The sequence below is a fragment of the Brevundimonas sp. genome (genome assembly GCF_036963785.1).
Classification (GTDB): Bacteria; Pseudomonadota; Alphaproteobacteria; order Caulobacterales; family Caulobacteraceae; genus Brevundimonas.
Genome location: NZ_JBALUS010000003.1, coordinates 1 through 56,188 on the forward strand (window position 1 = coordinate 1; position 56,188 = coordinate 56,188).

Here is a 56,188-nt window from a genome sequence, read left to right on the forward strand (position 1 = left end):
AGCAGGTTGTCGCCGGTGTTGCCGGTGATGACATTGTCCAGCGCATTGCCGACGCCGAAGCCATTGCCCGCCGCCGCGGCCAGCGTCAGCGCCTCGATGTTGTCGTAGAGGTAGAAGCCCGTCGACGCGATGATGGTGTCGTAGCCCTCACCGGCCATCTCGAAGACGAGGTCGTTCTGGCCGCTGACGGTGAAGGTGTCATTGCCCGTGCCGCCGTACATCTGGTCGGGGCCGGTGCTGCCGAACAGCTGGTCGTCACCCGCGCCGCCGTCCAGGATGGAGCCCTGCAGGGTCGGTGCCACCGGCGGGGCGCTGGGGACCGACACATGCAGCGTATAGGTGCCCCCCGCGGGCGGCGGGTTGGTGGTCAGGGATGCCCCGCCGCCACTGGCCCACTGCGACACCTGAATGTAATAGGTGCCCGCTTGGGGAAAGCCGAAGGTCAATCCCGAATCCGTGGTGGGCCCATCGGAGGGATCAGCGTCGTCGTTCGTGGCCAGGACCGTGCCCGAGGCGTCCATCAGACGCAGGACCGTGTCAAAACTGGCGGAGTCGATGTCAAAGGTAACCTGTTCACCCGCCGTGACCGTGACCGCGTAATATTCCAGCCCGCCATGGGACGTGGCCCGCACGGTCGCATGCGGGATGATCGTCGAGTTGGCGATGGCCGAATTCTCCTCGACGTCGAAGGCGCCCGCCAGCGAGACCGCCGTGGCGATGCTGTTGTTTACGGTTGCGGAGCCCTTGACGATGTCGGGGGCGGCCTCTGTCGCCGGGGTTCCGGCATACAGCCGGTCGTTGCCGCCGCCGCCGTTGATGGTGTCGATGCCGCCACCCCCGCGGATCACATCATTGCCCGACCCGCCGGTCAGGTTGTCCGAGAAGGCCGAGCCGATGACCTCCTCGATGCTGATCAGGGTGTCATTGCCCGCCGCCCCGGTGACCGCGGTGCCGTTCATGGTGATGCCGCCGATCGCGGTCGCATAGCTGGCGATGTCATAGCCATTGCCGCCGTTCAGCGTGTCAGTGCCCTGGCCGCCGATCAGGGTGTCATTGCCCTCACCGCCGTTCAGGATGTCATTGCCGAAGCCGCCGTCCAGGGTGTCGTTGCCGCCCAGGCCGTTGATCGTGTCATTCCCACCCAGGCCGCCGATCGCATCAGCGAGGGCAGAGCCGTTGATGGTCTCATTGGTGATGTCGCCGGCCACCACCAGACCGCCGGTCGGGGCGGCGGCGATGGTCTGATCGGCGAACTGCAGGAATTCGACATTGGTGATGGTGTCGGTGCCGTCCGGGCCGACCACGGTGCCGATCTGGCCGTTCCAGGTGATGGTGTAGGCGCTGCGGTTGCCCGAGAAGACCACAGTGTCGATGCCCAGACCGCCGTCGATCTGGTCATTGCCGCCGTTGCCGCGCAGGCTGTTGTTGCCCGAATTGCCGCGGATCTGGTCGGCGCCCGATCCGCCGATAGCGTTCTCGATCACCGCACCAAGGGCAATGGAGACATTGCCGATAAAGTTGCCCACGTTCGAGAAGGCGGCCTGGCGCAGGTCGATCAGCTGGTTCTGGCTATAGCCCGAGAAGTCAAAGGTATCAGTCCCGCCCGCGTCCCAGACAGCGAAGATCATGTTGCCATTCACGTCGGGGGTGAACCACGGCTGGCCGGCGTTGGAGTTGAAACCATAGACGGTGTCGCCGGTGCGGGTCGTCATATTGGCGCCGTACAGGCGCTGGGCGGCGGCGATGTCATCCATTAGCGGCACGGCCGAATACCGGAAGAAGAAGTCGCCGCCGGTCCTCGTTTCGCTGAAATAGCTCATCAGCGAATACTGGCGGCTGTCCTCGAAATAGGTCGCATGGGCTTCATAGGTGATGCTGACGCCGGCGCTCGCATTGTAGGCGGCGGGGTGGCTCAGGCCGATGGCATGGCCGATCTCGTGGGTCAGCACCTGATAGCCATAGGCGTTGAGCACCGGCGTGGAGTTGTAGCCAAAGCTGTCGTTGATCCACACATCGCCCTGGGCCGCGCCGGTCGCCGCATTGCCGGGCAGATAGGCGAACGCCGCCGCCCCATCGGCGCCCGTATTGTAGTTGCCGAACAGGATGGTGGCATTGTTCGAATAGTCGCTGCCCGGGTCGGTGACCTGCTGGAAGGTGATGCCGGCCACATCGGCCCAGGACTGCAGGGCCAGCAGGGTGGCCGTGATCTGGGCCTGGTTGAATTGCGAGAAGCCCCCCGTCTCGTTGGGCATGGTCCCTGGCTGCGTCGCCCGGAACGCGAAGGTCACGGTCACATTCTGCCCCAGGCCTGCCGCCCACGACAGACCCGTGCGGGTGATCTGGGCACCCGCGTCGGTCGTGCTCAGCGAAGGCTTGCCGTTGTCGCCGAAAGCGCCCCGGTCGTCGCCGTTCAGGTAGCCCGACAGCCCACCGCCCGTGTCACCCGCGTCGATCGCGCCGTGGAACCGTCCGCAGCCGCCGCACAGACCGTAGCTGGAGATGGCGCCGAAGGTCGAATAGGCGTCGCTTTCGGTGCTGTCCTCAACGAAACGGCCCGAACCGCCAGTGCCGCCGTAGACCGAAAGCGCGGTCGCCTGACGACCGGTGAACAGGGAGTCGAACATTGGGAAAGTCCCTCGCGTGAATATCCAGCAGGCACCCTACTGCAGGAATCCCGGACGACAAGCGTTACAGGAGCGGCGCCGGTCAACTGACGGTGAACGGGGCGCGCGGGCCACACGAGGCGCGCGAGCCTGTACGCCCCCGCTTCCGTTCCCGGCCGATCCGATCTAGTGAGCCCGCACCATGGATGAGATCGAACGCCAATCCGAAGACCGCGCCTGGACCACGGCCAAGACCCTGGCCGAGGCCCTGCCCTATATCCAGAATTACGACCGCCAGACCGTCGTCATCAAATATGGCGGCCACGCCATGGGCGAGACGGCCGTCGCCAAACAGTTCGCGGCCGACATCGTGCTGCTCAAGCTGATGGGGGTGAACCCGGTCGTGGTCCACGGCGGCGGCCCCCAGATCAGCGCCATGCTGGACAAGGCGGGCGTGAAGTCCAGCTTCGTCGACGGCCTGCGCGTCACCGACGCCGATACCATGCAGGTCGCCGAAATGGTCCTGTCCGGCGCGGTCAACAAGGAGATCGCCCACTGGATCACCGTCGCCGGCAAACAGGCCGATGTGCGCGGCGTCGGCCTGTCGGGCAAGGACGCCGGCCTGCTGACCGTCGAGCGCACCCGCCGCACCAAACGCGACCCCGACAGCCTGATCGAACAGGAGGTCGACCTCGGCTTTGTCGGCGAACCGACCCGCGTCGACGCCAAGCTGATCACCCGGCTGATCGAATCCGATGCCGACTGGGTGCCGGTCGTCGCCCCGATCGGCGTGGCCGAGGACGGACTGACCTATAACGTCAATGCCGACACGGTCGCCGGCGCCATCGCCGGCGCCCTCAACGCCAAACGCATGCTGCTGCTGACCGATGTCGAGGGGGTCAAGGGCAAGGACGGCCAGATCATCCGCCAGATGACCCTCGCCGAGGCCGAGGCCCTGATCGCCGACGGCACCGCCTCGGGCGGCATGATCCCCAAGCTGCAGACCGCCATGGCCGCCATTCGCGCGGGGGTCGAGGCCGTGGTCATCCTCGACGGGCGCCGCCCGCACGCCATGCTGGTCGAGCTGTTCACCGAACACGGCGCCGGCACCCTGGTGCGGGCCAAATGAGCGTCGACCTCCACCGCGCCCGTGTCTGGATCTTCGACATGGACGACACCCTGTATCCGCGGGAACAGGGCGTCATGCGGCTGGTGCAGGAGCGGATCAACACCTTCATGATGGCCGCGGTCGGCCTGCCCCGCGACGAAGCCCACGTCCTGCAAAAGCAGTTCCTGAACGAGCACGGCACCACCCTGGCCGGCCTGATGGCCAACTATGCCGTCGACCCCGAGGCCTTCCTGACCGAGGTCCACGATGTGCCGCTGGATTCGCTGGAGCCCAATCCGGATCTGGACGCGGTGCTGCGCCGCCTGCCCGGGCGCCGCTTCGTCCTGACCAACGGCGCCCGCTATCACGCCGCCCGCGTGCTGGAGCGCATCGGCATCACCGGTGCCTTCGAGGGCGTGTTCGCCATCGAGGACATGGATCTGGTGCCCAAGCCGGCCCCCGCCACCTTCCGGCGGTTCATGGCCGCCCACGCCATTGAGCCCGAGGGCGCCGTCTTCTTCGAGGACACACCCCGCAACCTCGCCCCGGCCAAGGCGCTGGGCATGACCACGGTGCTGGTCGGCGACGGCCATGGCCATGAGATCGGCGACTGGGTCGATCACCATACCCACGACCTGCTCGAATTCCTGACCGAAACTGCCCTCAAGGAGGCCGCATGAGCGACCCCGCCCACTTCAAGTCCGTGATCGAACAGGCGTGGGAGGACCGCGCCTCGGTCTCCACCGCCACCACCGGCGAGATCCGCGACGCCGTCGACTATGCCCTGGCCGGTCTCGACGACGGGTCCCTGCGCGTCGCCTCGCGCGAGGCGGACGGCGCCTGGACGACGCATCAGTGGCTGAAGAAGGCCGTGCTGCTGTCCTTCCGCCTCAACCCCAATGTCCGCACGGGCCTGGCCACCAACGCCGGTGCCGGCACTCCCGACTCCAGCCCGGGGCCTTACTGGGACAAGGTGCCGGTCAAATGGACCGGCTGGACCGATGCGCGCTTCGAGGCGGCCGGCTTCCGCGCCGTGCCCGGGGCGGTCGCCCGTCACGGGTCCTTCATCGGCCGCGACGTCGTCCTGATGCCCAGCTTCGTCAACATCGGCGCCCGGGTCGAGGAGGGCACCATGGTCGACACCTGGGCCACCGTCGGCAGCTGCGCCCAGATCGGCCGGAATGTGCACCTGTCGGGCGGCGCCGGCATCGGCGGCGTTCTGGAGCCCCTGCAGGCCAATCCCACCATCATCGAGGACGGCTGTTTCATCGGAGCCCGCGCCGAGGTCGCCGAGGGCGTCATCGTCCGCGAGGGCGCGGTCCTGGCCATGGGCGTCTATCTGTCGGGCTCGACGAAGATCGTCGATCGCGCCACCGGCGAGGTCTTCCGCGGCGAGGTCCCGGCCTTCAGCGTCGTGGTTCCCGGCACCCTGCCCGACCCGAACGGCGGCCCCGGCCTCTACTGCACCGTGATCGTCAAACGGGTCGATGCCCAGACCCGGGCCAAGACCGGCGTCAACGAACTGTTGCGCGCCTGAGCCGTTCCGCACACGCCTTCGGGCTTGGGATCACCGTCCCCTTGCTTTAGTCAGGTCACCGCGGACCCGGTCCGCGATTGCAGGAGTATATATGTCGATGCGAGTTCTGGTTCTCGGGGGCGATGGTTTTTGCGGCTGGCCCACGGCCTTGCACCTGTCGGCCCGCGGCTGGGATGTGACGATCGTCGACAATCTGTCGCGCCGGAACATCGACAATGAGCTGGAGGTCTCGTCCCTGACCCCCATCCGCTCGATGGGCGAACGGATCGAGGCCTGGAAGGCCGTCTCCGGCAAGGACATCGGCTTCGTCAATATGACGGTCGGCAAGGAGTTCGACCGGCTGGTCGCGCTGATCAAGGACTTCGCGCCCGACAGCGTCGTCCACTTCGCCGAACAGCGCGCCGCGCCCTATTCGATGAAGTCGGCCCGGCACAAGCTCTACACCGTCGACAACAATCTGAACGCCACCAACCATTTGCTGGCCGCCATCGTCGAAAGCGGGCTGGACGTTCACCTCGCCCACCTCGGCACCATGGGCGTCTATGGCTATACGACCGCCGGCCTGCGCATCCCCGAAGGCTATCTGAAGGTCACGGTGGAGACCGACTTCGGCCCGGCCGAGCAGGAAATCCTGTTCCCGCCGAACCCCGGCTCCATCTACCACATGACCAAGACCCAGGACGCCCTGCTGTTCCAGTTCTACGCCAAGAACGACGGCGTCCGGATCACCGACCTGCACCAGGGCATCGTCTGGGGCACCCAGACCGAGGAAACCCGCCAGGACGAGCGCCTGATCAACCGCTTCGACTATGACGGCGACTACGGCACGGTTCTGAATCGCTTCCTGATGCAGGCCGCCGTCGGCTATCCGCTGACCGTGCACGGCACCGGCGGCCAGACCCGCGCCTTCATCCACATCCAGGACACGGTCCGCTGCGTCGAGCTGGCGCTCAACAACCCGCCCAAGACCGGCGACCGGGTCAAGATCCTCAACCAGATGACCGAGAGCCGCCGGGTCCGCGACCTGGCCCTGACCGTCGCCGAAATGGCCGGGGCCGAGGTCCAGAACGTCCCCAATCCGCGTCAGGAAGCCGACGAGAACGAACTGGTCGTCGCCAATGACCAGTTCCGCGATCTGGGCCTCAAGCCCATCACCCTCGCCCACGGCCTGATGGAAGAGGTGACCGAGATCGCCCGTCGCTATGCCGACCGGGCCGACACCTCCAAGATCGCCTGTGTCTCCAGCTGGAATGCCCGCCGGGCCGAGGCGCTCAAGACCGAGCCCGTGGTCTCGGCCACCGCCGCCGCCCATCTGCGCACGGCCTGATCCGACCGGCTGCCGTGACCGCATCCCGTCCCCGCGAGACCCCGTCGATCCTGATCTTCGGCGGCGGCTGGCTGGGACAGGCTGTCGGCCGTGACGTCCTGGCCCGGGGCGGCACCGCCTGGCTGACCTCGCGCGCGGCGGAGACCCGCGACCAGCTGACCGCCGGCGGCTTCCATGCCGTCGATCCCGCCGACCCTGAGGCCCTCAAGGCCGCCGTGGCCGGGGTGCAGGCCCTGCTGGTCACCGCCCCGCCCGAGCCCACCGGCTGCCCGGGGCTCAAGGCCCTGATCCCGGCCCTGTCGGCCTCGGGCGCCTGGCCCGACTGGATCGGCTATATCTCGTCCAGCGCCGTCTATGGCGACCGCGCCGGCGCCTGGGCCTTCGAGGACGAACCCCTTCACGCCTCCAGCCTGACCGGCGCCCGTCGCGTGCGGGCCGAGGCCGAATGGCTGGAAGCCGGCCAGAGCATGGGCCTGACCGTCCAGGTCTTCCGCCTGCCCGCCCTCTACGGTCCCGGCCGGTCCCCGGTCGACAAGCTGCGCGACGGCAGCGCCCGTCTGGTGCGCAAGCCCGGTCAGGTGTTCAACCGCATCCATGTCGACGACGTCGTCTCCGGGCTGGCCGCCTCCATGGCCCGCCCCCACCCCGGCCGCGCCTACACCCTCTGCGATGACCAGCCCTCGCCCGCCGACGAGGTCATCGAATGGGCCGCCCGCCGCATGGGCCTGCCCCTGCCGCCCGAGGTCGACTGGACCGACCCTTCCGTCTCCGAGGGCATGCGCCGCTTCTACCTCGACTCCAAACGCCTCTCGAACGCCCGCGCCAAGGCCGAACTGGGCTGGCGCCCCCGCTACCCGAGCTATCGCGAGGGCATTGAGGCATTGCTGCAGCTGGAGTGACGTCCTCCGCGCAAAGCGGACTCTCCGAGGGTCTGCCAGGGGTGGGAAGCGGACATTGACACCGAGAGCGGGCCTATGTTGTCTGACCCCATGTTGCCGCCCTTCATCATTCTTGTATGCGGCCTTGTATGCGGCTTGGTGGTGGCGGTTGCGCCTCGCTTCCTTATCGCCCGTGCAGAGGCGGCTCGTCTCCGGAGGCTGGAGGATATCGAACAGGGCGCGCCGGAGGACTACTTTGAGCAGCGGCGGGCGTTGACCTCCTACACTCTCTCCCGACGGTCCGTGAGGTTGTGGCGAATTCTTGGGGCAGTCGCTGCTGTTGGGTCAGCCGCACTGTTGCTACGTTCCGGCCTGACGGGATAGCGGCGCAAATATGCCACTGCGAATGTCCGCTACGGGTCGAAAGCGGACGGTCGCCTGGGGTTGAGGCACTGACATTGGTCATTCATCAGAGGCCCAGGGCATATCCTTGTCGAATCCGCTGAGCGCAAATCTGCCATCCGGATAGTTCGTCTCGAACCATGCCTTGCCGGCGCTGAAGAAGCACCCGCGGTAGCCTGCGGGATGGAGGCTCCCCTCGCCCCTTCGGGATATCTCCCGCCAATCGGCCAGTGTCGGCAACCGCTCGGCCTGGGGTCCCACGTCCTTGATGCGGAACGAAAGCGTTCTGCCGCCCTCGGTGAGGGTGACGACGTCTGCATAGAAGTCGAGGGGCACCGGCTCGTCCGAGCGTTCCAGATGGCGGGCAAGGCGGTCGAAATAGGCCGCCACGGCACCTTCCGGCAACTCCCCACCACAATACTCGCGGTGCGGCTCGTCAGCGAGTTCCTCCCGGCCTGGCTGCTCGCCGCTGGGTCCGTCGCGATCGCACGAGGCAACAAGCAACGCCACACCCACGCATGTGGCCAGACATGTCCTATGTCCGATCGTCCGCCGTCGCTGTTCATCTCGTTGCATGTCGGATCATTGAACACGGAGGGAAGGTCCGCAACGGGTCGCAAGTGATCCTGACCGTCGACCCGGAGATCAGAACGGGCAGACCCGGCCTATTCCTCCCCCTAGGGGGAGGGGGACCATGCGCAGCATGGTGGAGGGGGCAGCGCCGTCGTCGGCCAAGGCTTACGCGGATCCACCGTCCTGGCCCCCTCCACCGCTTCGCGGTTCCCCTCCCCCGAGGGGGGGATGAATGCTGACCCAATGCCTTCAGCCATGATGGCTGGCCGAAAATTCCCCAGCCCTTTCAACACCCTCACCGTTTCCCGGACCGTTCTGCCCGACCCGGTCCAGCCATGTCCCACACTCCTCCCGTCCCGTCGCACGGAGGGCTCGTAAGGCCTGCGACCTTGTGAGCGGCGGGAGCGGATGGAGCGGGGTTGGAGGGGCCTCAAGCAGCGAGCGACCGCGTCGCGAGCGATAGGCCTACTTTCAAACACCCCCATCACCGCCTCCGGGTGCGTGAGGGGGGCAAGGGTCGAGGGGGATACTCGGCCGTTCCGGGACGGGGCGCAGGCCCTGCCCGCCCGCCGGGGGCGCTGCGGTAAGGCGATAACACCGCCACCCGACGCAAGCTTCCGGAAAACCACCGCGCGGAGCGTCAGCCTTCGTCGAAACGGTAAACTCTAGCTCATCCGGGCGAAGGCCCGGCGCTCCGCCTGCCCTCCACCCCGCCGCTCCTGCGGACGGGGCCTCTGGCGTGCCTAGAACGGCAGCAGGTTCCGCTGGCGGCTGTAGGCCATGGTGCCGACATTGGCGCCAAGGCGCAGGCCGACGCCGGTGCGCACGGGGGCCAGGATGATGCCGTCGGCCTGCTGGTAGTTCACGCCGAGGCCGCCGATCAGATAGGCCGAGCCCTCGACCCCCGGATAGCGGCGATAGATCATGTCGGGATAGTAGAGCCCATAGACCAGGGTGAAGACGCGGCTGGCATTGCCGCCCACGTCCCAGCCGATGGAGATGCCCTGCCAGAAGATTTCCTGCGAGGCGCTGAGGTCCTTCATATGCAGCGCCCCGCGTCCGTAGCGCACGCCCACGCCCAGCGCGCCCGCGCCCTCCTCGCCCGCGATATAGGCGGTCGGGCGATCACCCTGATCGGCAAAGATGCGCTCGATGGCACCGCCCATGGCCTCTGCGGCGATGCCCAGCTCGCGCGAGCCGGCGGCCACCAGTTCGTCGGCCGTATAGGCGGGCGCATCCTGGTCCGAGCGGATCGGATAGTTGGGGCCCGTCTGTGTCTGTGCCTGCCCCGGCTGGGAGGTGGCACAGCCCGACAGCGATCCGGCCGCCAGCGGCGTGGCGGCGGCAAGGCCGGTCATGATCAGCTTGCGACGGTCCATGGCAAATCTCCTCAGGCAGCGACAGGGGCGCACCCTGTCGTGGCATTGAGTCAGACTTGCGGCGGCAAGGTTAACGGGACATTGCCGTCAGCCGTAGCACTGGAAGTCGATGTTCGAGGGGACCAGCGACGGCGACAGGTAGATGAACTGGCTGGTCTCGCCGGCGGACAGGCTGAAGGGGCTTTTCAGGCCGCTGTTCCACGTGACCGTGGCCTCCATGGATCGCGAGGAGCTGTTGCGGACCCTCAGGTAGCCCTGATTGTTGACCACGCCATACTCCGCCAGACCGCCGCACGCCCGGTCGCCGAAATATTCGCTGTCGTGCTGGTCATCGTAATAGTAGCCCTGCTCGGCCGCCATCTGGTCCGACAGCATCATCATGGTGGTCATCGCCTCCGCGCACCCGCCCAGCAGGGCGCACGCGGCGATGGCCGCAAAGACCTGTGTTTTCATGACAATCCCCCGATTCCTTACCCGAACACTGTTCGTAGAAACCGGAGGTCGTCAACAGGAATTTCAAGCCCGTGGCCTACTGGCGCAGCGCGGCGCCCAGCTTTTGCGCCGCTGCCACAATCTTCGCCGACAGGGCCTCGATCTCGGCCTCGGTCAGGGTCGCCTGATCGGGCTGGACCGTCACCTCCAGCGCCACCGACTTGAAGCCCGGCTCGACGCCCTTGCCGCGATAGACGTCGAACACCGCGACCTCGGTGATCCGCGCCTTGTCGGCACCCTGCACCGCCCGGACCAGATCGCCCGCCGGCACCCGGTCCTCGACCACAAAGGCAAAGTCGCGGCTGAGGGGCATCAGGGCCGACAGATTGGCCGGGCCGCGCGACTTGGTCTTGGCGCCGCGCGGCTCGGGCAGGGCCTCCAGGATCAGCTCGAAGCCCAGCATGGGCCCTTCGGCGTCCAGCGTTTTCAGCGTGGCCGGATGCAGGGCACCGAACTGGGCGATGAGGGCCTTGGGTCCCAGTTGCACCCGCGCCGAACGGCCCGGATGCCACCATCCGTCGGTGGGGCTGCGCTCGGGGTCCTGCACCGTCTGCAGGCCGGCGGGCGCGCCCAGCAGGGTGAGCAGCCGCATCAGATCCCCCTTCAGCTGGAACAGCGGGTCTTCGCCCGCGCCGCTCCAGTGGCGGGCCGTGTGGGGGGCGACCACGACCGTGATGGCCGTCCGCTGACCGGTCGGGCTGTCGTCGCGATAGACGGGCCCGATCTCGAACAGGGCCACATCGGGGTGGCCCCGGTCGGCATTGCGCGCCGCCGCCTGGATCAGGTTCGGCAGGATCGAGGGCCGCATACAGTCCAGCCCCTGGGCGATCGGGTTCTCGACCAGCAGCCGGTCGTCCCCGCCGCCAAAGGCCCGGGCGATATCCTGGCTGGTGAAGGACCAGGTGACCGCCTCGGCATAGCCCAGGGCGGCCAGCGCCCGGCGGGCCCGGCGCACCCGGGCCTGCAGCGGCGACAGCAGGCCGGCGCTGGGCGCGCCCAGACTCGGCAGGGGAGTGGACGGCAGGGCGTCATAGCCGACGATCCGCGCCACCTCCTCGATCAGGTCGGCCGGGCTATGGGCATCGGCGCGCCAGCTGGGCGGGGTCACGGTCCAGGGCTGGCCCGTCTCGACGGCAAAGCCGAGCGCCGTCAGCACCTCGGCGGAGCGCTCGGGGCTGACGTCGAGCCCGGTCAGCCGCCCGACGCGGGCCGGGTCAAAGGCGAAGGCCTCCGGGGCGGCCGGGACCTCGCCCGCAACCACGACCTCGGACGGCTCACCGCCGCACAGGTCGAGGATCATTTGCGTGGCCAGCTCGATCCCGGGCACCACAGTGCCGGGGTCGACCCGGCGGGCAAAACGGTACTGGGCGTCCGAGCTGATGCCCAGCGTCCGCCCGGTCTGGGCCGTCGCCAGCGGGTCGAACCAGGCGCTCTCGACGAAGACGTCGGTCGTGGCGTCCGAGCAGCCGGTCCTCTCGCCGCCCATGACGCCGCCAAGGCCGATGGCCCGCCCGCCCTCGTCATCGGCGATGACGCAGATGTCGGGGGCGGCCGTATAGGTCTTGCCGTCCAGTGCGGCGACGGTCTCGCCGTCGGTCCCGCCCCGGGCGACCACGGTCCGGCCCTTCAGGCTGGCAAGGTCATAGACGTGCAGCGGCCGGGCCCGGTCGTAGGCGATCAGATTGGTGACATCGACCAGCCGGTTGATGGACCTCAGGCCAATGGCCGCCAGCCGACGCTGCAGCCACTCGGGCGACGGGCCGTTGGTCACGCCCCGGATCACCCGTCCGGCAAAGACCGGGCACAGGCCGGGGGCCTCCAGCCGGATCGACACCGGGCTGGGGAATCGGCCCGCGACGGGCGTGATGGCAGGGGTCTTCAGCCGGCCCAGACCGGCGGCGGCCAGATCGCGGGCGATGCCGTCCACGCCCAGCCAGTCGGGGCGGTTGGGGGTGACCTCGAAGTCGATGACCGGCTCGGCCCCGAAGACCTCGGCTGCGGGCGTGCCGACCGCGAGGTCTGCGGGCAGGTCGAGGATGCCCTCGCTGTCACCCGGCAGCTCCAGCTCGGCGGCCGAGCACAGCATGCCGTTCGACACCACGCCGCGCACCGGCTTCTCGACCAGGGTCACGCCGAGGCCCGGCACAAAGGCGCCGATGGGGGCATAGATGGTGACCAGCCCCGCCCGCGCGTTCGGCGCGCCGCAGACGATCTCCCGGGGCCCATCCACGGTCTCGACCTGACAGACCTGCAGCCGGTCGGCATTGGGGTGGCGCTCGGCCGAGACGATCCGGGCAACGGTGAAGGGCGCCAGCGCCGCGGTCGGGTCGGTGACGTCCTCGACCTCCAGCCCGGCCATGGTCATGGCCTCGGCCACGCCCGCTGCGTCCGCCGTCGTGTCCAGGTGATCCTTCAGCCAGGAGAGGGTGAACTTCATGCCGTCGGCGACCCGAGCGCCTGGATAAGATGATCGATGAAGTCGGGGCCGCCGGTGAAGCCGACGCCGAAGAACCGGCATTTCTCGAAGGTGGTGTCCCGCACGGCGATCGCGCCGACCACCTTCCGGGGGCCGACCGGGCGCAGCAGAAGATTGCGGATATCGCCCTGGGCGTCGCCGAGGTCGCATCCGTCGAAGCGCACACCGCCGGCGGCCAGAAGGACGGCCGGCCCCTCGATCACGCAGTTCCGGAACGTGCGCCCCTCGATCGCCTGCCCCCCGGCGGCGACGATCTGCCGATAGACGAAGAACAGCGGCACGGTCAGGTTCTCATAGACGGTGCGTTGGGCCAGATCGTCGGGGATGGCGACGACCTTGCGCTCGTCGACGGTTTTGAGGTTGAGGGTCATCAGGAAAGTCCGCTTGCGGGGTTGGGTGCGGCGAAGGCCGAGAAGCCGTAGTGGGACAGCCAGCGGCTGTCGGCCTCGAACATGGGGCGCAGGTCGGGGATGCCGTACTTCAGCATGGCCAGGCGGTCGACGCCCATGCCGAAGGCAAAGCCCTGATACTCATCGGGGTCGATGCCGCAGGTACGCAGCACATTGGGATGCACCATCCCGCAGCCCAGAATCTCCATCCAGCTGTCGCCCTCATTCAGCTTCAGCACGCCGCCCGAGCGGTCGCAGCGGATGTCCATCTCGGCCGAGGGCTCGGTGAAGGGGAAGTGGTGCGGCCGGAAGCGCGCATCGATCCCCTCGACCTCGAAGAAGCGGGCGACGAAGGTCTCCAGCGTCCACTTGAGGTGCCCCATGTGGATGTCGCGGTCGATCACCAGACCCTCGACCTGATGGAACATCGGCGTGTGGGTCGCGTCCGAGTCCTTCCGGAAGGTCCGGCCCGGCGCGATGATCCGGATCGGCGGCGTCGTCGACATCATGGTGCGGATCTGCACCGGACTGGTGTGGGTGCGCAGAACCTTGCGCTCGCCCGTTTCCGGACCGGGCTTCAGGAAGAAGGTGTCGTGCATCTCCCGCGCCGGGTGCTTCGGCGGAAAGTTCAGGGCCGTGAAATTGTGGAAGTCGTCCTCGATGTCCGGACCTTCGGCCACCGAGAAGCCCATGTCGGCGAACAGGGCGACCATCTCGTCCATGACCTGAAGCGTCGGATGCACGCTGCCGGACCGGGCCGGACGAGGCGGCAGGGTCAGGTCCAGATGCTCGGACTTGAGCCGGGCTTCCATTTCGGCGGCCTCCAGCTCGGCCTTGCGGGCGGCGAGGGCGGCCGCCACCCGGTCGCGCAGGCCATTGATGCGCGGCCCCTCGGTGCGGCGCTCATCCGGGCTCATGGCGCCCAGGCCCTTGAGCAGGCCGGAGATCGAGCCGGCCTTGCCGAGGGCGGAGACGCGAAGGTCCTCGAGGGCCTGCACACCCTCGGCCGCGCCGATGGCGTTGATCAGGTCCAGTTCCAGTTGGTTCAGGTCTGTCATGACGCCCGTCGTCTAGCGAGACGAAAGCCGTTCGTCACCCCGAAAGGCACCGGCGACGCCGTCCGGGGCTTTCGGCAGGCCCCGCCCGATCGGGCCCGATCCGTCGAATACGTCCGTATTCGGATTTATCTCTATGATTTCGTTGTAAAATCTTCGAATTTGAAAAAGCCATCCTTAAGGGATTGCTGCCAAGGCTGCGCCCCGAAGTCAGGAGCGTTCTGTATGGCCCGGATCAGGGACTATCGCGTCATCGCCGAGCCGGTCGGGCCCGACGTCCTCGGGTCGGACGTGTTCGAGCGCTTCCGGACCGAGCCCAACGCCCTGGCCATCGGCGTGGTCGATGAGGACGGGCGACCCGTCGGTCTGATCGAACGCCATGCCTTTACCCTGAAGATGGCTGCCGAGTTCGGCCGCGCCCTCTATGCCCGCAGGCCGGTCTCGGCCCTCATGGATGCAAGCCCCATGGTCTTCGATGGCGCGATGGACGCCGCGACCCTGTTCCAGAGTCTCGACGATTCCGAGCTGGGCGGTCTGCTGGGCGGCTTCATCATCACCGAGAACGGCCGGTACAGTGGCGTCGGCTCCGGAGTGCAGGTGCTACAGGCCGCCAGCGCCCTGGCTCGCCGAAGAGCCGACGAGATGGCGGCCCTGGCCCGGGACCTGAGCCGGGCCGAAGCCGAGGCGCGGGCGTCCAGCCGTGCCAAGTCCGAGTTTCTGGCTGTGATGAGCCACGAGATCCGGACCCCTCTCAACGGGGTCCTGGGCGTCGCCGCCCTGATGGAGCGAAAGCTGACCCAGGAGGATCTCAGGCCACACGTCCGCACCATCCTCGATTCCGGACAGAGCCTGCTGCGCCTTCTGACCGATGCGCTCGACATGTCGCGGGCCGACGCTGGCATCCTGACACTGGAACCGGCGCCGATGAGACTGTCCGCCCTGGCGGGGGATCTTATGGCCCTTTGGCGGGCGCGCGCCGAGGAGAAGGCGCTTGTCCTGGAGGTCAGGTGCGAGACCTCAGGGCACGACTGGGTTCAGTGCGATGAATTACGGCTCAAGCAGCTGTTGAACAATCTGATCGGAAACGCCCTGAAATTCACCCCGTCCGGACAGGTCCGGGTCTGGCTGAAGGGCACAGAATCCGGTGGTCGGACCCGGATCGAGGGTTCTGTCGAGGACAGCGGCCCCGGCATTCCGGCGGACAGGATCGAGCAGGTGTTCCAGCCCTTCAATACCGGGGAGGCGGGACGCGAGGGTGCCGGCGCCGGTCTGGGACTGGCGATCTGTCGTCAAATTGTGGAGCGGATGGGCGGCTCCATCTCGGCCGGGACATCGGCGTTCGGGGGCGCCCGGTTCAGCTTTGACTTCGTGCTGGAGGCCGCAGCGTCCGGCGACCGGATCGCCGGGGAGACCCGCCCCGAACCGACGCCGCACGATACCCTGCACGTCCTTGTGGCGGATGATCACCCCACCAACCGGTTCCTGGCCGGCAAGCTGCTGGAAATGTTCGGTTGCAGCTTTGAGGCGGTGGAGAACGGCGCCGAGGCGGTCGCGGCGGTCAGCGCCCGCGCCTTCGATCTGGTCCTGATGGACATCAAGATGCCGGTCATGGACGGCGTCGAGGCGACGCGCGCCATCCGCGCGCTGGGCGACGGCAGGCGCTTCATCCCGGTGCTGGCCCTGACCGCCAATGCCGACGACGCGGACGCGCGTCAGTATCTGGCCGCCGGCATGAATGCCGTTGTCTCCAAGCCCATACAGCCCGACGTCCTGCTGGATGCCATCCGCCGGGCCATGAGCGAGCCCTTAAGCCACGCGGCCTGAACCGTCCTTCAGCACGAAGGTGATCTTCAGATTGACGCGGTATTCGGTGATCTGGCCGCCGTCAACGACGACCTTCTGCTCCTGGACCCAGGCGCCGCGCACCTGATCCAGCGTCTCATCAGCCCGGGCAATGCCCTTCTTGATGGCATCCTCGAAGCTGACGGTCGAGGACGAGGTGATTTCGGTAACGCGGGCGACGGACATGGGAGAACTCCTGTTGCGGTGTCCCCCTCAAACGGCAGGGCCCGGCCCCGGTTGCATCCAGCGTGGCCGGGCGGCCCGTGGCGCCCTTCGGACATGAAAACGCCCGCCGTCCCGAGGGGGAGGCGGGCGCTGTCAGATCGTCAGGCTTGACGGGTTCAGGCCAGGGCGGCGCGAACCTTGTCAGCCACGGCCTTGAAGCCGGCTTCGTCAGCAGCCATCGCGGCCAGGACCTTGCGGTCCATTTCGATGCCGGCCTTCGACAGGCCGTGCATGAACTGCGAATAGGTGAAGCCTTCCAGACGGGCAGCGGCGTTGATGCGCTGGATCCACAGGGCGCGGAAGTTGCGCTTCTTGGTGCGGCGGTCGCGGTAGGCGTACTGGCCGGCGCGATCGACGGCGGCCTTGGCGGTGCGGATGGTGTTCTTGCGACGGCCGTAGAAACCCTTGGCCTGTTTCAGAACCTTCTTGTGCTTGGCGTGCGAGACGACGCCTCTTTTGACGCGAGCCATTCTATATCTTCCTTCGGAAGGGCCCTAGCGCGCGCGACGCGGTCGCTTGCTGCTTGAGGGCCGCTGTTCAAATTCGTTCGATGCGATGAAGTCAGTCGGTCTGTGCGGCTACGCTCAGGCGTAGGGCATGTAGGACTTGATCTTCTTGGCGTCGGCGTCGGCCATGACCTGGGTGCCGCGGTTCTGGCGGATGTACTTGGAGTTATGGCTGATCAAGCGGTGACGCTTGCCTGCCACACCGGCCTTGACCTTGCCGCTCGCAGTGAATTTGAAGCGCTTTTTGGCGCCCGACTTCGTCTTCAGTTTCGGCATTTTCCATTCCTTTGTCGGCGACCGGTCTTCGGACTGAAAGTCCGGAGGGTGGACGCACTGGGTTCTGGAACCGCCCAGGCATGCCTGTTCGCCCGGCGGTTCGGTACGCGAAGGCGCGCGTCATACGGCAAGGCCCCGCCGAACGCAAGGGCACGAGTCCTCAGTCCGGAGGGTTGTGTTCGAGCAGGAAGGCGACGGTGGCTTCCAGCATCGCCAGTCGCGTCGGGGCGTAAGAGGCCCAGTGATCCTCACCCTCCAGGATGATCAACTGCGTCTCCTTTCCGGCCGATCGCAGGGCGCGGTCCATGATCTGGCTCTGGTTGAGCGGAACAACCGTGTCATCTCGACCGTGAATCAGCAGAATCGGCCCTTGGATGGAACCGACGTTGCGTGCCGGCGACAACTCCTGAAGGATGGAATCCCGGCGACTGTCCGCCCCCATGAAACGGGCCCAGTACCGGATGACAGGGTTTTGAGAGGTCGTGCCACTGCCCCTCTGTCGGGCTTCGGCTTCCAGCATGGCCGGCAGGTCAGACACGCCGGCAATGGATACAGCACAGCGATACACCCCCGGTTCGGTGACCATGCCCTGCAGCGCCGCATAGCCGCCGTAGCTGGCTCCGACGATGCAGACGCGTTCGGCGTCGACCATGCCCTCTTCGACCAGGTGTTTGACCCCATCGGACAGGTCGGTCTGCATCTTGCGGCCCCACTCGCCATAACCGGCCTGGAGATGGGCCTCGCCAAAGCCGTCTGACCCCCGGAACTGCGGTTGGAAGACCGCATAGCCGCGCGACGCCAGGGCCTGGGCGCGCCAGTTGAACTCCAGATAGTCGCGCGAAGCCGGACCACCGTGCGGCATAACCACCAGCGGCAGATCCTTCAGCTCACGTCCCGGCGGCAGGGTCAGATAACCCATCAGATCCATGCCATCGGCGGCCTTGTAGTTGATGATGAAGATCGGGCCGATCGCATCAACCGGAACATTCGGATAGGAGCGCCCGACCACCGAAACGGACCGCGCCGCGCCGTTGTAGAGGAAGTATGTGCCCGAATCCGAGACGCCATCGGAATGCACCACAACGGTCTGGAAGTCGTCGCTGAACGACTCCAGGGTGAGACGGCGCCCTGAAAGGCCCTGGGTCATGACGGTCCAGCCCGCTTCCAGATCCGGCTCGAAGAAGGTGTAGCTGGCGTCGTCGCCGTAGGTCCCCATGGCTACCAGTCGATCGTACCGGTCATAGAAGGGTCCGGAGGGCGCATCGGGCATTCGCGTCGTCTTGACTGTTTCGCCCGTTTTCAGACTGATCTCGACCAGATTGACGTCCTGACCTTCGGTCACCGAAATCATGGCGTGATCGCGGTCATGACCAAAGCCCCAGACCCCGGGCCCATCGAGAAGGCTGACGGTTTCATAGATCGTCCGCCAACCGCCGGAGCCGTCCGGGGTCGCAAGACGGAACCGGGTCGAGTCTTCCGAGCGGGCAATGCGCGCAGCGACACTGCCGTCCGGGCGGATCAGATATCCCGAGGCGTCCTGTTGACCCGTCGCGACCCGGCGGCCGCGGCCATTGTCCAGATCCACACGATAGACATCATAGGTCCAGGGCGACCCCTCGCTCGTTACAGCCTCGACATAGATGGTGGGCTCGCCGCGGTACTCCCCCCGCGTCAGGCCATAGATTGCATTGACCACGCTGCGGTCTGCGGATCGCAGGGCCCGCGCAACATTCTGGGTGCGGGCATTGACGATATCGAGTTGGGGCTGATGACTGATCCCCACAGTCAGTCGGGTTTCAAGCACGAGGGACCAGATGCCGACATGGTCCGGGGACAGCCACTGCAACCCCGTAAACCGTCGATCACTGACATCCACAGTGACCAGGACGTCACCGGCCGTTGACTGGACGACGACGACCGACCGCTCACCCTCGCGACGCAGATAGGCCAGACGGGTACCATCGTCCGAGACGGTGACGCTGCTGATGGCGGGCAGGGACGCCCAGGCGTCCAGCGGCACGTCCTGGGGCCGAACCTGGGCCTGGGCAGGCGCCGCGATCAGGGCCGAAAGCCAAACCAAGGCGCCGATAAAGACAGTCAGATGTCTGTGCATATATGCCTCCCCGCAATCCCTGCTGCGCGACAGCATAGCCGCAGGTGAACCCGCACGACAACGCCGACGCCTCCGGCGCGAGCGTGCAGTGCCGGTCGCGGGTCAGTCGGGCGGGTTGTGCTCGAGCAGGAAGTCGATCATCGCCGTCAGCATCGTCAGGCGCGTGTCCGACCGCGACAGCCAGTGGTCCTCGCCGTCCAGTTCGATCAGCTCGACCGGCTTGCCTGCGCGGCGCAGGGCCTGGGCCATGAGACGGCTCTGCTCGACGGGGACCACGGTGTCGTCGCGACCGTGGATCAGGAGCATCGGTGCGTCGGCCTGGGCCGCCAGCCGGACGGGCGAGCGCTCATCCAGGGAACGGTCGCCGAGCCGTTCAGCGCCCATGAAGCGGTTCCAGTAGCGCACGGCAGCATTCTCGTCCTCGGCCCGCCTGCGGGCCTCCCGATCCACCATGCGACGAAGATCGGAGACCCCGTTGACCGATACGGCGCAGCGATAGACGCCGGTGTCCAGCGTCGGTCCGGCCATCGCCGCGTACCCGCCATAGCTGCCCCCGACGACACAGACGCGCTCCGGATCGATCACGCCCTGGTCTGCCAGCCACCGAACCCCGTCCGAAAGGTCGGTCTGCATCTTGCGGCCCCATTCGCCATATCCGGCTTCGAGGAAGGCGTCACCGTAGCCGGTGGACCCCCTGAAGTTCGCCTGCAGTACCGCATAGCCGCGAGAGGCGATCGCCTGCGCCCACCAGTCGAACCCCGGGACGTCGCGCGATGCGGGCCCTCCATGCACAAGCACGACGAGCGGCAGGCCCTTCGGATCGTCGATGCCGGGCGGTGTGGTCAGATAGCCATGGATCTCCAGACCGTCCGCCGCCGCATAGCTGACCGGGCGGATCGGGGCGACCTGGTCAGCACCGATCTCCTGATAGGCGGCGCCGATCGCGCTCATCGTGCCCGCCGTCAGGTCCAGCAGATAATAGGTGCCGGAGTCGCCCGTACCGCTGGTGAACAGGATGGCCCGCTGGAAATCCTCGCTCCAGCTGATCAGAACCGGCGCGGCGTCAGGCAAGGCGGCCTTGCCCCGTTCCCACAGGGTCTGGGCGTCTGCGTCGACGAAGGCATAGATCTGGCGATCGTCGTCGAGGCGACCCGCCCCGATCAGTCGGCCGGTGGCGGGATGGAACCACAGCGACTGGGGAAAGAAGCCGGGACGGATCGACTGCCACTCCCCCGTTGCCAGGTTCACTTCGAAGAAGCCGGCGTCCTCGCCGTCGGCAGACGCCAGATCCGGTCGATCTGCGGCCACGACGACGCTGTCGCCATTGACCCCCAGGCCCAGGAGCGCCGGCAGGTCGATGGGCGCCGTCGTCTTCCAGACCTCACGGAAAGCGCCGCCGTCATTCCGGATCAGCAGGGTCCAGTCTCCCGTGCGGCCCTGGTACTCGCTGCGGGCTACAGTGCGGTCCGAGACCGGGTCGAAGACGAAGTCGTTGGTCTCGGGAAACATGGTGTCGGTAACACGGGCCCGGCCCGTATCCGGATCGACCCGGTAAAGATCGACGCGCTGGGGCCGCTCGGACGAGAACGCCCGAACCACCAGGTCAGGCCGGCCGTCGCCCGGCACCACCGTCACAGGGCTGAGCAGGGCCGGGAACATGCCCCGCGTCGTCGTCAGGAGCGGCACGACGCGCCCGTCCGCCAGATGGTACACCTGTCCCGCCGCGAACTCGGCATCCTCGATGCCGAGGTTACGGGCCGAACGGGTCTCGGTGGTGATGATCAGGACGCGGTCTTCGCCCAGCCATTGCAGCTCGCGGACCTTGGCCTCGCCGACACCCACATTGGCCACCGGGGCCAGGGCGGTGAGGTCGAGAAGGATCAGGCGCCGCTGCTCGCCGGCCACGCTGATGAAGGCAAGACGCTGGCCGGAGGGTGAAAGCTGCAGCAGCTCCAGCGACGGCAGGGCCCCATAGGCCGCAAGCGGCGGGGGCGTATTCGTCGACACGGTCTGGGCTGCCGCAAGCCCGGGCAGCGCCGAGAGCATCGCGACCGCCACAAGCATGCGAAACAGGCTCGCAACCCGTCGAACCGTCATGGTGCCCCCCCGGGTCGTGACGCCTACCTGGGCGCCAGGATCATGATCATCTGGCGGCCTTCCATGCGCGGAGCATATTCGACCTTGGCGATTTCCTCGAAGTCGGCCTGGACCTTGTTGAGCAGTTTCATGCCCAGTTCGGGGTGGGCCATTTCGCGACCGCGGAAGCGCAGGGTCACCTTGACCTTGTCGCCCTCCTCGAAGAAGCGGTGCATGGCCTTGGCCTTCACATCGTAGTCGTGGGTGTCGATGTTCGGCCGGAGCTTGATTTCCTTGAGCTCGACGACCTTCTGCTTCTTGCGCGCCGCGGCCTTCTTCTTCTGCTCCTCGAAGCGGAATTTGCCGTAGTCGAGAATCTTGCAGACGGGCGTCTCGGCGTTCGAGACGATCTGGACAAGATCCATACCGGCTTCTTCGGCGGCTTCCAGCGCGGACGCCAGAGGCATCACGCCCTGCTTTTCACCGTTCTGGTCGATCAGGAGCACGCGCGCGGCGCGGATATCCTGATTCATGGGCGGCCCATCCTTGACGGGCGGAGTTTGCATCGGACGGCGAATGGGCGTCGTTTCCTTATGTGGTCGAAAGAAGATTGGCGGCTGTCATAGGGAAACGCGCGGCGACCCGCCCCGTTTCCTGACTGTGCAATATGACCTTACGCGGCCCAATCTTCAAGGCGTGGGCCCCGGACGCCCCTCTGGCCAGGCCTCATACAGGTCAACCACGGCAGAAAAGACACGATCCACCGTCAGATCCTCGATCGGCGCGAACTGGCCGCGCGTCTCGTTGGAGGCGACCGTGGCGGTCTTTGGGCCCCAGGGGCCATACAGCCACCACTGCGTCGGGCCGAACAGGCCGAGCGTCGGCCGGCCGAGGGCCGCCGCCACATGCATCAGGCCGGAGTCATTGCCGACGAACAGGGCCGCCCGGTCGATGACGGCCGCCGAACACAGGATGTCGCCCTTGCCGACACAATCGATGCCGCGCTCGCCGGCGGCCTCGAGCGCCGGGGTCGCCGGGGGCCGGTCGCCGGGGCCACCGACCGGCATGAAGCGCCAGCCGTCAAAGCGGGGATCGGCCTTCAGCCGCTCCACCAGCTGACCCCAGCGGTCGGCGGGCCAGGACTTGCCCGGCTGATGGGCGATGGGCGCAAGCGCGATGATCGGGCCGGGACCGGCACCGGCCGCCAGCTGGGGATCGATGACGGCGGCGGCCTCGCGCCGGGCCGTCTCGTCGAGGAAGATCTCGGGGTGAAGCGGGGCGTCGGCGCCCATCAGGCGCGTGACCATTTCCACCTTGCTGACCCCCGTCTCCCATTGCCGGGTATAGACGACGCGCCGGCGGGTGTGCACCAGCCAGGCCAGGGCCGAGCCGCGGATGTCGATCACCAGATCCCAGCGCGTGCCCCGCACCTGACGCCACAGGTCATACCAGTGTCCGGACATCGGCTTCTTGTCGAGGATGATGATCCGCTCGACCCCGGGGGCGGCGCGAAAGAAGGGGGCCGGGGGCCGGCCGCAGGCCACAGTGATCGCGGCACCCGGCAGTTGACGCCCGATCTCGCGGATCACGCCCGAGGAAATCACGCAGTCGCCGATGCGGTTTGAGGTGACGAACAGGACCTGGGGGGCGCGTGTCATGCGATTCCGTCTTCGCTTCCGGGGTCAGGTCTGGCTATCAGGGTCTGCGACCCATGGCGAGAGGAGCCGGACATGACCGACCACCTGACCCGTCCCGACGGCGAACGTCTGGCCCTGAAACAGGTCGAGGGCGAGGGGCCGATTATCCTGTGGGTCGGGGGATTCCGCTCGGACATGGAGGGCACTAAGGCGCTGGCCCTTGAGGCCGCCGCACGCGAACGGGGCTGGGCCTCTGTCCGCTACGACCATTTCGCCCATGGGCAGTCGACGGGCGAATGGCGCGAGGCCACCGTCGGCCGCTGGTGCGAGGATGCCTGTGCGCTGGTCGATCATCTGGTCGAGGCAACCGGGAAGCAGGTGGTGCCGGTCGGATCCTCGATGGGGGGCTGGGTGGCGTTGAACCTGACGCTGGCGCGGCCACAGGCGATCAGGGGGCTGGTCCTGATCAATCCGGCGCAGGACTTTACCGAGCGGCTGATGTGGCCGGATCTGGGGCCCGTCCGTCAGGCCGAGATTCTGGGAACGGGCGAGACGCTGATGCCGGACGAGGGACTGGGGCCCTATGTGCTGACCCGGTCGATGTTCGAGGAGGCGCGGGCCCGCATGCTGCCGGAGGGGCCGCTACCGATCCGGTGTCCGGTGCACATCCTGCAGGGACGGAAGGATACGTCGGTGCCCTGGCGCCATCAGCTAGGCCTCATCGCGCAGCTGGAGTCGGCGGACGTGCGACTGGATCTGATCGCCGAGGGGGACCATCGATTGTCAGGTCCGGACGATCTGGCGCGCATGATCGCCGCCGTCGAGGCGATGCGCTCAGTCTGAGCCTTCGCGTTTGTTGAACCGGTCGGGGATCAGGCGCCGACGCGGCGCAGGCCCCCGGCCGTGGTCGGGCGCTGTTCGCCACCGGACAGGATCACGCGGTCGATGCGGGTCTTCTCAGCGCGGAAGGCCGCAAGGTCAGCTCCGCCGAGAATGGTCCCTTCCTGGGTCTTGACCCCGGACGGATTGATCCGGCGACCGTTCTGCCAGATTTCGTAGTGGAGGTGCGGACCGGTCGAGGCCCCGGTCGAGCCGACATAGGCGACGACCTGCCCCTGACGGACCCGGACGCCGGCGCGGATGCCCGAGCCATAGCGCGACAGGTGAGCATAGCCGGTTTCAAGGCCATTGGCGTGGCGGATGCGCAGCCAGTTGCCATAGCCACCCCAGCGGCGCGCCTCGACCACGACGCCGTCGGCAGGGGCCAGCACCGCCGTGCCGGTCGACGCGGCGAAGTCGATGCCCTGGTGCATGCGGCGGTAGCCCGAGATCGGGTGACGGCGGTAGCCATAGGAGGAACTGACACGGGCGCGGTCCAGCGGGGTGCGCATGAAGGCCGAACGCATGTTCTTGCCCGAGGCGTCGAAATACTGGGCTTCCGACGCATTGGCCGGTTTGAAGCGATAGAAGACCTGGCCCTTGAGCTCGGCATACAGCAGCTCGCCCGCCTCGACGACACGGCCGCTTTCGGTGACGGTCTGGCTGAACACCAGCACGAACTCGTCAGAGGCCCGGATATCGCGATCCAGGTCGAACTTGTGCGAGAACAGCTGGGTCGCCTTGCGGATCACTTGGCCGTTGGCTCCGGCCTGACGGGCGGTGGCATAGATCGAGCCCTTGACGGTGCTGCGGACCACGACGGTTTCGTGGGTGACTTTTTCTTCAATGGCGCGAAGGCGAAGGGCCCCGTCGAAGGTGCGGGACACGGTCAGCTGGCTGGCCGGGCCCGTGCGCATGGTGAGGCCGATCAGGCGCGCCCCGCCCCGGCCGCCGCGCGGCTGGGCGATGGCGGTCTCGAAGCGCAGACCGGCGCGCAGTTCGTTGACGTCATAGGCGTTGGCGATGGTCTGGGTGACGGCGCGGGCTTCCTCGTCCGGAATACCGGTGCGACGCACGGCCTGCTCAAAGGTTTCGCCCCTGCGGATCTGGACCGGGATGGCTTCCGGCGTGCCCATGCCGACCGGCGTTCCGGCGGCGGCGATCGCCTGGGCTTCAAGCTGGGTGATGGACTCGGCGCTGACCGCAACCGGAACCTCGGCCCTTACCGGGTGGTAGACCCGGCCCGCCAGCATGGCGACCACCAGGGCAGCGCAGGCGGTGAAGATGTGCGGCGCAAGGCGCATCGGTTGGCGGCGCGGATCAAATTGAGCCATCGTTTCCCGACATGTCGACGACGCCCGTATGGCGCCACGCGTGATACCAGCAAGTTCCGCGCCGAAGACGCCCCTCCGGCACCGGAGGTCCGCCTATAGCCCGTCAGGCCCCCAATGTGAAGCGCAAGGGTTACGAACTCTTAACGGCCAAGGCTGTTTTCCTGCATGGAGGACAGACATAGCGAGAACAAACTCGCCTGCTTCGAGTTATGCCCGACTGGGACTGTGAATCTTGCCCTGATCTTCACGACCTCGCCGAACCATCTGCCCCTGTCCAATAGTGTTCTTGAGGCAACTCTACAGTGCTCGCAAAGCAACATCCTGGTCCGCCCCGGCACTGCGCTGATCCAGACCGGGATCCGCTCGAAAGATGGGCGCGTCCCGTTCGGGGACAGGCTATGACCGTCTCGTGAGCCCACTTTCTCCCGAGCCTGAACCGACAGACAGCCCTTCGCCGGCGCGGAAGCGGCCCGGGCGGGCATGGCCGCGCGTGCTGACCGGCGTCATCGTCGGCGTGTTGATCCTGATGGCGGCGCTCTATCTGAACCGGCGGATGGTCGCGCGCGAGGTTCTGGTCGGCTGGCTGGATCGACAGGGGATCGCCGCTGAGGTCGAGGTCGAGCGGATTGAGCTGGACGGCTTTGTCGGGCGGATCCTGATCGGCGATCCTGAGGACCCGGACTTTCTGGCCCAGCGGGTCGAGGTCGATTACAGCCTGACCGCCCCCTGGTCGGAGGCGGGGCTCGGCGCCCGGCCCAGCCGCATCCGGCTGGTGGCCCCCTCGCTGCGCGCGACCTGGCAAGACGGGCGCTTCAGTTTCGGCAGCCTTGATCCGTTGATCGAACGGTTCACCAGCCAACCGGTCCAGCCCGAGGCCTCATCCCCCCTTGTGCTGGTCGAGCAGGGCGAGTTGCGCCTGACCACGGCCTACGGTCCCGTGCGGGTGCTGGCCGATGCGCGGATCGAGGACAGTCGTCTGGTCCGGATGACGGCCCGCATGCCGACGTCGGCTCTGGCGCTGGACGACCAGTCGGTGCGGGGACTGACCGCCGACCTGGACCTGACCACACGCGGGGATCGCACCACCGTTCGCCTGACCGCTGCGGCCGACCGTGTTGCCAGCGCGGACAGCACCGCCGGCGATCTGACGCTCAACGTCGAAGCCGTCCTGCCCTATCCGGAGGGAACCCCGTTGCGGCTGGACGGGCCGGGGCAGGTCGAGCTGTCGCTGGATGCCGCGACCTACTCTGCCGGCGATACGGAGGCACAGATCGTTTCGATCACTATGTCCGGCGAAGGAGAGCTGGCCGGCATCCTGACACGCCCCCGGTTTGAGGGACGCAGCCGGGGAACGGCCACAGCCGGGCGGTTCACGGGGGCCGGCGCGTCCGTGGCCGAGGTCCGGGCCAGCCTCGACGACTCGGCGACGACTATCGATCTGTCCGGCGAGGCTGCGCGCTGGAGCCGTGTCGGCCCGGCCCGGGTTCGGGCTGCTGCCGTGGACAGCGAAGCCTTTGGCGGACGGGACCTGGACCTGACGACGGCCCGTCTGGTCGCGGGCGGGAGCGACGGCCGGTTTGAGGTCACCGGTCCCTGGCAGGTCCGTGCGGGGCAGGCGTCGTCCGGCGAGCTGCAGCTGGCTGGTGTGTCAGGCGGACTCGATCTGGATCTGGTGTCAGACGGGGCGCTGACCCTTGCCGGACGGCTGGCCGCTGATCGGGGCCGCTGGCCCTTGCTCGGCGAGGCCGCCGCAGACGATGTGCCAGAACTGGCCGCGATGAAGGCGGCGCTGAGCGATTTCCGGCTGGAGGCACCGGGCTTTGTCTATCGGTCAGGGGTCGGCGGCGGGCGTCTGGACCTGACCCGTCCCGTCGCCATCCGTCCGCGCAATGGGGGTCAGCTGACGATCCGCGAAGGCGCTGCGCCCGTCCTGGTGCTGCGGGACGGCGAGGCGGCCGGGGGCCAGTTTCGCCTGACCTCCACGCGGGGCAGCGGCCTGCCCGAGGCCGAGATTGCCGTGCCGCGCTGGGCCCTGATACCGGGGGGCTTTGTGGCCGATTTTGATGGTCGTGCCGCGATGGACTTTGGCCTGGGGCGGGGACTGACGCTGGCTGGCGATGGACGCCTGCAGAGCCGCAACGGCGCGGTGACCATCACCACCACCGACTGTATGGCCGTGACCGCCGAGCGGCTGGAGCTGGGCGAGAATGACGTCGCCGATCTGGTCACGCGCCTGTGTCCCACCGGCAGTGCCCCGCTGGTGCGGATCGCCGACGGCGGTTGGCGGGTGGACGGGCGGCTGGCGGACGGCTCGGGGCGGGCGCCCTTCCTCGCGCTTGAGGTTGAGGATCTGGGTGGTGCGGTTGAGGTGATCGGACGCCCGCAGGGTCTGTCGCTGGACCTGACGGTCAGCGAGGCCCGTCTGGACGATGCGACCCGGCCGATCCGCTTTCATCCGCTGCAGGGACGCGGCATCGCCCGGATGCGGGGCGAGTCGTGGACGGGTGACTTTGTCCTGGCACGCGACGGCATGGAGGTGGCGCAGCTGGATCTGGCGCACGATGGCCTGACCGGTATCGGCGGCGTGGACATCTCGACCGGAGATCTGACCTTTGCCGAAGGGGGGCTGCAGCCCTCGACCCTGACGCCACTGGCCGCCGACCTGGTCGGCGAGCCGGTCACGGGCATGGCGCGCTTTGACGGGCGGATTGCCTGGACGGCGGAGGACGGGACCAGCACCGGGCGACTGGCCCTTCGCGACCTGGCCTTTGCCAGCCCCGCCGGACAGATCGCCGGCCTGGAGGGCACGGTCGAGTTCACCAGCCTGGCCCCGCTGACCACAGCGCCGGACCAGTCCCTGACCGCCCGCTCGCTGGAGATTGCGGGCGGGGTCACCGATCTCGGCGTGACCTTCACCCTCGACAAGGCGGCCCTGTCGGTATCGGGCGCCGAGCTGGCGGTCGGAGCTGGACAGGTGTTGATCGAGCCGTTCGACGTCCCGCTGGACCCGGCGGTTGCCTGGGGCGGGACCATTCGGCTGGAGCGGGTACAGCTGGGTGATCTGGTTTCCGGGGCGGGGTTTGGCGACAAGGTACAGCTGGACGCCATCGTCTCGGGAAGCATTCCGTTTGTGCGCAATCCCGATGGCCAGATCCTCATCTCGGGGGGATCGCTGCAGGCCGTCCAGCCGGGCCGGCTGTCGATCCAGCGCGAGGTGCTGTCCGGGCTGGAAGCAGGCGGCGGGGGCGAAGAGATTCCGCCCGGCGTGGTCGAAGACCTAGCCTATCAGGCAATGGAGTACCTGGCGTTCGACACCCTGACGGCGCGTGTCGACAGTCTGGACGGCGGGCGGCTGGGGGTGCTGTTCCGCATCAGGGGCCGCCACGATCCGCCCGAGCGCCAGGAGCTGCGACTGGGCCTGATGGATGTGATCCGGCGCGATTTCCTGGGTCAGCCGCTGGAGCTGCCGTCCGATACCGGCATCCTGCTGACGCTCGACACCACCTTCAATATGGACCAGATCGTATCCGATATCCTCGCCTACAACCGTGCCCGGCGCGGCGAGCCCGATCCCGTAGCGGCGAGCGAGCCGTAACCCGAAGCCGATACGCGCGTTCAGACCCTGTTCACCCCCGTTGGCGCTGTATGGCCCCGACACTGATGGAGACTTCCGGACATGAGGCCCTTTCTGCCCTACCGCAAAGCCCCCGCCCTGCTGGTCGTCGCGACCGCGCTGGCGCTGGGCGCGTGCACGCCGACCATTCGCCTGGAAGTCGCCCCGATCGAGATCTATGCCAAGCTCGACGCCGACGTCCGGGTCCGCCTTGATCGGGAGCTGCAAGAGCTTCTGATCGAGAACCCCAACCTGTTCTGATGAACCGAGCCCTGAAGGGTATGACCATGACTTTCCGCAAACTCTTCGTCATCGCCGCCGCCGTCGCCGCCCTGGGCGTCGCCGCGACCGGTGCGTTCGCCCAGTCTGCCGAGCAAAAGGCGATGGTGGACCGGGCCAAGGCCGAGGGCATCGTCGGCGAACAGGCCGACGGCTATCTGGGCTTTCGCGTCAGCTCGTCCGACCCTGCCCTGACTGAAGCGGTACAGGTCATCAACGCGGGCCGCCGTCAGGCCTATGCCCGCAGCGCGGCCGAAGCGGGCACGACCACGGCCGTCGCCGGCGCCGTGATGTTCGAGAACCAGCTGCTGCCGAGGATCACCTCGGGCCAGTGGTACCGCACCAACGACGGACGCTGGGTGCAACGCTAAGCCGGGACTAGACCCGGATATCCAGATAACTGCCGGGGCGCAGGGGGCGATCCGCCGCCTGCGCTTCGGTGCGTGAGGGCTCCGCCGGGGCAGCCGCAGCAGGCCGTGCTGCAACCTGCTGCACGGTTTCGACCTGGGCCAACGCCTGTCTGAAAAACGCCGCCTGCGCCTGACGAACGCCCGTGGCCGGTCCCGCCGGAGGCGAAGCAGCCGGGTTGAGGGGCAGGAAGGGGCGGATGTCGCTCATCCCCCACAGGTTAACGAACAGGGTTCAGAATTCGTTAACGGCCTGCCCGAACGGCGAGGATCACGGGCGCTCGGCCGGGGCGTTGAGGGCGTCGACCAGACGGCGCACGTCAGCCGCATCTGTCAGGGGGCCGGTGTGTTTGGCCACCACCCGGCCATAGGCGTCGACCGCATAGGTTTCCGGCACGCCCGCTATGCCCAGATCCAGCCCGGCCTGACCCTCGGCATCGACCAGAACCATGGAAAACGGGTCGCCCAGTTCGTCCAGAAACGCACGGGTGGCTGCCGGTTCGTCCTTGTAGGCAATGCCGACGATGGCGATCCCCTGCCCCTTCAGCTCCATCAGCACCGGGTGTTCGATCCGGCACGGCGCGCACCAGGAGGCGAACATATTGACCAGCATGGGCCGTCCCACGCCCGCTGTCTTGATGTCGACCTGCCCCGGCCCGGCGACATCTCCGGTCAGCATGGGCAGGACGGTTTCGGGCACCGGGTGTCCGACCAGGGCATCGGGCTTGTAGGCCGGGTCGCGGTTCAGGGCCCAGCCTGCGAACAGGATGGCCAAACCGACCAGTGCGACGAGCGGGAGCAGGGCCAGCCAGCGTTTCATGTGTCGTCCCCCTCCAGCCGGTCGAGTTCGCGCTTCCAGCGGCGCGCCTGCATCAGGCAGCGGGCGACCACCGCGACCAGCACGCCGACCGTCACCGCCCAGGCGGGCCAGACAAAGGCGGCATAGGACCCCATGTCCAGATCAACCATGAGCTCCCTCCCGTGCCCGCCGTGATTTCAGGGCCAGCACCCGACGCCGCACCACTTCGGTCCGAATGGCGGTCAGCCAGACGGCGAGGAACAGGGCCAGATACGCCGCCATCATGGTCAGCAGCGGCCACAGATAGGCCGGGTCCAGACTGGTCCCGCCAGCGCGCAACAGCGAGGCCGGCTGATGCAGGGTGTTCCACCAGTCGACCGAGAATTTCACGATCGGCAGATTGATCAGGCCGACCAGACCCAGCACCGACGCCGCGCGGGCGCCCCGGCCCTCGTCGTCAAAGGCCCCGCGAAGGACCGCATAGGCGATATAGAGCAGGAACAGCACCAGCATGGAGGTCAGGCGCGCGTCCCACACCCACCAGGTGCCCCACATGGGCTGACCCCACAGGGCGCCGGTGATCAGGGCCAGACCGGTATAGGCCGCCCCCGGCAGCACCGCCGCCCGGGCCGCCGCATCGGCCAGCGAATGCCGGAAGATCAGATAGAAGAGGCAGCTGACACCCAGAGAGGCATAGACCGCCAGCCCCAGACTGGCCGCCGGCACATGGATGAACAGGATGCGGACCGTGTCGCCCTGCAGCGCGTCCTCGGGCACGCGGAAGGCCCAGACCGAGCCCACGGCCAGCAGCACCGCCGCGATGACCCACAGAGGGCCGACCAGCGGGCGGGTGACGCGCATAAATCTGTCGGGATTGGCCAGACCGAACATGGGCGCGGCTTACCCCCCCGACCGCAGGGCGGCAAGCGGCCCGCATGTCGCGGCTTGCGGTGTCATGTCCGGCTGCCCCGCAGGCCGGCGGCCCCGGCCAGCACACCGATCACCACCGCCACGAGGGCGCAGGCGAACAACAGGGCCAGGGCCGGGGCGGGCGAGCGGCCGTCCGCCTGGGCGACCAACGCCCCGGCCCCGAAGATCACCGGGGGGAGGAACAGCGGCAAGACGATGACGGCGATCAGCAAGCCGCCCTTGCGCGCCCCGATGGCCAGCGCCGCGCCCAGCGCCCCGGTTGCGGAGAAGGCCAGGGCCCCGACCGCCGCTGTCAGGGCCAGCAGGGGCAGCAGCCCCGGGGCGAGGCCGAGGCTGATCCCGACGGGCAGGGTCATGGCGGCCAGCGGCAAGCCGAGGGTCAGCCAGTGCGCCAGTGCCTTGACCGCGACCACGGCCTCGTCAGGCAGGGAGCCGAGCGCCAGCAGGTCGAGGGTGCCGTCCTCAAAGTCGCGTTCGAACAGCCGTTCCAGCGTCAACAAACTGGCCAAGGAAAGTGCCAACCAGACCAGGCCGGGCGCCAAATTGGCCAATTGGTCCAGGCGCGGCCCGGCGCCCAGCGGAACGATGACCGCGAGGCTGAGCAGGAAGCCACAGGCCAGCAGCGGCCCGCCGCCGCCGTTCCACGACAGGGCCATTTCGCGCCGGAGCAGAAGGAGGGCCGCGCTCATGCCGTTCCGCCGATCTCGCAGACGCGGGCGGAGATGGGCAGGGGGTCGTGGACCGCCGCCAGAAGCATGCCGCCGCCCGCCAGATGCCCCTGCATCAGCCGGCCGACCTCGGCCCGCCAGCGGGCATCGAGCGGCGACAGGGGTTCGTCCAGCAGCCATACCGGACGCGGGGCGGCCAGCAGGCGGGCCAGCGCCAGCCGCCGCCGCTGCCCCGCCGACAGCCGCCGGACCTCCAGATCCATGAGCCCTTCGAGGCCGAGCGCCTTCACCGCTTCGTCGACGCCGCCCGGACCTCCGCCACACCAGCCGACCTGAAAGGCCAGTTCCTCGCGCGCGGTTCGGCCGGAGCGAAACCCGTCCTGATGGCCGATCAGATGCAGATGGCGGGTGCGGGCGACCTCCGGGTCGAGACCCTGCCCGTTTTCGTCGAACCGTATCCGCCCGGCCTCGAGCGTCAGGAGCCCGGCGATGGCGCGCAACAGGCTGCTCTTGCCTGCGCCATTGGCGCCCGTGAGGGCCACGGCCTCGCCGGGAGAGACGGTCAGGTTCAGGCCGTCGAACAGTCTGCGCTCCCCGCGCCGAACGGTCAGGCCGTCGAGCGTGAGGCGGATCATACCGGCACCGATGTTTTGCGAACCGCTCTCAATGTCCATGATGCCAGCAGGGATACATGGACGCGCACGCAACCGCGCACTATATCCGCGACAGCCGCAGCAGGCTTTCGCCGCGCGCGTCGGGGACCTGTGTGCCCCTGCGTCTGTCGCGCGATCGCGCAACCGGATGTCCGGGCGGCCTTTGCCAGAGGAAGCTCTCCATGCCGTCAATCGACACTCACGCCACCCGCCGGGATCTCGCCGTCGGGCGTAAGAAGTATGCCTATTACAGCCTTGCTGCCGCAGAGGAAGCCGGTCTGACCGGGATTTCCCGCCTGCCGCGCTCGATGAAGGTTCTGCTGGAGAACCTGCTGCGCAACGAGGACGGGGTCTCCGTCACCGCCGAGGACCTGAAGGCCGTCGCCGCCTGGGTCGAGAACAAGGGCTCGGTCGAGCACGAGATCGCCTTCCGTCCCGCACGCGTGCTGATGCAGGATTTCACGGGCGTTCCGGCCGTCGTCGATCTGGCCGCCATGCGCGACGCCATGACGGCGCTGGGCGCCGATCCCTCGCGCATCAATCCGCTGAACCCCGTCGATCTGGTCATCGACCACTCGGTGATGGTCGACCACTACGGCACCCCCGAAGCCTTCGAGGCCAATGTCGCCCGCGAGTATGAGCGCAACATCGAACGCTACAAATTCCTGCGTTGGGGCTCGTCCGCCTTCAACAATTTCCGCGTCGTGCCCCCCGGGACCGGCATCTGCCACCAGGTGAACCTGGAGCATCTGGCCCAGACCGTCTGGACGGCCGAGGAAGGCAAGAAGACCGTCGCCTATCCCGACACCGTGGTCGGCACCGACAGCCACACCACCATGATCAACGGCCTGTCGGTTCTGGGCTGGGGCGTGGGCGGCATCGAGGCCGAGGCCGCCATGCTGGGCCAGCCGATTCCGATGCTGATCCCCGAAGTGGTCGGCTTCAAACTGACCGGTCGCCTGCCCGAGGGGGCCACGGCCACCGATCTGGTGCTGACCGTCACCCAGATGCTGCGCAAGCGCGGCGTGGTCGGCAAGTTCGTCGAATTCTTCGGCCCGGGCGTCAACGTCCTGACCATCGAGGACCAGGCGACCATCGCCAACATGGCCCCCGAATACGGCGCGACCTGCGGCTTCTTCCCCGTGTCGCAGGCGACCCTCGACTATCTGACGGCTACCGGCCGCGACAAGGCGCGCGTCGCCCTGGTCAAGGCCTATGCCGAAGCGCAAGGCCTGTGGATCGACGAAAGCTCCGAGGACCCGGTCTTCACCGACGTTCTGGAACTGGACATGGCCGAGGTCGTGCCGTCGCTGGCCGGACCGAAGCGCCCGCAGGACCGCGTCGAGCTGACCAATGCCGCCCCGGCCTTCCACACGGCTCTGGGCGAGGTGTTCAGCCGCGAGGCGGACGCCCCGCGCGTCGCCGTCGAGGGTGAAAAGTTCGACCTCGGCGACGGCGATGTGGTGATCGCCGCCATCACCAGCTGCACCAACACCTCCAACCCGTCGGTGCTGATCGCCGCCGGTCTGGTGGCGCGCAAGGCCCGCAAGCTGGGCCTGTCGGTCAAGCCGTGGGTCAAGACCTCGCTGGCGCCCGGCTCGCAGGTGGTCACGGACTATCTGACGGCCGCGGGCCTGCAGGACGACCTGAACGCCATGGGCTTCAACCTGGTCGGCTATGGCTGCACCACCTGTATCGGTAACTCGGGGCCGCTGGATCCGGCGATCTCGAAGGCCATCAATGACAATGGTCTGGTCGCCACCTCGGTGCTGTCGGGCAACCGCAATTTCGAGGGCCGGGTGAACCCCGACGTCCAGGCCAACTATCTGGCCAGCCCGCCGCTGGTGGTCGCCTATGCCCTGGCCGGATCGATGCGCATCGACATCACCAAGGATCCGATCGGCAAGGACAAGAAGGGCAAGGATGTCTTCCTGAAGGACGTCTGGCCGACCAACCAGGAAATCGCCGACATCCAGAAGAAGTCGGTCACCCCGGCCATGTTCGCCAAACGCTATGCCGACGTCTTCAAGGGCGACAAGCACTGGCAGGGTATCGAGACCGCCGGTGGCCAGACCTATACCTGGGACGACACCTCGACCTATGTGCAGAACCCGCCCTATTTCGAGGGCATGACGATGGAGCCGGCAGCCGTCACGGATGTGGTCGAAGCCCGTATCCTGGGCATCTTCGGCGACTCGATCACCACGGACCACATCAGCCCGGCCGGTTCGATCAAGAAGAGCTCACCCGCCGGGGTCTATCTGACCGATCACGGCGTCGATGCGCTGGACTTCAACTCGTACGGGGCCCGTCGCGGCAACCACGAGGTGATGATGCGCGGCACCTTCGCCAACATCCGCATCCGCAACAAGATCACGCCCGAGATCGAAGGCGGCGTGACCAAACACTTCCCGTCGGGCGACACCATGTCGATCTATGACGCGGCCATGCGCTATCAGTCCGAGGGTCGTCCGCTGGTGGTGTTCGCCGGCAAGGAATACGGCACCGGCAGCTCGCGCGACTGGGCGGCCAAGGGCACGCGCCTGCTGGGTGTTCGTGCTGTCATCGCCGAAAGCTATGAGCGCATCCACCGCTCGAACCTGATCGGCATGGGCGTGGTGCCGCTGCAGTTCAAACAGGACGGCTGGACGCGTCTGGGCCTGACCGGCGAGGAGATCGTCACCATTCGCGGCCTGTCGGACGCCAATGTCGGCAAGCTGAAGCCGCGTCAGGACCTGTGGGTCGAGCTGTTCCGCGCCGCCGACGGCAAGATGGCCCGCTTCCCGGTCCGCTGCCGCATCGATAACGCCACCGAACTGGACTATTTCCGGGCCGGCGGTGTGATGCCCTACGTCCTGCGGAATCTCGCCCGCGACTGAGGGGTCCTTGCATCCTGATCACGGAAAAGGCCGGGGTTCGCTCCGGCCTTTTTCATGTCAGGCGCCCTGTGCGAAGGCCTCCCGGCAGAGCTCGGCGCCGAGCGCGTCGGCGAGCTTCACGCGCCGCTCCGTGAGGTCGCCGCCGGAATCCGGAAGGGTCACCGAAAGGGGATAGCGTCCGACGACCCGGCCACGCGGATCCATGAGATCGACACTGCCGGACAGACGCCCGCGCCCGTCCTCGTCCAGCAGGGTGCCGCCCCGGTCCAGAGCGTGGATAAAGACGACGGCGCGCAGTACGGTCTGGCCACGGGCGCAGGCGTCAGTCTGGCTGCGGAAGGCCGGGATGAAGGCCTCCGAGAAGGCATCCGGCGGGTTGTAGACGCTGCTGCGCACCTCGACCGCCTCGATCCTCGCGGCTGAGGCGACAGGCGGGGCGAGTTCGATCCGCACCTCGGGGTCCAGGTCCCAGAAGCCGGCTGAACATCCCGCCAGCGCGACCGCGACGAGCGACGCCACGATAACCCTGCGCATCAGTCCGGCGTGGCGTTGTGGGGGCCCGGGCGGCGCGGATTGCGCGAGAAGGCGGCGTCGCACAGGGCGCGGCCGAACGCTTCGGCCACGATCATCTGACGGTCGCCGAAGATGCCAGCCATGCGTCCGCCGGCATCAACCTCGACGACCAGCGGATAGCGTCCGACGACAAGATTATCCCGACGGGGATCGACCAGCTCGGCCACGGCGCGGACCTGGTGCCGGCCTTCGCCGTTGAGGGCGACCTCCAGACGTCCGGCGCGGTGCACGTCCTCGACGTGAAGCCTGAGGTCGAGCGGCCAGGTGCCGTCGGCGCAGGTGCGCATCTCCTCTCCGACCTCGTCCACGAAGGTGTCGGAGAAATCGTCCTCGACCTGCAGCCAGTCGCTGGACATGTAGATGGTCCCGATCGAGGCGGTCTCGGCCAGACCGGGCGGCAGGTCGAGCGGGGGGCCGCCCTCGATGACGGGCGCACAGGCGGCGGTGGCCAGAACGGCGAGCACCGAAGCGGAAACAAGGGCGGATCGGATCATTTCAGGAACCGGGGTTATGAAGGGCCTGAACCGCGTCATGACCCGGGATTTCGCCTGGGCCTAGTGTATTTTCAGCAATGAAACCGGTCGCTGAGCGCCCGATGTCAGTCCAGCTTCAGGGCCTCGGCCAGCAGGCGGGCTTCGGCGGCGCGGCTGGAGCCGGTGCGCCAGGCCACCACAATCTCGCGGCGGGGCGCGTCGGCGCTGATCGGGCGCACGACGACGCCGGGGTCGTCGGCGAGCCCGGCACGGACCGCCATTTCGGGCAGGAAGCTGACCCCCAGCCCCGAGGAGACCATCTGTACGAGGGTGTGCAGTGAGGTTGCAGCAAAGACGTCCTCGCCGCGGGGCGCCTCGATATCGAAGGCGGCCAGGGCCTGATCGCGCAGGCAGTGGCCGTCTTCCAGCAGGATCAGGTCGTCGGCACGGAGCGAGCCCGGCGGGATCGGCCCGGTGCCGGCCAGTCGGTGACCGATGGGGGCGGCGGCGAGGATCTCGTCATCGCCGATCCGGGCATGATCGATACCCGGCGCATTGTACGGCAGGGCGATGACGGCGGCGTCCAGCTGTCCGGCCTTGAGACCGGCGACCAGACGCGGGGTCAGGTCCTCGCGGATGAACAGGCGCAGGGCCGGATAGGCCACCTTCAACCCCGGCAGTTTGGCGGGCAGCAGGAAGGGGGCGACCGTCGGGATCACGCCCAGCCGGAATCGTCCGGACAGGGGCTTGCCGGCATTGCGCGCGGCCTCGACCAGATCCTCGGTGCGGGCCAGGACATCCTCGGCCCGGCGCACGGCCTCGGCCCCCACAGCGGTCAGCTGGATCCGGCTGCGGGTGCGCTCGACCACGGCCGCGCCCAGGATACGCTCCAGCTCCTGCACGCCCGAACTGAGCGCCGGCTGGCTGACGTGGGCGGCCTCGGCCGCGCGGCTGAACGAGCCGTGCTCGGCGAGCAGTTTCAGATATTGCAACTGGCGCAGGGTGGGCAGCACGCGGAACACTCCGGGAGGACAGGACCCCCTATACGCCTTCGCATAAGCGAAATCTATTCGCGGATGCGAAAGGATTGATTTGACTTCCACGCCCCGAGACCCCAAGTCCCGGCCATGCGGTCGGCTCCCCCCGGCCCGTGACATTCATTCATCCCAGACCAAGGAGAGCCCATGCTCGGCGTCGGCGAAAAACTGCCTGCATTCAAAATCATCGGTGTGAAGCCCGGCTTCAACAGCCACGAAGAGAACGGCGTCTCGGCTTTTGAGCCGGTCACCGAGACCAGCTTCGAGGGCAAGTGGAAGGTCATCTTCTTCTACCCGAAGGACTTCACCTTCGTCTGCCCGACGGAAATCGCCGAATTCGCCTCGCTGGCGCGCGATTTCGAGGACCGCGACACCGTCGTGCTCGGCGGCTCGACCGACAACGAGTTCGTCAAGCTGGCCTGGCGCCGCGACCACGCCGACCTGAACAAGCTGCCGATCTGGCAGTTTGCCGACAACGGCGGCAAGTTCGCCCGCGAACTGGGCATCCTGAACGAGGAAGAAGGCGTCGCCCTGCGCGCGACCTTCGTCGTCGATCCGCACAATGTCGTCCAGCACGTCTATGTGACCAACCTGAACGTGGGCCGCGCCCCGGCCGACACCCTGCGTGTCGTCGACGCCCTGCAGACCGACGAACTGTGCGCCTGCAACCGCCCGGTCGGCGGCGAGACGCTGGCTGCGTAAGCAGTGACGTGTGGCGAGTGATGAGTGGCGAGACCTTCGTCGCCCATCACTCGCTTCGTTTCTTGTAATTCTTCGTGGCTCAAGCAGCGAGCAACCGCGTTGCGAGCGTTAGCCACGTCCCGAAGGGAAACTTCCAGACTATGTCCCTTGATGCCCTGCGCGACCTGATCCCGGCCTATGCCAAAGATATCTCGTTGAACCTCAGCTCGCTGGCCAGCGAGACGGTGCTGAACGACCAGCAGAAGTGGGGCTGTTTCGTGGCCTCGGCCCATGCTGTGGGCACGGTGCCGGTGGTGCGCGCGATCGAGGCCGCGGCGGCCGAAAAGCTGTCGCCGGAAGCCCTGAATGCGGCGCGTGCGGCGGCGGCCATCATGGGCATGAACAACATCTACTACCGGTCCCTGCACCTGATGAAGAACAAGGAATACGGGACCCTGCCGGCGCGGCTGCGGATGAACGTCATCGCCAACCCCGGCGTCGACAAGATGGACTTCGAGCTGTGGTGCACGGCGGTGTCGGCCATCAACGGCTGTGGCGCCTGCATCGACGCCCACGAGGCGCCCCTGCGCCAGCACGGCTTTACCGCCCCCCAGGTCCAGGCCGCCCTGCGCGTCGGCGCGGTCGTGCATGCCGCCAGCCGCGTGGTCGCCTCGGCCGAGGCGCTGAACGCCTGATCAGAAGGTGACGGCGCGGGCGTCCATATGGGCGACCCAGTGCGCGAAGCCACCGCCAATCACGCCATCGACCGGCTCCGCGAGGGCACCGACACCGGGGCCCTCGACAATGAAGGTCCAGGTCGGCGTGACCACGCCGTCCACCAGCGGCCAGGTCACGATCAGATCGGCCCAGGTGGCCATGTCTCGTAAAGGGCCAAAGGGGGCGTGGAGACGGATTTCCCCATAAGCCGCCGACACGACCCGGCCGTGATCGAACCGCGTGCCGTCGGGCATGGCCTCGCACCAGCAGCCACCGGGCGTCAGATCAAGGCTGAGATTGGCTGCATCGCCGGTGTAGCTGTGGGCCGGGTCCCACCACAGTTCGACCTCTGAGAACGCGTCTGCCACCCCGGCCGGACCAAGACGGGTCGGGCCCTCGAACTTCAGGGTAAAGGCATTCTCGCTCCGCGAGACGATCTCTGCCGCGACCGGAGTTGTCAGCAGTCCCGCAAGGGCGAGGGCGACGGCGAAAATCAGAATGCGCATGATCAAGCCGTCTCGAAGGTCAGGGGTTCGCCCCAGAAGCGTTCGACCCGCTCGCTCTGACCGCGGGCGCTGCCGGTCGTGAGAAAGCGCATGATCCCGCTGTCGCCCAGCGCATATTCGGGGTGCCGGACGAAATAGCGGTCCAGCGCATCGGCGACGGCATCGGGCTGGCCGATGACGGGCGTGCCCTCGGGCAGGGCATCGGCGAACAGAGGGGCGACGATGCCATAGTGGGTGCAACCGAGAATGACCTTGTCCGGCCAGCGCCCGATGCGGCGGCGCAAGGCCTCGACGTGGTCCCGCACCGTGGTCCGCAGTTCGTCCTCATCGACACCCGCCTCGATCTGACCGGCCAGTCCGGGGCAGGGTTCGGTGAAGACCGCCAGATCCTCGCGCCGCTTGTCGATCTCGATCTCATAGACGCGGCTGTTGGCCGTGGCCTGGGTGCAGAACAGACCCAGCACCTCGACCGCCGACTTGCGCTCGTCGCGGAAGCGGTCATCGGTTTCGCGCGCATAGGTCCACGGCAGGCCCGTGGCAGCCTCGATCGTCGGCACGATGATGCCCAGCACATTGACGGGCCGTCCGAAGGTCCGCGCCGCATCCGACACCCAGGTCTGCTGCAGGCGGCGAAGAGCGATGGCCGAGGCGGTATTGCAGGCCAGCACGACCACTGAGGCCCCCTCGGCGAACAGTCGTTCGCAACCCGCGCGGGTCAGGTCGACGATCTCCTCGCCCTTCAGCCCGCCATAGGGCGCGTGTTTCTGGTCGGCCAGATAGAGGAAGTCCCGCCCGACGAAGCGACGGGTCAGGGTGCGGTGGATGGTCAGGCCGCCTACCCCGGAATCAAACACACCAATGGCCATCAGGGCCCCTTCATCACGCGCGGGACGGGCCGGACCCGCCGTCCTCCCTCATGCCCGCCACGCCGGACCCGTGGCAAGCCCCGGAACGCAACGTCGCATGAGCCCGTCATCACAGCCCGTTCAGGTGACGGCGGGCGCGCCATGGCCTAAGCTGCGATCCAACATCATCAAGGGAGCCATTTTTCATGGACAGACGCCAGCTTCTCGCCGCAGGGGGCAGCCTTTTTGCCCTCACCGGCTGCGCCAATATGGGTATGGATATGGGAGGCGGATCGCCCGCCGGCCTGAGCCCCGAGGCCCTGGCCCGGGACGCCGCCATCGCGCGTGCCGTCCTGCCGCAACAGACCCCGCGCGCCGAACTGCTGCAGAAGTGGACCGGCCCCTATGAAGGCGTGCCGCCCTGGCCGTCGGTGACCGCCGACAAGCTGAAGGTCGCCATCGTCGAAGGCATCGAGCTGCAGCGGGCCGAGGTCAACGCCATTGCCGACAATCCCGAGCCGCCGACCTTTGCCAACACCATGGTCGCCATGCAGATGGCCGGTGAGCCGCTGGGCCGGGCGCTCAGTCTGTTCGGGGTGATGAGCTCCAACATCGGTTCGGCCGACTATCAGGCTGTGCAGCGCGAGGTGTCGCCGCTGCTGTCGGCCGCCGGCGACGAGACCACCTTCAACGCCAAACTGTTTGCCCGCATCAAGGCTGTGGCGGACGGCGCCCGGGCTGCGGGCCTGACGCCTGAACAGACCCGGCTCGCTGAACGGAGCCGCGACAGCTTCGTGCGTAACGGGGCGGCTCTCGATGCCGCCGGCAAGGCCGAACTGGGCCGGATCAACTCGGCCCTGTCCAGCGCCTTCACCCGCTTTGGCCAGGCCGTGGTCGCCGACGAGAACACCTGGACCGTCCTGACCGACGAATCCCAGACCGCCGGCCTGCCCGCGTCGAACAAGGCCGCTGCCGCTGCCGCCGCGCGTGACCGCGATCTGGAAGGCTGGGCGATCGTCAACACCCGCTCCAGCGTCGATCCCTATCTGAGCTTTGCCGACGATCGGGCCATGCGTGAGCAGGTCTGGCGCAAATTCGTCAACCGTGGCGACAATGGCAATGCCAACGATACCAACGCCACCATCGCCGAGATCGTGAAGCTGCGCGCCGAACGCGCCCGCCTGCTGGGTTATGCCCACCATGCCGAATGGCGGATGCAGGACACCATGGCCAAGACCCCCGAGGCCGCCATGGATCTGATGATGCGGGTCTGGGAGCCGGCCAAGGCGCGCGTCACCGAAGAGGTCGCCGACATGCGGGCCATCGCGGGTCACGACATCGAGCCGTGGGACTATCTCTATTACGCCGAGAAGGTCCGGAAGCAGAAGTACGACCTCGATCAGAACGAACTGAAGCCCTATTTCGAACTGAACGCGGTCAAGCGCGGCGCCTTCTATATGGCCGAGCGCCTGTATGGCTACACCTTCACCCCGGTGCCCGCCGGATCGGTGCCGGTCTTCCATCCCGACGTCGAGGTGTTCGAGGTCAAGGACAAGGCCTCGGGCCGTCACATCGGCCTGTTCTATTCCGACGACTTTGCCCGCCCGGGCAAGCGGTCGGGCGCCTGGATGACCAGCTATCGTCTGGGCTGGGCCTATGACGGGGGCGGCAACCAGCTGGTCTCGAACAACAACAACTTCATCAAGGCCGAGGCCGGTCAGCCGCTGCTGATCTCGCTGGATGACGCCGCGACCCTGTTCCACGAGTTCGGCCACGCCCTGCACTATCTGTCCTACAAGGTGACCTACCCCTCGCTGGGCGGCACGCCGCGCGACTATGTGGAATATCCGTCCCAGGTTCACGAGCACTGGGTGCTGTCGCGCCCGATCCTGGACGGCTTCATGAAGCACGTCGAAACGGGTCAGCCCATGCCCCAGGCGCTGGTCGACAAGATCGAGGCGGCGGCCACCTTCAACCAGGGCTATGAGACGGTCAGCTATCTGTCGTCGGCCTTGGTCGACATGGACCTGCACACCCGTGCCACCCCGCCGACCGACATCGACGCCTTCGAGCGGGAAAGCCTGGCGCGCTTTGGCATGCCGGACGAGATTGTCATGCGGCACCGCCTGCCGCAGTTCAATCACCTGTTCACCTCGGACGCCTATTCGGCGGGCTATTATTCCTACCTCTGGTCGGAAGTGATGGACGCCGATACCTGGGCCTATTTCGAGCAGTCGGGCGACGTCTTCAATCCGGAAATCGCCAGCAAGTACAAGGCGATCATCTTGGCCGAAGGCAACACCACCGACCGGGGCGAGGCCTATCGCCGCTTCCGTGGCCGGGATCCGGACGTCGCCGCCCTGCTGCGCGTGCGTGGCTTCCCGGTGGACTAGGCACGGACGCGACGGCTCGCCGCGCGGCGGCTCGCTGCTTGAGCGTGACGAGCATGACGATGTGGGGCCGGGGGAGCGATCCTCCGGCCCCTTTTCTGTCAGCCGCTGTTCCGGAGGCCGGCGGCAATGCCGTTGAGAGCGACGAGGATGCCCTCGCGCACGGCGGGATCGTCGTCGCCGGCCCGGCGGCGGCGGATCAGTTCGACCTGCACATGGTTGAGCGGCTCGATATAGGGCAGGCGCAACTGGATGAGGCGCGCCAGTTCGGGTTGTCGCTCCAGCAGGCTGGACTGGCCGGTCAGGCGCATGACGGCGTCGTGGGTCAATTGCCATTCGGCGGCAATCCTGCCGTGGATGTCGTCGGCCAGCGCCCGATCCGGCACGAGGCTGGCGTAGCGGCGGGCCACGGCCATGTCCGACTTGGCCATGACCATTTCCATGTTCTGGATCAGGGTGGCGAGGAAAGGCCAGTCCCCGACCAGTCCCTTCAACGTGTCGACCTCGGCGGCGTCGAGAGTGGCAAGCGCCGAGCCAAAGCCATACCAGCCCGGCAGCATGACCCGCGACTGGCTCCAGCTGAACACCCAGGGAATGGCGCGCAGATCCTCGATGCGGGTCGAGGAACTGCGCGACGCCGGGCGCGAGCCGATCTTGAGCTCCGACAGCTCGGAAATCGGTGTCGCGGCGCGGAAATAGTCGATGAAACCGTCGGTCTCATACACGAGGGCGCGGTAGGCCTGCATCGACGCCTCGCTGAGGCGCGAGATCAGGGCGCCGTGCCGTTCTGCGGGCCCTTCGCCGCTTTCCTTGCGCAGCGACGCCAGCACCACGCCGCTGGTCAGGGCATCGAGGTTGCGCCGGGCCACACCGGGTTCGCCGTATTTGTTGGCGATGACCTCGCCCTGTTCGGTGACGCGGATGCGGCCCTCGACGGTGCCGCGTGGCTGGGCCACGACCCCGGCAAAGCTGGAGCCGCCGCCCCGGCCGACCGCCCCGCCCCGGCCGTGAAACAGTTGCAGGCCGACGCCCGCCTCGCGCGCCACATCGCGCAGCGCCCGCGAGGCGCGGTTCAGCTCCCAGGTCGAGGTGAGGTACGAGCCGTCCTTGTTGGAGTCCGAATAGCCGATCATCACCTCCTGGACCCCGCGCGCGCGCGCCAGCGCCAGCGGGGCGGGCTCGGCCATCAGGGCCTTGAGGGTGTCGGGGGCCGCCTGAAGGTCGGTGATGGTCTCGAACAGGGGCACGGCCTGGATAGGGCAGGCCTCCGGTGTCGCCGGGTCGAACAGGCCGACTTCCTTCAGCACCAGATAGACCTCGAGCAGGTCGGACGGGCTTTCGGTCTTGGAGACGATATAGGTCCGGATGGCGGCCGGGCCGAAGGTCGCGATGGCGCGCGCGGCCGCCAGGAGGATGGCGCGCTCCTTGAGCGTCTCTTCGGCATAGTCGCTCGCCCCCGGCACGAACAGCGGGCGACGGCTGGCCAGTTCGGCGCGCAACAGGGCCATGCGACCAGCCTCGTCACGCGTGTCATAGTCGTCGGCGACACCTGCGACCCGGAACAGGTCGGCGACGACCCGCTCGTGCACATCGGCATTCTGGCGCATGTCGATCACCGCCAGATGGAAGCCGAAGGCCTCGACCCGGTCGATCAGCCGCGACAGGACATCGTCGGTGAAGGCCTGGGCATCGGCGGTCTGCAGGGCGTCGCGCAGCACCCTCAGATCGGCGACGAAGGGTTCAGGTCTGCCGTAGGGTTCAGCGGCAAAGCCGGCCGGACGCGGTGGCAATGCCCCGACCTTCGCCTGATAGTCCGCCGCCAGTCGCGCATAGATCTGGGTCAGCGCCCGGCGGAAGGGCTCGCCCTGCCGATGGGGCGAGGTGTCGCCCGAGGCATTCGACAGGGCGGTCAGTTCGGGGGAAGGCTCGACCAGTTCCTCGGACAGGCTGAGCTCGGCCCCCAGTGCATGAACCGAGTCGAGATAGGCCCCCAGCGCCGCCTGCGTCTGGGTGCGGAAGGCCGCGTCCATGACCGAGGCATCGACATTGGGATTGCCGTCGCGGTCGCCGCCGACCCAGCTGCCGACCGTCAGGAAGGGCTTGAGCTGCGGCGCGTCCAGGCGCTGACGCCAGGCATTCAGATGTTCCGGAATGGCCTCGAGGAACACCTGCTCCAGAAAGGAGACGACGGTGTCGATCTCGTCCTGCACCACCAGACCGGAGGTGCGCACCAGCCGTGTGGCCCACAGCAGGAAGACCTGTCGCCGCAGGGCCGGGCTGGCCCCCTGCCCCTCGCCGCGTCCGTCCAGAAGCGCCGACAGGGCCGCGATCCGGTCCAGCACGCTCTTGCGTCGCACCTCGGACGGGTGGGCCGTCAGCACCGGCGAGATCAGGCCCCGGGCGAGGATGTCGACCACGGCCTTGCGGTCCACCGCGTCCCCGGACAGCCAGGCGAGCGCCGCCTCGGGCGTGTCCGGGCGGTCGTCGGTTGCGGCGCCCTGACCTTCGGCGTCGCGGGCGCGCCGGCGGGCTTCCCGATCCTCGGCGACATTGGCCAGCAGGGAAAAGACGGCAAAGCCGTGGGTCAGACCCACCGCCTGTTCCGAGCTGAGCCCGGCCAGCAGGCGTTCCAGCTCGGACGCGTCGCGGGTGTCGGCCCCGGCGCGGTGGTAGGCCACGGAGGCGCGGCGGACGGCCTCGATCCGGTCGTACAGATCCTCGCCCCCCGCCTCGCGGATGACGTCGCCCAGCACACTGCCCAGCAGGCGGACCTCTTCGCGCAGGCGGTCGGGGGTCGCGGTGTCGGCGGGCAGGGTGTCGGTCATGGGCTCTCCTTGAAGATCAACGATAGGCGTGCCATGCCCCTGAAGGACAGGCGGCGCGTCCCTGCGTAACGGAATTTGTGCAGTTCCGTGCCCTGCGGCTCCGCAGAACGCGGCCCGACTTGCCCTTTTCCCGGTTTTCCGCCATACACCGCCGCTTCCGGCGCAAGTTGACCTCGCGCCCTCCACCCGGACGATCCCCGCATGCGACGCGGGATGAGCCGGGAGAGGCCCCCAGCCGACGTGATCGTCCGCTGGGGTCGATCTCGTTTGGAGGCTCTGGGTCATGAACGCCATGACTTGAGGTTCTGATGTTCGAGGCTCTGAACGAGCGACTGACAGGCGTCTTTGACCGGATCACCGGTCGCGGCGCCCTGTCCGAAAAGGACATTGCCGAGGCGATGCGCGAAGTGCGCGTGGCCCTGCTGGAGGCCGACGTCGCCCTGCCGGTGGTCAAGGACTTCATCGCCTTCGCCAGCGAAAAGGCCAAGGGCGAAGAGGTCATCCGCTCGGTCAAGCCGGCCGATCAGGTGGTCAAGATCGTCTATGACGGCCTGATCGAAATGCTGGGCGGCGAGGAGCCGGTCGGCATCAATCTGAACGCCACCCCGCCCGCCGTGATCCTGATGGCCGGCCTGCAGGGGTCGGGCAAGACCACCAGCTCGGCCAAGCTGGCGCTGCGTCTGACGAAATTCGATCGCAAGAAGGTCATGATGGCCTCGCTGGACACCCGTCGTCCGGCCGCCATGGAACAGCTGGCCAAACTGGGCGAGCAAATCGAGGTCGCGACCCTGCCGATCGTGGCGGGCGAGAGCGCGGTCCAGATCACCCGCCGGGCCCTGCAATCCGCGAAGCTGCAGGGCTTTGACGTCCTGATCCTCGACACCGCCGGTCGCATCACCCTCGATGAGGGGCTGATGAATGAGGTGGCCGAGGTCGCGGCGTTGTCCAAGCCGGTCGAGACCCTGCTGGTGGCCGACAGCCTGACGGGTCAGGATGCGGTGCGCACGGCCAAGGCCTTCCACGAGCGTCTGCCGCTGACCGGTCTGGTGCTGACCCGCGCCGATGGCGACGGGCGCGGCGGGGCCATGCTGTCGATGCGGGCCGTCACCGGCCTGCCGATCAAATACATCGGGGCGGGCGAAAAGGTCGATGCGCTGGACGTGTTCGATGCCCGCCGCGTGGCCGGTCGCATCCTCGGACAGGGCGATATCGTCGCCCTGGTCGAAAAGGCCAGCCAGGAGCTCGACCAGTCCAAGGCCGAGGCCATGGCCAAGAAGCTGGCCAAGGGCAAGTTCGACCTGGACGACCTGGCCGGTCAGCTGGCCCAGATGAAGAAGATGGGCGGGCTTCAGGGCATCATGGGCATGCTGCCCGGCGTGGCCAAGATGAAGGCCCAGATGGCCGATACCGGCGTCGACGACCGGATGATCGCCCGCCAGGAGGCCATCCTCAGCTCGATGACCAAGACCGAGCGCAAGAAGCCGGACCTGCTGAACGCCAGCCGCAAGAAGCGCATTGCCGCCGGCGCCGGCGTCGAGGTCCAGGACATCAACCGCCTGTTGAAACAGCACCGCCAGATGGCCGATATGGTCAAGTCGCTGGCGCGCGGCGGTCCCAAGAAGATGCAGCAGATGGCCGCCATGATGGGCGGTCTCGGCGGCGGACCCGGCCAGCCCGACATGGCCCGGCTGAAGGCCATGGGCGGCGGCAAGATGCCGGAACCCTCGGCCGATGAAATGAAGGCCATCCAGGACCGGCTGTCCGGTCTGGGTGGCGGCATGCCCCCCGGTGGACTGCCCGGCCTGCCCGGTCTGCCCACCAAGAAATCCTGACCCATTCCCCTAAAGAAAGAGACTGAAAATGCTGAAGATTCGTCTGTCGCGTGGCGGCACCAAGAAGCGCCCCTACTATCACATCGTGATCGCCGACAGCCATTCGCCCCGCGATGGCAAATTCATCGAGCGCGTCGGCACCTACAACCCGATGCTGCCCAAGGACGGCGACAAGCCGCGCGTCACCCTGAAGGCCGACCGCATCTCGGAATGGCTGGGCAAGGGCGCGCAGCCGACCGACCGTGTCGCCCGCTTCATCAGCCAGAGCGAGGACGAAGCCCTGGTCGGCAAGGTCAAGTGGACCCAGTCGAACAACCCGAACAAGGCCCAGCCCGGCAAGAAGGCCCAAGAACGCGCCGCCGAGCGCGCCCAGCGCGAAGCCGACCGTCTGGAAGCCGAAGCCGCCGCCAAGGTCGAGGCTGCCGAAGCCGCTGCCCGCGCCAAGGAAGAAGCCGAAGCCGCCAAGAACGCTCCGGCCGAAGAAGCGCCCGCCGAGGAAGCTCCGGCTGCCGAAGCCGCCGCTGAAGAGGCCCCCGCCGAGGAAGCTGCTGCTGAAGAGGCTCCCGCCGAAGAGGCCGCTGCTGAAGACAAGACCGAGGCCTAAGCCTCATCCGTCTACCCCGGCGCAGGCCGGGGCCCAGATGACAGGAAGGCGGTGTCCGCGAGCGGGCACCGCTTTTTTGTTGGCGGCGGGCAGCGTAAGGGTCTGGGTCCCGGCCTCGACCGGGACAATCGGAGAATGGCGTGAGCGACGACAGACTGATCCTGGTGGCCCAGGTGGGCGGATCGTTCGGCGTGCGGGGCGAGGTGCGGATTACCACCTTCACCGCCGAGCCCATGACCCTGCTCGAATACCGGACCCTGTTGCGCGCCGACGGCTCGACCGGCCTGACCCTGACCACCGCCCGGCCGGACAAGAAGGGCGTCGTCGCCCGCGCCGCCGAGGTCGCGACCAAGGAGGACGCCGATGCCCTGCGCGGCCTGAAGCTGTTCATCCCGCGCGACCGCCTGCCCCCGCCCGAGGAGGATGAATTCTATCTGGCCGACCTGATCGGACTGGAGGCCCGCGATGCGGCCGATACGGTGATCGGCTCGGTCCGGGCGGTGCAGAATTTCGGCGCCGACGACATGCTGGAAATCACCCCGGCCGGCGGCGGCCAGACCTGGTACCTGCCCTTCACCCGCGAGGCCGTGCCGGAAATCCACTCTGGCGAGGGCTGGCTGCGCGCTCTACGTCCCGCCGAGATCGGCGAACGCGAGCCAGACTAGCTATTGTCTTCGACCGGAGCAGCCGGGCCGTTCTTCTTGATCGAGTCGATCGCATTCTGGGCCGAGGCCTTGGACGCATAGCCCTCGGTCGAGAACATCACCTCGGAATTGTATTTGAAGCGGACCCGATACTCTCCGGCCTTGTCCTTGTAGATTTCGAACGCATGCGCCATGCCGGGCGTCTCCCTGATGCGATCCAGTGGAAGCAGATCGGTCACAGGCTGGCATGCCGTGGCCGCGAGGCCAACCGCAGAAATGCCCGGCTCCTGGCAGGGCGCCCGCTTCAGTCTTCCGAGTCGCCCAAGCCCATCATGTGGAAGCCGGCGTCGACGTGGACGACTTCGCCCGTGGTCGAAAAGCCGAGGTCGGAACAGAGCCACAGGGCGGCGCCGGCCACGCCCTCCATCGAGGTGTCTTCCTTCATGGCCGACATGGCGCGGCCCTGGGCGATCATGCCGCGACCGCCGGAGATCCCGGCCAGCGACAGGGTGCGCATGGCGCCCGCCGAGATGGCGTTGACGCGGATGCCCTTGGGCCCCAGGTCGCGAGCGATGTAGCGCGTCGCGGCCTCCAGCCCGGCCTTGGCCACGCCCATGGTGTTGTAGTTGGGGATGGCCCGTTCGGCGCCCAGATAGGTCATGGTGACCATGGCCCCGCCGTTCGGCATCAGCTTCGCGGCGCGTTTGGCGACATCGACGAAGCTGAACACCGAAATGTTCATGGCCAGCAGGAAGCTGTCGCGGGTGGTGTTGTCGACGAAGGAGCCCTGCAGCTCATTCTTGTTGGCGAAGGCGACCGAATGGACCACGAAGTCGATCGTGCCGAAGGTCTTCTCCAGCTCGGCGAAGGCCGCGTCCATGGAGGCATCGTCGGTCACGTCGGCCTGGACGATCAGTTTGGCGCCGACGCTTTCGGCCAGCGGACGCACCCGGCGCTCCAGCCCTTCGCCCAGATAGGTGAAGGCCAGCTCTGCGCCCTGGGCGGCCAGCTGCTGGGCGATGCCCCAGGCGATGGAGTTGGAATTGGCAACGCCGAGGATCAGGCCCTTCTTGCCCTTCATCAGGTCACCGGTGGGGAAGGTCCAGCCGCTGTCGGAAGCCATGGTCATCTCCTCGGAAATCAGGGCGGGAGGGTTAGCAGGGCCTCCGCCACGGGGAAAGCGTCTGTTTACGGTCAGTCCACGGTGCGCCAGCGCCGGAGCCGCTCCAGCAGGGGGTTGGCCGTCACCCCGTGAATGATGATCGAGGCGAGGATGACGAAGCCCAGAATGGCCCACAGTCGCTCGCTGGAGCCGAAGTCGCCGTGGTTGATGCCGTAGGCCACATAGTAGACCGAGCCGATCCCGCGGATGCCCAGAAAGGCGATCAGCAGCCGGTCCCTGAAGGGATGGGGTGAGCCGATCATGGCGATCATCCCCGCCACCGGCCGTACGATCAAAAGGATAGCCAGGCCGATGGCGGCATCCGCCCAGGTCAGCGATGAAAGCAGGCCATTGGCCAGCGCCCCGCCGAACAGCACCAGCAGAAGCATGATCAGCAGGCGCTCGAACTGGTCCGCGAAATGGTGCATTTCCTTGTGGAAGTCATTGTCGCGCTCCCAGGCCCGGATCGTCACCCCGCAAACGAAGACGGCCAGGAATCCGTATCCATGGGCAACCTCGGCGAGGGCATAGGCCATGAAGGTCGCCGCCAGCGCCACCAGCCCGTCGCCCAGGCGTGACAGCCCGGCCTTTTCGCTGGCGAAGATCAGCCAGCCCAGCCCCTTGCCGACCAGCCAGCCGACGCCGGCGCCGGCCAGCAGTTTCCAGAACACCTTGACCGTGACCCAGTCGGTCCAGCCCGCCGAAGTGGCCAGTCCGCCGAGGGAGGCCATGATCGCCAGATGGACGAAGGGAAAGGCGAGGGAGTCGTTGAGCCCCGCCTCCGAGGTCAGGCCAAAGCGCACCTCGTCCTCGTCGCCGGACTTGGGCGGCCCGACCTGGACATCGGCGGCCAGCACAGGGTCCGTCGGGGCCAGCGAGGCCCCCAGCAGCAGGGCCATGGCCAGCGAAAAGCCGAGGCCATACAAGCCCAGCGCCATGACACCGAGGATGGTCAGGGGCATGGCGATGGCCAGCAGACGCCAGGTCGAGTTCCAGCTGCGCCAGCCCACCTTGCGGTCCAGCTTCAGGCCCGCCCCCATCAGGCTGATGATGACCACCACCTCGGTCATGCGTTCGGTCACCGTGTCCCAGGTGCGGGGGTCGGGGTTGAATCCCAGCCAGCCCAGACTGAAGACCGCAACCCCCAGCAGGACGCAGACAATGGCCAGCGTCAGGGGCGTCTTTTTCAACCCGACCGGCGCCCACGACACCATCAGGACAACAGCGCCGAGGCCGAGCAGGAACAGGATGTAGGGGTCAGGCGGCGTCAGGGCATATCTCCGGCAGAGTCAGGTCTGGTAGATTGGCGCGGCGGCGGTGTGCTGGCTAGAGTCAGCTTTCCGGGTCCTGCGCCCGTCAGAGAAAGGCTTCAGCATCATGCGCGTTCCCTTTGCCCTGTCCGCTGCCGCGCTCCTTGCCGTCCAGGGCAGCGCCGCGGCAGCTCCGCCCCCTCGCCTGCCGATCGCGATCGAGGTTCTGGCCCTCGACGCCGCCACCCATGGCGACAGTCGCTATGTCGAGGGTCTGGTTGACCGGGCGGGCCGGCCTTCCGCCTGGTTTGAGTATGAGCCGTCACAGATCGAGCCGGGCAGTCTGGAGCGCTGTGCAGACAGCACCCTGTCCGGCGCCGTCCCCTGTATCCGCTACCATCTGGCGAACCAGAATCTCCGCGAGGTGAGGCCAGTGCATGTCGTGGTGGTGATCGGCGAAGGACCGCTGCCCCCCGTCCGGTGTATCGGCATCGGGGGCCAGGACCACCGCGCGGAGGTCCAGGCGATCACCGTCAACCCTGCGTCCCTGCGCTACGCGGGGAACGCCCAATACAATGAAGACCTCGGCGCCCTGGCCGGATGCATCACCGCCGCAGGCGCCGAAAGCGGCTGGTAGCCGGTCAGATCTTCGACAGGATCAGGGTGCCATTGGTGCCGCCGAATCCAAACGAGTTGGACATGACGTGGGTCAGTTCCCCGTCGTGGCGCTGGCGCAGGATCGGCATGCCCTCGAACTCGGGATCGAGATTTTCGATGTGGGCGCTCTCGGCGGCAAAGCCGTTCTGCATCATCAGCAGGCAGTAGATGGCTTCCTGCGCGCCGGCCGCTCCCAGGCTGTGGCCCGTCAGGGACTTGGTCGAGGAGATCATCGGCAGGCGGTCGCCGAAGACGTTGCGGACCGCGCCCATTTCCTTGGAATCGCCGACGGGCGTCGAGGTCCCGTGCGGGTTCAGGTAGTCGATCCGGGGATTGCCGGCCATCTCGAGCGCGATCTTCATGCAGCGCTCGGCGCCCTCACCCGACGGGGCGACCATGTCATAGCCGTCGGAATTGGCCCCATAACCGGTGACTTCGGCCAGGATGGTGGCCCCGCGCGCCTTCGCGCGCTCATAGTCTTCCAGCACAACGATGCCGGCCCCGCCGGCGATGACAAAGCCGTCGCGGGCGGCGTCATAGGCGCGCGAGGCGACCGAAGGCGTGTCGTTGAAGTTGGAGGACATGGCGCCCATGGCGTCGAACAGGTTCGACATGGACCAGTGGATGTCCTCGCAGCCGCCGGCGAAGACGACGTCCTGCTTGCCCCAGGCGATCTGTTCTGCGGCCGCGCCGATGCAGTGGGCGCTGGTCGCGCAGGCCGAGCTGATCGAATAGTTGATGCCCTTCATCTGGAACCAGGTGGCCAGTACGGCCGACGGGCCGGAGGCCATGGCCTTGGGCACGGCGAACGGCCCGATGCGCTTGGGGGCGCCCTTGTCGATGGTGATCTGGGCCGCTTCCAGAATGACCCGGGTCGAGGGGCCGCCCTCACCGACGATCAGGCCGATTCGCTCGTCCTTGATCTCGTCCGGGGTCATCCCGCTGGAGGCGAGGGCCTCCTCGAAGGCGATGTGGGCCCAGGCGGTGCCGTCCGCCAGAAACCGCGAGGCGCGGCGGTCCACCAGCTCGGTCCAGTCGCCGATCTTCGGCGGGGCCCAGACCTGGCTGCGGAATCCATGAGCGGTGTGGTCCGGGGCGGCGACGACTCCGGAGCGGGCCTGTTTCAGGGAGTCGGTGACCGCAGCGGCGCCGGTCCCGATCGATGAGACGATCCCCAATCCTGTAACTACGACGCGCCGCATGCTGTTTTCCTGATCCTGTCCGTTATTCCGCCGCGTAATCCGCGATCCTTCCGGGGTATTCGGTGGGGCGATAACCCCGACTATTCGGCCTTGGTGCCCTGGCCGCCGAACAGGCCGACCCGCATGTCCGTGGCGCTATAGATAGGGACGCCATCGGCTTCGAGAACCCCGTCGGCGATTCCCATGACCAGGCGGCGGTTAATGACCCGCTTCAGGTCAATCTTGTAAACGACCTTCTTGACGTCCGGCTGCACCTGACCGGTGAATTTGACCTCGCCGACGCCGAGGGCGCGCCCTTTGCCGGGCCCGCCGATCCAGCCGAGGTAGAAGCCGACCAGCTGCCACATGGCGTCCAGACCCAGACAGCCGGGCATGACCGGGTCACCGATGAAGTGGCATTTGAAGAACCAGAGATCGGGATGCACATCCAGCTCGGCCTCGACATAGCCCTTTCCGTGGGCGCCGCCGTCATCGTTGATCCGGGTAATGCGGTCGAACATGAGCATGGGCGGGGCGGGCAGCTGGGCATTGCCCGGGCCGAAGAGCTCGCCCCGGCCCGAGGCGAGCAGGGCCTCATAGTCGTAGGAAGACGGGCGTTCTGACTGGCTCAAGAGGGCCTCCGTATGCTGAGCGGCGGGCGTGGCACGACAATCGGCCCCGGTCAACCGGCAAGGGTTCGGCGAAATGGCGTCAGCGTCGGCGAGGCGCGGGTCCCGCTGGGCGGTTGGCCTCGCACAGCGGGGAGGCCTGGGTGCCGAACACAGAGGCCTCGCGCACCCAGCCCCGCACGCGGCCCGAGCGGACCTCGCACCAGCCCTCCTCGCAGTCGGTGATAGGCACCAGGGCATGGGGCGACAGTCGGGCCCGGATGCCCGCGTCATCGCGGCGCGCAGACCGGACCTCGATCGCGGCGTCGCCCCGGTTCAGCACCGTCCGGCGGCCCGAGGTGGTGCTGCGGTGAACCCAGACCAGCGAGCCCTCCGGGTCGCAGATCTTGCGCCATTCAAAGGTCTCGGCCACCACCTGCACCGGCAGGCCGGCGACCTGATAGGTCCACAGGATCTGGTGATCCAGCCCCGGCCCCTTGCGGGCGTGGACCTCATCGGCCTTGAGCGTGATCCAGCGCGGCACGGGATAGCTGCTGGGTGTCGGACGCCCGTCGGGCCGCACAGCCTGTCCCGACAGCATCACGAACAGGCAAAGCGCAGCCGCCGTGGCGCCGGCGATGCGGCGCCCCCTTTGGCCTTGGGTCAGGGGGCTGCTAGACACCCTTTCCATCCCGCTTCGATCCTCCAGTTCCAAAGTCCCCGCCAATGTCGAGCCGCAGACTTAAGGTCGTGTTAACCAGACGCCTGCCGGACGCGGTGGAAACGCGTATGCGCGAGTTGTTCGATGCCGAGCTGAACCTGAAGGACGAACCTTTCAGCCGCGCGGCGCTGGAAGAGGCCGTCGGCCGGGCCGAGGTTCTGGTGCCGACCATCACCGACACGATCGATGCCGATCTGCTGTCGAAAGCTGGCGAGCAGTTGAAAATGATCGCCAATTTCGGGGCGGGCGTGGATCACATTGATGTCGAGGCCGCAGTCGGACGCGGCCTGATCGTGACCAATACGCCGGGGGTCCTGACCGAGGACACGGCCGACTTGGCCATGGGGCTCATCCTCGCGGTCAGCCGACGCCTGGTCGAGGGCGCAGGCGTTGTTCAGAAAGGGGAATTTTCGGGCTGGACCCCGACCTGGATGTGCGGACGCAAGCTGTGGGGCAAGCGTCTGGGCATCGTCGGCATGGGCCGGATCGGCCAGGCCCTGGCCCGGCGGGCCCGCGCCTTCGGCATGCAGGTGCACTATCATAACCGCAAACCGCTGAGCCCCATGATCGTAGAGGACCTCCAGGCCACCTACTGGGACGACCTCGACGCCATGCTACCCCGCATGGACATTGTTTCCCTGAACTGCCCGGCGACGCGCGAGACCCATCACCTGATGGACGCGCGGCGGCTGGGCCTGCTGGCGCCCCACGCGGTTCTGATCAACACGGCGCGGGGCGACCTGATCGACGAGGCGGCACTGGCGGACGCGGTCGGCCGACGCGCACTGGGCGGCGTGGGACTGGATGTCTTTGAGCAGGAGCCGGCGGTTCATCCCGGCCTTCTGAACCGGCCCGAGGTCGTTCTGATGCCGCATCTGGGCTCTGCGACGCTCGAGTCGCGCCAGGACATGGGCGACCGGGTGATCGCCAACATCATGACGTTCCAGAATGGTCACAGACCCCCCGACCGCGTCATTCCGGCCATGCTGTAGCGCCTGAAGGACTCCGGCTGACCCTCAGCGACACACCGGACAGGCCGGGTCAGCGGCGATCCGCACGGTGCGCGACCGGCCGGTCAGGGCATCGTGGATCCACAGCCGTCCGGTCAGGGTTTCACCCGCGCCAGCCAGTCGCTTGATGGCCTCGAGCGCGACCAGACTGCCGATGAAGCCGGCCAGAGCCCCGATCACGCCGACCCGGGCGCAGGTTTCGGCATCGGGCGGAATGTCCGGCACCAGACAGCGATAGCAGGGCCGGCCCTCGAACACGGCCACCTGTCCGCTCCAGGCGCCGAGCGCGCCCGAAACCAGCGGCACCCGGGCCTGCACGCAGGCGGCATTCACGGCCATCCGCGTTTCGAAATCGTCCGTCCCATCAATGACCAGATCCCAACCGGCGACGCGCTGCGAAGCCGTGGCCGTCGACAGGCGCTCGGCGAAGGTCCGGACCTTGACATGGGGATTGAGGGCGGTCAGCCGCCGGGCCGAAACCTCGACCTTGGATCGGTCGACATCAACGGTCTCGAACTGGATCTGGCGCTGGAGGTTCGACAGCGAGACGGTGTCGTCATCCACCAGCCCCAATGTGCCGATCCCTGCCGCGGCCAGATACAGGGCAGCCGGACCGCCGACGCCGCCCATGCCCACGATCAGCACGCGCGCGGCCTTCAGCCGCTGCTGGCCGGGCCCGCCGACATCGGCCAGCACCAGATGGCGGGCATACCGTTCGATCTCGTCTTCGGAAAAGGTCACGGCCCTGTTTAGGTCGCGTCATGCGGGGAATCGACCCGCAATGTTCCGCTAGCCGTCGGTGCCGGTCCGCGCTGTGTCCGGGGTGCCGTCTCCCCGGGCACACTGGGCCAGAAGATCCTCGGCATGGTCAACCGGAACCCGGCCCTGGGCGAGGGCCAGCAGGTCCAGGGTCGTCGACCAGGTCTCGAAATGGCAGTGCGCCATGGGGGCGTCGAACAGGCGGGTTGCCACGGGGCGATCGGCGAGGATCGACAGATTGGTGTGGCGGGGATCGGTCCGCAGGCGCCCAAGCAGGCGATCCACGTCCATGCGCGACCCCTCAATGACCTGCACGATCCGCCCGGCATCAATGGCAAGCGCACCGGTCAGATGATCGCGACGGTTGTTGGCCTCGGA

54 protein-coding genes (1 of these 54 cut by a window edge) are annotated in these 56,188 nt (G+C 67.5%); 19 read left to right on the forward strand and 35 right to left on the reverse strand.

Translation table 11 applies throughout. The annotated features are described in order from the left end of the window. Nucleotides 1–2,624 (reverse strand): M10 family metallopeptidase C-terminal domain-containing protein (locus tag V7672_RS06700; protein WP_335623826.1); only part of this gene is annotated, 2,624 nt, incomplete at its 3' end. A 181-nt stretch (nt 2,625–2,805) separates the two neighbouring features. Between V7672_RS06700 and argB the strand changes: the two genes are divergently transcribed. From argB to V7672_RS06725, 5 genes are all read left to right on the forward strand, one after another. Continuing rightward, nucleotides 2,806–3,732, forward strand: a complete 927-nt coding sequence (gene argB, locus V7672_RS06705; protein ID WP_442889007.1) for an acetylglutamate kinase — start codon at nt 2,806–2,808, stop codon at nt 3,730–3,732. After that, complete coding sequence (locus V7672_RS06710) at nt 3,729–4,391, forward strand: pyrimidine 5'-nucleotidase (protein ID WP_335623827.1); 663 nt, start codon at nt 3,729–3,731, stop codon at nt 4,389–4,391. Before argB ends, V7672_RS06710 begins: the two co-directional genes overlap by 4 nt. Beyond that, complete coding sequence (gene dapD / locus V7672_RS06715; RefSeq protein ID WP_335623828.1) at nt 4,388–5,248, forward strand: 2,3,4,5-tetrahydropyridine-2,6-dicarboxylate N-succinyltransferase; 861 nt, start codon at nt 4,388–4,390, stop codon at nt 5,246–5,248. Before V7672_RS06710 ends, dapD begins: the two co-directional genes overlap by 4 nt. A gap of 97 nt (nt 5,249–5,345) precedes the next feature. Continuing rightward, on the forward strand, nt 5,346–6,575 hold the full coding sequence (locus V7672_RS06720; RefSeq protein ID WP_123286306.1) for an NAD-dependent epimerase/dehydratase family protein: 1,230 nt from the start codon (nt 5,346–5,348) through the stop codon (nt 6,573–6,575). A gap of 14 nt (nt 6,576–6,589) precedes the next feature. Then, nucleotides 6,590–7,474 carry an NAD-dependent epimerase/dehydratase family protein gene (locus V7672_RS06725; protein WP_335623829.1) on the forward strand — a complete coding sequence of 295 codons (885 nt, stop codon included), beginning with the start codon at nt 6,590–6,592 and terminating at the stop codon, nt 7,472–7,474. Nucleotides 7,475–7,915: 441 nt separating this feature from the next. On the opposite strand, the gene V7672_RS06730 is transcribed toward V7672_RS06725, so the two are convergent. From V7672_RS06730 to pheS, 6 genes are all read right to left on the reverse strand, one after another. Continuing rightward, complete coding sequence (locus tag V7672_RS06730; protein WP_335623830.1) at nt 7,916–8,245, reverse strand: hypothetical protein; 330 nt, start codon at nt 8,243–8,245, stop codon at nt 7,916–7,918. Nucleotides 8,246–9,171: 926 nt separating this feature from the next. Beyond that, nucleotides 9,172–9,807 (reverse strand): DUF1134 domain-containing protein, encoded by a 636-nt coding sequence (locus V7672_RS06735; RefSeq protein WP_335623831.1) that lies wholly within the window; start codon nt 9,805–9,807, stop codon nt 9,172–9,174. 87 nt (nt 9,808–9,894) lie between these two features. Beyond that, nucleotides 9,895–10,260 (reverse strand): hypothetical protein, encoded by a 366-nt coding sequence (locus tag V7672_RS06740; RefSeq protein ID WP_335623832.1) that lies wholly within the window; start codon nt 10,258–10,260, stop codon nt 9,895–9,897. Between the two features lie 76 nt (nt 10,261–10,336). Beyond that, nucleotides 10,337–12,736, reverse strand: a complete 2,400-nt coding sequence (pheT, locus tag V7672_RS06745) for a phenylalanine--tRNA ligase subunit beta (protein ID WP_335623833.1) — start codon at nt 12,734–12,736, stop codon at nt 10,337–10,339. After that, nucleotides 12,733–13,146 (reverse strand): hypothetical protein, encoded by a 414-nt coding sequence (locus V7672_RS06750; RefSeq protein WP_335623834.1) that lies wholly within the window; start codon nt 13,144–13,146, stop codon nt 12,733–12,735. The genes pheT and V7672_RS06750 overlap by 4 nt, the downstream gene beginning before the upstream one ends. Continuing rightward, nucleotides 13,146–14,222, reverse strand: coding sequence for a phenylalanine--tRNA ligase subunit alpha (gene pheS, locus V7672_RS06755; protein WP_335623835.1), 1,077 nt, complete (start codon nt 14,220–14,222; stop codon nt 13,146–13,148). The genes V7672_RS06750 and pheS overlap by 1 nt, the downstream gene beginning before the upstream one ends. Before the next feature lie 222 nt (nt 14,223–14,444). Here pheS and V7672_RS06760 point away from each other — a divergent pair, with 222 nt between their 5' ends. Then, a complete protein-coding gene (locus V7672_RS06760) occupies nt 14,445–16,043 on the forward strand; it encodes a response regulator (protein WP_335623836.1) in 1,599 nt (532 codons plus the stop codon). Here V7672_RS06760 and V7672_RS06765 read toward each other — a convergent pair. The 7 genes from V7672_RS06765 to V7672_RS06795 all read right to left on the reverse strand — a co-directional run bounded on the left by V7672_RS06765 (nt 16,026) and on the right by V7672_RS06795 (nt 22,915). Further along, nucleotides 16,026–16,247: a dodecin family protein gene (locus V7672_RS06765; RefSeq protein WP_335623837.1), complete on the reverse strand. Its 222-nt coding sequence runs from the start codon at nt 16,245–16,247 to the stop codon at nt 16,026–16,028. The two genes, V7672_RS06760 and V7672_RS06765, sit on opposite strands and share 18 nt — an antisense overlap. A gap of 155 nt (nt 16,248–16,402) precedes the next feature. Beyond that, nucleotides 16,403–16,756 carry a 50S ribosomal protein L20 gene (gene rplT / locus V7672_RS06770; protein ID WP_322260206.1) on the reverse strand — a complete coding sequence of 118 codons (354 nt, stop codon included), beginning with the start codon at nt 16,754–16,756 and terminating at the stop codon, nt 16,403–16,405. Nucleotides 16,757–16,870: 114 nt separating this feature from the next. Further along, the gene (gene rpmI / locus V7672_RS06775) at nt 16,871–17,068 is read right to left on the reverse strand and encodes a 50S ribosomal protein L35 (RefSeq protein ID WP_335623838.1); all 198 of its coding nucleotides are present in this window, start codon (nt 17,066–17,068) and stop codon (nt 16,871–16,873) included. 160 nt (nt 17,069–17,228) lie between these two features. Next, nucleotides 17,229–19,181, reverse strand: a complete 1,953-nt coding sequence (locus V7672_RS06780) for an alpha/beta hydrolase family protein (RefSeq protein WP_335623839.1) — start codon at nt 19,179–19,181, stop codon at nt 17,229–17,231. Between the two features lie 102 nt (nt 19,182–19,283). Further along, entirely contained in the window at nt 19,284–21,278 is a 1,995-nt protein-coding gene (locus tag V7672_RS06785) for a S9 family peptidase (RefSeq protein WP_335623840.1), read from the reverse strand. A gap of 23 nt (nt 21,279–21,301) precedes the next feature. Continuing rightward, nucleotides 21,302–21,823: a translation initiation factor IF-3 gene (infC, locus tag V7672_RS06790; protein WP_123286284.1), complete on the reverse strand. Its 522-nt coding sequence runs from the start codon at nt 21,821–21,823 to the stop codon at nt 21,302–21,304. Nucleotides 21,824–21,946: 123 nt separating this feature from the next. Further along, on the reverse strand, nt 21,947–22,915 hold the full coding sequence (locus V7672_RS06795) for a glycosyltransferase family 9 protein (RefSeq protein WP_335623841.1): 969 nt from the start codon (nt 22,913–22,915) through the stop codon (nt 21,947–21,949). Nucleotides 22,916–22,987: 72 nt separating this feature from the next. On the opposite strand from V7672_RS06795, the gene V7672_RS06800 reads away from it, so the two are divergent. Continuing rightward, nucleotides 22,988–23,737, forward strand: a complete 750-nt coding sequence (locus V7672_RS06800; protein ID WP_335623842.1) for an alpha/beta hydrolase — start codon at nt 22,988–22,990, stop codon at nt 23,735–23,737. A 29-nt stretch (nt 23,738–23,766) separates the two neighbouring features. Here V7672_RS06800 and V7672_RS06805 read toward each other — a convergent pair whose 3' ends face one another. After that, nucleotides 23,767–25,107 carry a peptidoglycan DD-metalloendopeptidase family protein gene (locus V7672_RS06805; protein WP_335623843.1) on the reverse strand — a complete coding sequence of 447 codons (1,341 nt, stop codon included), beginning with the start codon at nt 25,105–25,107 and terminating at the stop codon, nt 23,767–23,769. 409 nt (nt 25,108–25,516) lie between these two features. On the opposite strand from V7672_RS06805, the gene V7672_RS06810 reads away from it, so the two are divergent. The 3 genes from V7672_RS06810 (at nt 25,517) to V7672_RS06820 (ending at nt 29,370) form a co-directional block, all read left to right on the forward strand. Beyond that, nucleotides 25,517–28,702 carry an intermembrane phospholipid transport protein YdbH family protein gene (locus V7672_RS06810; protein WP_335623844.1) on the forward strand — a complete coding sequence of 1,062 codons (3,186 nt, stop codon included), beginning with the start codon at nt 25,517–25,519 and terminating at the stop codon, nt 28,700–28,702. An 81-nt stretch (nt 28,703–28,783) separates the two neighbouring features. Then, on the forward strand, nt 28,784–28,981 hold the full coding sequence (locus V7672_RS06815; RefSeq protein ID WP_335623845.1) for a YnbE family lipoprotein: 198 nt from the start codon (nt 28,784–28,786) through the stop codon (nt 28,979–28,981). A gap of 26 nt (nt 28,982–29,007) precedes the next feature. Beyond that, the gene (locus tag V7672_RS06820) at nt 29,008–29,370 is read left to right on the forward strand and encodes a YdbL family protein (protein ID WP_335623846.1); all 363 of its coding nucleotides are present in this window, start codon (nt 29,008–29,010) and stop codon (nt 29,368–29,370) included. A 7-nt stretch (nt 29,371–29,377) separates the two neighbouring features. On the opposite strand, the gene V7672_RS06825 is transcribed toward V7672_RS06820, so the two are convergent. The 6 genes from V7672_RS06825 to ccmA form a co-directional block, all read right to left on the reverse strand. Continuing rightward, nucleotides 29,378–29,617, reverse strand: a complete 240-nt coding sequence (locus tag V7672_RS06825; protein ID WP_335623847.1) for a hypothetical protein — start codon at nt 29,615–29,617, stop codon at nt 29,378–29,380. A gap of 60 nt (nt 29,618–29,677) precedes the next feature. Further along, nucleotides 29,678–30,226, reverse strand: a complete 549-nt coding sequence (locus V7672_RS06830; protein ID WP_335623848.1) for a DsbE family thiol:disulfide interchange protein — start codon at nt 30,224–30,226, stop codon at nt 29,678–29,680. Further along, nucleotides 30,223–30,375 (reverse strand): heme exporter protein CcmD, encoded by a 153-nt coding sequence (gene ccmD, locus V7672_RS06835; protein WP_335623849.1) that lies wholly within the window; start codon nt 30,373–30,375, stop codon nt 30,223–30,225. Before ccmD ends, V7672_RS06830 begins: the two co-directional genes overlap by 4 nt. Beyond that, nucleotides 30,368–31,096: a heme ABC transporter permease CcmC gene (ccmC, locus tag V7672_RS06840; RefSeq protein ID WP_335623850.1), complete on the reverse strand. Its 729-nt coding sequence runs from the start codon at nt 31,094–31,096 to the stop codon at nt 30,368–30,370. Before ccmC ends, ccmD begins: the two co-directional genes overlap by 8 nt. A gap of 62 nt (nt 31,097–31,158) precedes the next feature. Further along, complete coding sequence (ccmB, locus tag V7672_RS06845; RefSeq protein WP_335623851.1) at nt 31,159–31,824, reverse strand: heme exporter protein CcmB; 666 nt, start codon at nt 31,822–31,824, stop codon at nt 31,159–31,161. Further along, complete coding sequence (gene ccmA, locus V7672_RS06850) at nt 31,821–32,438, reverse strand: heme ABC exporter ATP-binding protein CcmA (RefSeq protein WP_335623852.1); 618 nt, start codon at nt 32,436–32,438, stop codon at nt 31,821–31,823. The genes ccmB and ccmA overlap by 4 nt, the downstream gene beginning before the upstream one ends. A gap of 200 nt (nt 32,439–32,638) precedes the next feature. Between ccmA and acnA the strand changes: the two genes are divergently transcribed. After that, nucleotides 32,639–35,335 (forward strand): aconitate hydratase AcnA, encoded by a 2,697-nt coding sequence (acnA, locus tag V7672_RS06855; protein ID WP_335623853.1) that lies wholly within the window; start codon nt 32,639–32,641, stop codon nt 35,333–35,335. A 57-nt stretch (nt 35,336–35,392) separates the two neighbouring features. On the opposite strand, the gene V7672_RS06860 is transcribed toward acnA, so the two are convergent. The 3 genes from V7672_RS06860 to V7672_RS06870 all read right to left on the reverse strand — a co-directional run bounded on the left by V7672_RS06860 (nt 35,393) and on the right by V7672_RS06870 (nt 37,394). Next, complete coding sequence (locus tag V7672_RS06860; protein ID WP_335623854.1) at nt 35,393–35,869, reverse strand: hypothetical protein; 477 nt, start codon at nt 35,867–35,869, stop codon at nt 35,393–35,395. After that, on the reverse strand, nt 35,869–36,402 hold the full coding sequence (locus V7672_RS06865; protein ID WP_335623855.1) for a hypothetical protein: 534 nt from the start codon (nt 36,400–36,402) through the stop codon (nt 35,869–35,871). The genes V7672_RS06860 and V7672_RS06865 overlap by 1 nt, the downstream gene beginning before the upstream one ends. A gap of 104 nt (nt 36,403–36,506) precedes the next feature. Then, the gene (locus V7672_RS06870; protein ID WP_335623856.1) at nt 36,507–37,394 is read right to left on the reverse strand and encodes a hydrogen peroxide-inducible genes activator; all 888 of its coding nucleotides are present in this window, start codon (nt 37,392–37,394) and stop codon (nt 36,507–36,509) included. A 171-nt stretch (nt 37,395–37,565) separates the two neighbouring features. On the opposite strand from V7672_RS06870, the gene V7672_RS06875 reads away from it, so the two are divergent. Continuing rightward, nucleotides 37,566–38,120, forward strand: coding sequence for a peroxiredoxin (locus tag V7672_RS06875; RefSeq protein ID WP_335623857.1), 555 nt, complete (start codon nt 37,566–37,568; stop codon nt 38,118–38,120). A 140-nt stretch (nt 38,121–38,260) separates the two neighbouring features. After that, nucleotides 38,261–38,794, forward strand: a complete 534-nt coding sequence (locus V7672_RS06880) for a carboxymuconolactone decarboxylase family protein (RefSeq protein ID WP_335623858.1) — start codon at nt 38,261–38,263, stop codon at nt 38,792–38,794. Here V7672_RS06880 and V7672_RS06885 read toward each other — a convergent pair whose 3' ends face one another. Beyond that, complete coding sequence (locus V7672_RS06885) at nt 38,795–39,322, reverse strand: hypothetical protein (RefSeq protein WP_335623859.1); 528 nt, start codon at nt 39,320–39,322, stop codon at nt 38,795–38,797. A gap of 2 nt (nt 39,323–39,324) precedes the next feature. After that, complete coding sequence (locus tag V7672_RS06890) at nt 39,325–40,188, reverse strand: glutamate racemase (RefSeq protein WP_335623860.1); 864 nt, start codon at nt 40,186–40,188, stop codon at nt 39,325–39,327. Between the two features lie 185 nt (nt 40,189–40,373). Here V7672_RS06890 and V7672_RS06895 point away from each other — a divergent pair, with 185 nt between their 5' ends. Continuing rightward, nucleotides 40,374–42,560: a M3 family metallopeptidase gene (locus tag V7672_RS06895; protein ID WP_335623861.1), complete on the forward strand. Its 2,187-nt coding sequence runs from the start codon at nt 40,374–40,376 to the stop codon at nt 42,558–42,560. A 98-nt stretch (nt 42,561–42,658) separates the two neighbouring features. On the opposite strand, the gene ppc is transcribed toward V7672_RS06895, so the two are convergent. Next, nucleotides 42,659–45,382 (reverse strand): phosphoenolpyruvate carboxylase, encoded by a 2,724-nt coding sequence (ppc, locus tag V7672_RS06900; protein ID WP_335623862.1) that lies wholly within the window; start codon nt 45,380–45,382, stop codon nt 42,659–42,661. Between the two features lie 308 nt (nt 45,383–45,690). Here ppc and ffh point away from each other — a divergent pair, with 308 nt between their 5' ends. The 3 genes from ffh (at nt 45,691) to rimM (ending at nt 48,483) form a co-directional block, all read left to right on the forward strand. Beyond that, nucleotides 45,691–47,214 carry a signal recognition particle protein gene (gene ffh, locus V7672_RS06905; RefSeq protein WP_335623863.1) on the forward strand — a complete coding sequence of 508 codons (1,524 nt, stop codon included), beginning with the start codon at nt 45,691–45,693 and terminating at the stop codon, nt 47,212–47,214. 28 nt (nt 47,215–47,242) lie between these two features. Then, nucleotides 47,243–47,818, forward strand: a complete 576-nt coding sequence (rpsP, locus tag V7672_RS06910; protein WP_335623864.1) for a 30S ribosomal protein S16 — start codon at nt 47,243–47,245, stop codon at nt 47,816–47,818. A gap of 140 nt (nt 47,819–47,958) precedes the next feature. Continuing rightward, nucleotides 47,959–48,483: a ribosome maturation factor RimM gene (gene rimM, locus V7672_RS06915; protein WP_335623865.1), complete on the forward strand. Its 525-nt coding sequence runs from the start codon at nt 47,959–47,961 to the stop codon at nt 48,481–48,483. On the opposite strand, the gene V7672_RS06920 is transcribed toward rimM, so the two are convergent. The 3 genes from V7672_RS06920 to V7672_RS06930 all read right to left on the reverse strand — a co-directional run bounded on the left by V7672_RS06920 (nt 48,480) and on the right by V7672_RS06930 (nt 50,838). Next, nucleotides 48,480–48,656 (reverse strand): YegP family protein, encoded by a 177-nt coding sequence (locus V7672_RS06920; RefSeq protein ID WP_335624404.1) that lies wholly within the window; start codon nt 48,654–48,656, stop codon nt 48,480–48,482. The genes rimM and V7672_RS06920 overlap by 4 nt on opposite strands. A gap of 110 nt (nt 48,657–48,766) precedes the next feature. Further along, nucleotides 48,767–49,585 (reverse strand): enoyl-ACP reductase FabI, encoded by an 819-nt coding sequence (locus V7672_RS06925; RefSeq protein WP_335623866.1) that lies wholly within the window; start codon nt 49,583–49,585, stop codon nt 48,767–48,769. Between the two features lie 71 nt (nt 49,586–49,656). Then, nucleotides 49,657–50,838, reverse strand: coding sequence for a cation:proton antiporter (locus tag V7672_RS06930; protein ID WP_442889022.1), 1,182 nt, complete (start codon nt 50,836–50,838; stop codon nt 49,657–49,659). Between the two features lie 163 nt (nt 50,839–51,001). On the opposite strand from V7672_RS06930, the gene V7672_RS06935 reads away from it, so the two are divergent. Continuing rightward, on the forward strand, nt 51,002–51,511 hold the full coding sequence (locus tag V7672_RS06935; RefSeq protein WP_335623868.1) for a hypothetical protein: 510 nt from the start codon (nt 51,002–51,004) through the stop codon (nt 51,509–51,511). Between the two features lie 4 nt (nt 51,512–51,515). Here V7672_RS06935 and fabB read toward each other — a convergent pair whose 3' ends face one another. From fabB to V7672_RS06950, 3 genes are all read right to left on the reverse strand, one after another. Beyond that, nucleotides 51,516–52,733, reverse strand: coding sequence for a beta-ketoacyl-ACP synthase I (fabB, locus tag V7672_RS06940; RefSeq protein ID WP_335623869.1), 1,218 nt, complete (start codon nt 52,731–52,733; stop codon nt 51,516–51,518). An 80-nt stretch (nt 52,734–52,813) separates the two neighbouring features. After that, nucleotides 52,814–53,344 carry a 3-hydroxyacyl-[acyl-carrier-protein] dehydratase FabA gene (gene fabA / locus V7672_RS06945; protein ID WP_335623870.1) on the reverse strand — a complete coding sequence of 177 codons (531 nt, stop codon included), beginning with the start codon at nt 53,342–53,344 and terminating at the stop codon, nt 52,814–52,816. Nucleotides 53,345–53,423: 79 nt separating this feature from the next. Then, nucleotides 53,424–54,011 carry an SH3 domain-containing protein gene (locus V7672_RS06950; RefSeq protein ID WP_335623871.1) on the reverse strand — a complete coding sequence of 196 codons (588 nt, stop codon included), beginning with the start codon at nt 54,009–54,011 and terminating at the stop codon, nt 53,424–53,426. A 35-nt stretch (nt 54,012–54,046) separates the two neighbouring features. On the opposite strand from V7672_RS06950, the gene V7672_RS06955 reads away from it, so the two are divergent. Further along, nucleotides 54,047–55,033, forward strand: coding sequence for a 2-hydroxyacid dehydrogenase (locus V7672_RS06955; protein WP_335623872.1), 987 nt, complete (start codon nt 54,047–54,049; stop codon nt 55,031–55,033). A 24-nt stretch (nt 55,034–55,057) separates the two neighbouring features. On the opposite strand, the gene V7672_RS06960 is transcribed toward V7672_RS06955, so the two are convergent. After that, on the reverse strand, nt 55,058–55,792 hold the full coding sequence (locus V7672_RS06960) for a HesA/MoeB/ThiF family protein (RefSeq protein ID WP_335623873.1): 735 nt from the start codon (nt 55,790–55,792) through the stop codon (nt 55,058–55,060). A gap of 48 nt (nt 55,793–55,840) precedes the next feature. Continuing rightward, nucleotides 55,841–56,188, reverse strand: the 3' portion of a protein-coding gene (locus V7672_RS06965; protein ID WP_335623874.1) for a BLUF domain-containing protein. 84 nt of this gene lie beyond the right edge of the window; the window shows 348 of its 432 coding nt (coding positions 85–432); the start codon falls outside the window, past its right edge; the stop codon is at nt 55,841–55,843.

Coding starts and splice junctions, on each gene's coding strand:
- argB (WP_442889007.1), top strand. CDS start 2,806: ATGGATGAGATCGAACGCCAATCCGAAGACCGCGCCTGGACCACGGCC.
- V7672_RS06710 (WP_335623827.1), top strand. CDS start 3,729: ATGAGCGTCGACCTCCACCGCGCCCGTGTCTGGATCTTCGACATGGAC.
- dapD (WP_335623828.1), top strand. CDS start 4,388: ATGAGCGACCCCGCCCACTTCAAGTCCGTGATCGAACAGGCGTGGGAG.
- V7672_RS06720 (WP_123286306.1), top strand. CDS start 5,346: ATGCGAGTTCTGGTTCTCGGGGGCGATGGTTTTTGCGGCTGGCCCACG.
- V7672_RS06735 (WP_335623831.1), bottom strand. CDS start 9,807: ATGGACCGTCGCAAGCTGATCATGACCGGCCTTGCCGCCGCCACGCCG.
- V7672_RS06740 (WP_335623832.1), bottom strand. CDS start 10,260: ATGAAAACACAGGTCTTTGCGGCCATCGCCGCGTGCGCCCTGCTGGGC.
- pheT (WP_335623833.1), bottom strand. CDS start 12,736: ATGAAGTTCACCCTCTCCTGGCTGAAGGATCACCTGGACACGACGGCG.
- V7672_RS06750 (WP_335623834.1), bottom strand. CDS start 13,146: ATGACCCTCAACCTCAAAACCGTCGACGAGCGCAAGGTCGTCGCCATC.
- pheS (WP_335623835.1), bottom strand. CDS start 14,222: ATGACAGACCTGAACCAACTGGAACTGGACCTGATCAACGCCATCGGC.
- V7672_RS06760 (WP_335623836.1), top strand. CDS start 14,445: ATGGCCCGGATCAGGGACTATCGCGTCATCGCCGAGCCGGTCGGGCCC.
- V7672_RS06765 (WP_335623837.1), bottom strand. CDS start 16,247: ATGTCCGTCGCCCGCGTTACCGAAATCACCTCGTCCTCGACCGTCAGC.
- rplT (WP_322260206.1), bottom strand. CDS start 16,756: ATGGCTCGCGTCAAAAGAGGCGTCGTCTCGCACGCCAAGCACAAGAAG.
- rpmI (WP_335623838.1), bottom strand. CDS start 17,068: ATGCCGAAACTGAAGACGAAGTCGGGCGCCAAAAAGCGCTTCAAATTC.
- V7672_RS06780 (WP_335623839.1), bottom strand. CDS start 19,181: ATGCACAGACATCTGACTGTCTTTATCGGCGCCTTGGTTTGGCTTTCG.
- V7672_RS06785 (WP_335623840.1), bottom strand. CDS start 21,278: ATGACGGTTCGACGGGTTGCGAGCCTGTTTCGCATGCTTGTGGCGGTC.
- infC (WP_123286284.1), bottom strand. CDS start 21,823: ATGCAAACTCCGCCCGTCAAGGATGGGCCGCCCATGAATCAGGATATC.
- V7672_RS06795 (WP_335623841.1), bottom strand. CDS start 22,915: ATGACACGCGCCCCCCAGGTCCTGTTCGTCACCTCAAACCGCATCGGC.
- V7672_RS06800 (WP_335623842.1), top strand. CDS start 22,988: ATGACCGACCACCTGACCCGTCCCGACGGCGAACGTCTGGCCCTGAAA.
- V7672_RS06805 (WP_335623843.1), bottom strand. CDS start 25,107: ATGGCTCAATTTGATCCGCGCCGCCAACCGATGCGCCTTGCGCCGCAC.
- V7672_RS06815 (WP_335623845.1), top strand. CDS start 28,784: ATGAGGCCCTTTCTGCCCTACCGCAAAGCCCCCGCCCTGCTGGTCGTC.
- V7672_RS06820 (WP_335623846.1), top strand. CDS start 29,008: ATGACTTTCCGCAAACTCTTCGTCATCGCCGCCGCCGTCGCCGCCCTG.
- V7672_RS06825 (WP_335623847.1), bottom strand. CDS start 29,617: ATGAGCGACATCCGCCCCTTCCTGCCCCTCAACCCGGCTGCTTCGCCT.
- V7672_RS06830 (WP_335623848.1), bottom strand. CDS start 30,226: ATGAAACGCTGGCTGGCCCTGCTCCCGCTCGTCGCACTGGTCGGTTTG.
- ccmD (WP_335623849.1), bottom strand. CDS start 30,375: ATGGTTGATCTGGACATGGGGTCCTATGCCGCCTTTGTCTGGCCCGCC.
- ccmC (WP_335623850.1), bottom strand. CDS start 31,096: ATGTTCGGTCTGGCCAATCCCGACAGATTTATGCGCGTCACCCGCCCG.
- ccmB (WP_335623851.1), bottom strand. CDS start 31,824: ATGAGCGCGGCCCTCCTTCTGCTCCGGCGCGAAATGGCCCTGTCGTGG.
- ccmA (WP_335623852.1), bottom strand. CDS start 32,438: ATGATCCGCCTCACGCTCGACGGCCTGACCGTTCGGCGCGGGGAGCGC.
- acnA (WP_335623853.1), top strand. CDS start 32,639: ATGCCGTCAATCGACACTCACGCCACCCGCCGGGATCTCGCCGTCGGG.
- V7672_RS06860 (WP_335623854.1), bottom strand. CDS start 35,869: ATGCGCAGGGTTATCGTGGCGTCGCTCGTCGCGGTCGCGCTGGCGGGA.
- V7672_RS06865 (WP_335623855.1), bottom strand. CDS start 36,402: ATGATCCGATCCGCCCTTGTTTCCGCTTCGGTGCTCGCCGTTCTGGCC.
- V7672_RS06875 (WP_335623857.1), top strand. CDS start 37,566: ATGCTCGGCGTCGGCGAAAAACTGCCTGCATTCAAAATCATCGGTGTG.
- V7672_RS06880 (WP_335623858.1), top strand. CDS start 38,261: ATGTCCCTTGATGCCCTGCGCGACCTGATCCCGGCCTATGCCAAAGAT.
- V7672_RS06885 (WP_335623859.1), bottom strand. CDS start 39,322: ATGCGCATTCTGATTTTCGCCGTCGCCCTCGCCCTTGCGGGACTGCTG.
- V7672_RS06890 (WP_335623860.1), bottom strand. CDS start 40,188: ATGGCCATTGGTGTGTTTGATTCCGGGGTAGGCGGCCTGACCATCCAC.
- V7672_RS06895 (WP_335623861.1), top strand. CDS start 40,374: ATGGACAGACGCCAGCTTCTCGCCGCAGGGGGCAGCCTTTTTGCCCTC.
- ppc (WP_335623862.1), bottom strand. CDS start 45,382: ATGACCGACACCCTGCCCGCCGACACCGCGACCCCCGACCGCCTGCGC.
- ffh (WP_335623863.1), top strand. CDS start 45,691: ATGTTCGAGGCTCTGAACGAGCGACTGACAGGCGTCTTTGACCGGATC.
- rpsP (WP_335623864.1), top strand. CDS start 47,243: ATGCTGAAGATTCGTCTGTCGCGTGGCGGCACCAAGAAGCGCCCCTAC.
- V7672_RS06920 (WP_335624404.1), bottom strand. CDS start 48,656: ATGGCGCATGCGTTCGAAATCTACAAGGACAAGGCCGGAGAGTATCGG.
- V7672_RS06925 (WP_335623866.1), bottom strand. CDS start 49,585: ATGGCTTCCGACAGCGGCTGGACCTTCCCCACCGGTGACCTGATGAAG.
- V7672_RS06930 (WP_442889022.1), bottom strand. CDS start 50,838: ATGGTGTCGTGGGCGCCGGTCGGGTTGAAAAAGACGCCCCTGACGCTG.
- V7672_RS06935 (WP_335623868.1), top strand. CDS start 51,002: ATGCGCGTTCCCTTTGCCCTGTCCGCTGCCGCGCTCCTTGCCGTCCAG.
- fabB (WP_335623869.1), bottom strand. CDS start 52,733: ATGCGGCGCGTCGTAGTTACAGGATTGGGGATCGTCTCATCGATCGGG.
- V7672_RS06950 (WP_335623871.1), bottom strand. CDS start 54,011: ATGGAAAGGGTGTCTAGCAGCCCCCTGACCCAAGGCCAAAGGGGGCGC.
- V7672_RS06955 (WP_335623872.1), top strand. CDS start 54,047: ATGTCGAGCCGCAGACTTAAGGTCGTGTTAACCAGACGCCTGCCGGAC.